General features: G+C 66.6%; 41 protein-coding genes and 1 tRNA gene (1 of these 42 cut by a window edge). 30 read left to right on the forward strand and 12 right to left on the reverse strand.

Features of this window, described 5'->3' with window-relative positions:
* From BBX35_RS14375 to BBX35_RS14385, 3 genes are all read left to right on the forward strand, one after another.
* Window positions 1–712, forward strand: partial view of a TRAP transporter substrate-binding protein gene (locus tag BBX35_RS14375; RefSeq protein WP_067221353.1) — the 3' portion only. 320 nt of this gene lie to the left of the window's left edge; only the last 712 of its 1,032 coding nucleotides appear in the window; the start codon falls outside the window, past its left edge; it ends in the stop codon at window positions 710–712.
* Window positions 713–810: 98 nt separating this feature from the next.
* The gene (locus BBX35_RS14380; protein WP_171901454.1) at window positions 811–1,386 is read left to right on the forward strand and encodes a TRAP transporter small permease subunit; all 576 of its coding nucleotides are present in this window, start codon (window positions 811–813) and stop codon (window positions 1,384–1,386) included.
* On the forward strand, window positions 1,386–2,726 hold the full coding sequence (locus BBX35_RS14385) for a TRAP transporter large permease (protein ID WP_067221359.1): 1,341 nt from the start codon (window positions 1,386–1,388) through the stop codon (window positions 2,724–2,726). The genes BBX35_RS14380 and BBX35_RS14385 overlap by 1 nt, the downstream gene beginning before the upstream one ends.
* 116 nt (window positions 2,727–2,842) lie before the next feature.
* On the opposite strand, the gene BBX35_RS14390 is transcribed toward BBX35_RS14385, so the two are convergent.
* Window positions 2,843–3,871: a LacI family DNA-binding transcriptional regulator gene (locus BBX35_RS14390; protein ID WP_067221363.1), complete on the reverse strand. Its 1,029-nt coding sequence runs from the start codon at window positions 3,869–3,871 to the stop codon at window positions 2,843–2,845.
* 500 nt (window positions 3,872–4,371) lie between these two features.
* On the opposite strand from BBX35_RS14390, the gene BBX35_RS14395 reads away from it, so the two are divergent.
* The 25 genes from BBX35_RS14395 to BBX35_RS14515 all read left to right on the forward strand — a co-directional run bounded on the left by BBX35_RS14395 (window position 4,372) and on the right by BBX35_RS14515 (window position 31,363).
* Window positions 4,372–5,652 (forward strand): amino acid ABC transporter substrate-binding protein, encoded by a 1,281-nt coding sequence (locus tag BBX35_RS14395; protein WP_067221366.1) that lies wholly within the window; start codon window positions 4,372–4,374, stop codon window positions 5,650–5,652.
* A 70-nt stretch (window positions 5,653–5,722) separates the two neighbouring features.
* Window positions 5,723–6,466: an ABC transporter ATP-binding protein gene (locus BBX35_RS14400; protein ID WP_067221367.1), complete on the forward strand. Its 744-nt coding sequence runs from the start codon at window positions 5,723–5,725 to the stop codon at window positions 6,464–6,466.
* On the forward strand, window positions 6,466–7,194 hold the full coding sequence (locus tag BBX35_RS14405; protein ID WP_067221370.1) for an ABC transporter ATP-binding protein: 729 nt from the start codon (window positions 6,466–6,468) through the stop codon (window positions 7,192–7,194). Before BBX35_RS14400 ends, BBX35_RS14405 begins: the two co-directional genes overlap by 1 nt.
* Window positions 7,195–7,208: 14 nt before the next feature.
* Entirely contained in the window at window positions 7,209–8,087 is an 879-nt protein-coding gene (locus tag BBX35_RS14410; RefSeq protein WP_067221372.1) for a branched-chain amino acid ABC transporter permease, read from the forward strand.
* Window positions 8,087–9,124, forward strand: coding sequence for a branched-chain amino acid ABC transporter permease (locus BBX35_RS14415; protein WP_083206303.1), 1,038 nt, complete (start codon window positions 8,087–8,089; stop codon window positions 9,122–9,124). The genes BBX35_RS14410 and BBX35_RS14415 overlap by 1 nt, the downstream gene beginning before the upstream one ends.
* Before the next feature lie 4 nt (window positions 9,125–9,128).
* Complete coding sequence (locus BBX35_RS14420; protein ID WP_067221375.1) at window positions 9,129–9,923, forward strand: glutathione S-transferase family protein; 795 nt, start codon at window positions 9,129–9,131, stop codon at window positions 9,921–9,923.
* Window positions 9,920–10,864 carry a dioxygenase family protein gene (locus BBX35_RS14425; RefSeq protein WP_244271631.1) on the forward strand — a complete coding sequence of 315 codons (945 nt, stop codon included), beginning with the start codon at window positions 9,920–9,922 and terminating at the stop codon, window positions 10,862–10,864. Before BBX35_RS14420 ends, BBX35_RS14425 begins: the two co-directional genes overlap by 4 nt.
* A complete protein-coding gene (locus BBX35_RS14430) occupies window positions 10,857–11,615 on the forward strand; it encodes an SDR family NAD(P)-dependent oxidoreductase (RefSeq protein ID WP_171901455.1) in 759 nt (252 codons plus the stop codon). Before BBX35_RS14425 ends, BBX35_RS14430 begins: the two co-directional genes overlap by 8 nt.
* Window positions 11,615–12,493: a beta-keto acid cleavage family enzyme gene (locus tag BBX35_RS14435; protein WP_067221376.1), complete on the forward strand. Its 879-nt coding sequence runs from the start codon at window positions 11,615–11,617 to the stop codon at window positions 12,491–12,493. The genes BBX35_RS14430 and BBX35_RS14435 overlap by 1 nt, the downstream gene beginning before the upstream one ends.
* 29 nt (window positions 12,494–12,522) lie before the next feature.
* Window positions 12,523–13,533 carry a quinone oxidoreductase family protein gene (locus tag BBX35_RS14440; protein ID WP_067221379.1) on the forward strand — a complete coding sequence of 337 codons (1,011 nt, stop codon included), beginning with the start codon at window positions 12,523–12,525 and terminating at the stop codon, window positions 13,531–13,533.
* Window positions 13,530–13,865, forward strand: a complete 336-nt coding sequence (locus BBX35_RS14445) for a cupin domain-containing protein (protein ID WP_067221386.1) — start codon at window positions 13,530–13,532, stop codon at window positions 13,863–13,865. Before BBX35_RS14440 ends, BBX35_RS14445 begins: the two co-directional genes overlap by 4 nt.
* A gap of 447 nt (window positions 13,866–14,312) precedes the next feature.
* On the forward strand, window positions 14,313–17,702 hold the full coding sequence (locus BBX35_RS14450; RefSeq protein ID WP_067221388.1) for a bifunctional diguanylate cyclase/phosphodiesterase: 3,390 nt from the start codon (window positions 14,313–14,315) through the stop codon (window positions 17,700–17,702).
* A gap of 151 nt (window positions 17,703–17,853) precedes the next feature.
* On the forward strand, window positions 17,854–18,291 hold the full coding sequence (locus BBX35_RS14455) for a DUF2948 family protein (RefSeq protein WP_067221389.1): 438 nt from the start codon (window positions 17,854–17,856) through the stop codon (window positions 18,289–18,291).
* Between the two features lie 53 nt (window positions 18,292–18,344).
* Window positions 18,345–19,640 (forward strand): histidinol dehydrogenase, encoded by a 1,296-nt coding sequence (hisD, locus tag BBX35_RS14460; protein ID WP_067221655.1) that lies wholly within the window; start codon window positions 18,345–18,347, stop codon window positions 19,638–19,640.
* A 127-nt stretch (window positions 19,641–19,767) separates the two neighbouring features.
* Window positions 19,768–20,247 (forward strand): UPF0262 family protein, encoded by a 480-nt coding sequence (locus BBX35_RS14465; RefSeq protein ID WP_067221391.1) that lies wholly within the window; start codon window positions 19,768–19,770, stop codon window positions 20,245–20,247.
* A 43-nt stretch (window positions 20,248–20,290) separates the two neighbouring features.
* Window positions 20,291–20,752 (forward strand): arsenate-mycothiol transferase ArsC, encoded by a 462-nt coding sequence (locus BBX35_RS14470; protein ID WP_067221392.1) that lies wholly within the window; start codon window positions 20,291–20,293, stop codon window positions 20,750–20,752.
* A 112-nt stretch (window positions 20,753–20,864) separates the two neighbouring features.
* A complete protein-coding gene (infA, locus tag BBX35_RS14475; RefSeq protein ID WP_013653834.1) occupies window positions 20,865–21,083 on the forward strand; it encodes a translation initiation factor IF-1 in 219 nt (72 codons plus the stop codon).
* Between the two features lie 55 nt (window positions 21,084–21,138).
* Complete coding sequence (locus BBX35_RS14480; protein WP_067221394.1) at window positions 21,139–21,822, forward strand: Maf-like protein; 684 nt, start codon at window positions 21,139–21,141, stop codon at window positions 21,820–21,822.
* Window positions 21,823–21,995: 173 nt separating this feature from the next.
* Complete coding sequence (locus tag BBX35_RS14485) at window positions 21,996–23,507, forward strand: AMP-binding protein (RefSeq protein WP_067221396.1); 1,512 nt, start codon at window positions 21,996–21,998, stop codon at window positions 23,505–23,507.
* A 94-nt stretch (window positions 23,508–23,601) separates the two neighbouring features.
* A complete protein-coding gene (gene yacG / locus BBX35_RS14490) occupies window positions 23,602–23,829 on the forward strand; it encodes a DNA gyrase inhibitor YacG (protein WP_067221397.1) in 228 nt (75 codons plus the stop codon).
* A gap of 108 nt (window positions 23,830–23,937) precedes the next feature.
* A complete protein-coding gene (locus BBX35_RS14495; RefSeq protein WP_067221399.1) occupies window positions 23,938–24,771 on the forward strand; it encodes a FecR family protein in 834 nt (277 codons plus the stop codon).
* A gap of 196 nt (window positions 24,772–24,967) precedes the next feature.
* Entirely contained in the window at window positions 24,968–26,605 is a 1,638-nt protein-coding gene (locus BBX35_RS14500) for a bifunctional metallophosphatase/5'-nucleotidase (RefSeq protein ID WP_067221400.1), read from the forward strand.
* A gap of 367 nt (window positions 26,606–26,972) precedes the next feature.
* Window positions 26,973–28,232, forward strand: a complete 1,260-nt coding sequence (locus tag BBX35_RS14505; RefSeq protein WP_171901456.1) for a tetratricopeptide repeat protein — start codon at window positions 26,973–26,975, stop codon at window positions 28,230–28,232.
* Window positions 28,233–28,279: 47 nt separating this feature from the next.
* A complete protein-coding gene (locus BBX35_RS23795) occupies window positions 28,280–31,105 on the forward strand; it encodes a FecR family protein (protein WP_083206304.1) in 2,826 nt (941 codons plus the stop codon).
* Window positions 31,106–31,287: 182 nt separating this feature from the next.
* Window positions 31,288–31,363, forward strand: a tRNA-Phe gene (locus BBX35_RS14515).
* Between the two features lie 70 nt (window positions 31,364–31,433).
* On the opposite strand, the gene BBX35_RS14520 is transcribed toward BBX35_RS14515, so the two are convergent.
* The 8 genes from BBX35_RS14520 to BBX35_RS14555 all read right to left on the reverse strand — a co-directional run bounded on the left by BBX35_RS14520 (window position 31,434) and on the right by BBX35_RS14555 (window position 37,691).
* Window positions 31,434–32,504 carry a tyrosine-type recombinase/integrase gene (locus BBX35_RS14520; RefSeq protein ID WP_067221406.1) on the reverse strand — a complete coding sequence of 357 codons (1,071 nt, stop codon included), beginning with the start codon at window positions 32,502–32,504 and terminating at the stop codon, window positions 31,434–31,436.
* 3 nt (window positions 32,505–32,507) lie between these two features.
* Window positions 32,508–32,744 carry a transglutaminase-like domain-containing protein gene (locus tag BBX35_RS14525; RefSeq protein ID WP_083206305.1) on the reverse strand — a complete coding sequence of 79 codons (237 nt, stop codon included), beginning with the start codon at window positions 32,742–32,744 and terminating at the stop codon, window positions 32,508–32,510.
* A gap of 110 nt (window positions 32,745–32,854) precedes the next feature.
* Window positions 32,855–33,196, reverse strand: coding sequence for a DUF2190 family protein (locus BBX35_RS14530; protein WP_244271632.1), 342 nt, complete (start codon window positions 33,194–33,196; stop codon window positions 32,855–32,857).
* Window positions 33,193–33,408, reverse strand: coding sequence for a phage head-tail joining protein (locus tag BBX35_RS14535; RefSeq protein ID WP_067221411.1), 216 nt, complete (start codon window positions 33,406–33,408; stop codon window positions 33,193–33,195). The genes BBX35_RS14530 and BBX35_RS14535 overlap by 4 nt, the downstream gene beginning before the upstream one ends.
* Window positions 33,408–35,234: a prohead protease/major capsid protein fusion protein gene (locus tag BBX35_RS14540; RefSeq protein ID WP_067221414.1), complete on the reverse strand. Its 1,827-nt coding sequence runs from the start codon at window positions 35,232–35,234 to the stop codon at window positions 33,408–33,410. The genes BBX35_RS14535 and BBX35_RS14540 overlap by 1 nt, the downstream gene beginning before the upstream one ends.
* A complete protein-coding gene (locus BBX35_RS14545; protein ID WP_067221417.1) occupies window positions 35,231–36,643 on the reverse strand; it encodes a phage portal protein in 1,413 nt (470 codons plus the stop codon). The genes BBX35_RS14540 and BBX35_RS14545 overlap by 4 nt, the downstream gene beginning before the upstream one ends.
* Before the next feature lie 3 nt (window positions 36,644–36,646).
* The gene (locus BBX35_RS14550; protein WP_141687865.1) at window positions 36,647–37,183 is read right to left on the reverse strand and encodes a MerR family transcriptional regulator; all 537 of its coding nucleotides are present in this window, start codon (window positions 37,181–37,183) and stop codon (window positions 36,647–36,649) included.
* A 145-nt stretch (window positions 37,184–37,328) separates the two neighbouring features.
* Entirely contained in the window at window positions 37,329–37,691 is a 363-nt protein-coding gene (locus tag BBX35_RS14555) for a hypothetical protein (RefSeq protein WP_067221423.1), read from the reverse strand.
* Between the two features lie 90 nt (window positions 37,692–37,781).
* Here BBX35_RS14555 and BBX35_RS14560 point away from each other — a divergent pair, with 90 nt between their 5' ends.
* Entirely contained in the window at window positions 37,782–38,003 is a 222-nt protein-coding gene (locus BBX35_RS14560) for a helix-turn-helix domain-containing protein (RefSeq protein ID WP_171901457.1), read from the forward strand.
* The gene (locus BBX35_RS23425) at window positions 38,000–38,794 is read left to right on the forward strand and encodes a hypothetical protein (protein WP_141687866.1); all 795 of its coding nucleotides are present in this window, start codon (window positions 38,000–38,002) and stop codon (window positions 38,792–38,794) included. Before BBX35_RS14560 ends, BBX35_RS23425 begins: the two co-directional genes overlap by 4 nt.
* 42 nt (window positions 38,795–38,836) lie before the next feature.
* On the opposite strand, the gene BBX35_RS14565 is transcribed toward BBX35_RS23425, so the two are convergent.
* The 3 genes from BBX35_RS14565 to BBX35_RS14575 form a co-directional block, all read right to left on the reverse strand.
* Complete coding sequence (locus tag BBX35_RS14565; protein ID WP_067221425.1) at window positions 38,837–40,621, reverse strand: phage terminase large subunit family protein; 1,785 nt, start codon at window positions 40,619–40,621, stop codon at window positions 38,837–38,839.
* On the reverse strand, window positions 40,611–41,090 hold the full coding sequence (locus tag BBX35_RS14570) for a DNA packaging protein (protein WP_244271633.1): 480 nt from the start codon (window positions 41,088–41,090) through the stop codon (window positions 40,611–40,613). Before BBX35_RS14570 ends, BBX35_RS14565 begins: the two co-directional genes overlap by 11 nt.
* Window positions 41,091–41,346: 256 nt before the next feature.
* A complete protein-coding gene (locus tag BBX35_RS14575) occupies window positions 41,347–43,245 on the reverse strand; it encodes an AAA family ATPase (protein WP_067221431.1) in 1,899 nt (632 codons plus the stop codon).
* Between the last annotated feature and the right edge of the window lie 331 nt (window positions 43,246–43,576).

Genomic DNA, 43,576 nt, shown 5'->3' on the forward strand with positions numbered 1-43,576 from the left:
CGGCCCGACCCCGGACGTGGCGCTCGGCTGGATGTTCGAGGGCGGCGGTCTGGAGATCATCCAGAAGGCCTATGACCCGCATGGCGTGAAGATCATCCCGTGCCATCTCGTCGTGCCGGAGGCCGGCGGCTGGTTCAACAAGGAGATCAACACGGCCGAGGACTTCAAGGGCCTCAACATGCGCATCGCCGGCCTCGGCGGTCAGGCGCTGGCCCGTCTCGGCGCCAACACCCAGCTCGTGCCGGCCGGCGAGATCTTCGTGTCGCTTGAGACCGGCCGCATCGACGCGACCGAGTTCTCCGCGCCGCAGCTCGACATCGGCTTCGGCTTCGAGAAGGTCGCCAAGACCTATTACTTCCCGGGCTGGCACCAGCCGTCGAGCTGGGACTCCATCATCGTCAACATGGATGTGTGGAACGGCTTCACCGAAGGCCAGCAGCAGATCATGATCGAGGCCTGCAAGGCCAACATCACGGCGAACCTGGGCGACCAGATCCACCAGCAGGCCGTGGCCATCGGCAAGATCCGCGATGCCGGTGTCACGATCAAGCGCTTCCCCGACGAGGTGCTGGTCGCCCTGCGTGCCGCGTCCCAGGAAGTGATGGCCGAGGAAGCCGCCAAGGATCCGATCTTCAAGGAGGCGCTCGACTCGCTCAACGCCTATATCGAGCGCGTCGGCGAGTGGGGCGAGCTGCAGGCCCTGCCGCGCTGATCTCCCGAAACTCTTCGGAACAAACGGATCGGACGGCATCCTCATGAAGGATGCCGTCCTTTCGCAATGATACGCCGCACAAGCCTACGGAGGTCGCCGTGTCCGAACTGAGCCGCAAGGCGGGGGAGGTTCTCGCCTTTCCCGGCAAGATCGTCGGATGGCTGGTGCTGCCGCTGATCCTGTCCGTCTGCGCCGGAGTGCTCGCCGCCAAGCTCGGCATCAATCGCTTGGCCGACTGGGGCACCAGCATCCCGCTGTTCGACGCCGGCATCACCGTCAACACGCTTCTCGACCTGCAATGGCATGTCTTCGCGCTGGTGGTGCTGTTCGGCGGGGTCTATGCCTATCGCGACCGCAGCCATGTGAGTGTCGACTTCCTCGCCGCGAACTTCTCGCCCCGAACTCGGGCCATCGTCGATCTGGTCTGCGACCTCATCTTCCTGCTGCCCTTCTGCGCCATCGTCGTCTGGTTCGGAACGCGCTTTGCCCACCGCGCCTATGTGACGGGCGAGGGCTCGACCTATGGCGGCATGATCGACCGCTGGATGATCAAGGCCTGCATTCCCATCGCCTTTTCGCTGCTGGGGCTTGCGGCGGTGAACCGCATCATCGGCACCCTGATCGGACTGGTGCGCGGCGACTTTTCTTCTGCCAAGAACAGGACCGGCTCGTGATGGAAGACGCATTCTGGCCGCTGCTGATGCTGCTCGGGCTGATGGGCGGCATCTTCGCGGGCTATCCCGTCGCCTTCGTCCTCGGGGGCATCGGCATTCTCTTCGCCGTCATGGCCGGCGTTCCGCTCGTCTTCCTGTCGACGACGGTGGCGCGCATCTATTCCGGTACGCTGACCAACTGGCTGCTGATCGCCATCCCGCTTTTCGTCTTCATGGGACTGATGCTGGAGCGCTCGGGCGTTGCCGAACGGCTATTGAAGTCGCTGGCCTCGGTGTTTCGCGGCATGCCCGGCGGCTACGCCTTCGCGGTCGCCATCATCGGCGTGGTCATGGCCGCCTCGACCGGCATCATCGGCGCCTCCGTCGTGCTGATGGGCATGATGGCGCTGCCGACCATGCTGCAGAACCGCTACGACCCGAAGATCTCCACCGGCCTCATTGCCGCCAGCGGCACGCTCGGCATTCTCATTCCGCCAAGCATCATGCTGATCGTCCTCGGCGACCAGCTGCGCGTGTCGGTCGGCGATCTGTTCATGGCGGCGGTCGGGCCGGGCCTGCTGCTCGGCGCGCTCTACATCCTCTATCTGGTCTGCGTCGCGATCTTCCAGCCGCACCGCATGCCGCCGGCCGAGGTGGCTGATCCGCAGCCCTTCTGGCAGGCCGCGGGAACGCTGGCGCTCGACCTGCTGGCGCCCGTGCTGCTGATCGTCTCGGTGCTCGGCACCATCGTCGCCGGCATCGCCACGCCGACCGAATCCGCCGCCATCGGCGCGCTGGGCGCCATGGTGCTGGCGCTGGTCTCGCGGCAGCTCGACTGGGCGACGCTCTACGCGGCCCTGCGCGACACGACCAAGACCACCGCGATGATCATCTTCGTGATGCTCGGCGCGACCGTCTTTTCCGTCGTGTTCCGCAAGCTCGGGGGCGATGCGCTGATCGCGGATCTTTTCGCGGTGCACGAGGGCAACCCTTACGTCGTGATCATCATGATCATGGCGCTGGTCTTCGTTCTCGGCTTCTTCCTGGAATGGGTCGAGATCACGCTGGTGGTGGTGCCCATCGTCGCGCCCGTGGTGGCCGGGCTCGACTTCGGCCTGACGCCGGAGCAGACGCTGATCTGGTTCGCCATTGCGCTGGCGGTGAACCTGCAGACCTCGTTCCTGACGCCGCCCTTCGGCTACGCGCTGTTCTACCTGCGCGGCATCGCGCCGGAAGGCGTTTCCATCGGCACGATCTACCGGGGCGTCATTCCCTTCGTGATCCTGCAGATCGTCGCGCTGGCCGCAGTGATCTACTGGCCGCAGGTCGCGCTCTACATCCCGCTCGCCCTGGCGAAATAACCGTCACGCCGCCGCCCGCCGGGCGGTGGCCGGACCAGTCCTCCCAAGCCGCCGGACCGGCGCTTTCGTCCCTGCACGGAAGCCGCTTGTCCGGCGCGGTCCGTTCTGGCGAGCCCTCAGGCAAGGGCAGGGCGCGCGACAGTGCCGCGCTCGACGAGGCCGACCGGCAGGATCGTCGCCTGCGGCACGCTCTCGTCCGGCCGCTCGATCAGCGACAGCAGCAGCCGGGCGGCGATGGCGCCGGCCTCGAACTGCTGGATGCGCACGGTCGTCAGCCCCGGCGGGATCAACTCCAGCAGCGGCATGTCGTTGAAGCCGGTGATCGAGATGTCCTTCGGGCACGAGCGGCCGACCGACTGGAAGAACGACATGGCGCCGAGCGCGAGACGGTCGTTGGCGCACAGCACCGCCGTGGTGCCGGGTGCGCGGGCGTGGATCTCGGCGGCGCAGCGCCGGCCTTCTTCCTCGTCGAACCGTTCGGCCTCGGTGATCACCGTGTCGTCCGGACCGAGCCCCGCCGCGTCCACCATCGCCTGGAAGGCATTGAGCCGCAGCCGGCCGGTGGACAGCTCCGCCGGGCCGGCCAGATGCGCGATCCTCCTATGTCCCTGCCGGCGCAGCAGGTCGAAGACGAGGCGGATGCCTTCCTCCTCGTCGTTGATGACGTAAGGGATGTTGGTTTCCTCGATGCGTCGGTTCAGCGTCACGACGGGCAGGCCCTGGCGTGCCGCCTCGACGATGCCGGGATCGCTGCGCAGCACGGCGGTGTGGATGATGCCGTCGACGCCGCGCTCCTGAAGGATCTCCACCAGTCGCTGTTCGCGCCGCGGCTGGCTGTCGGTGTTGACCAGGATCGAGGCGTAGCCGGCCGCCTCCATCACGCTCTCGATGCCGCGCACGATGGGCGGAAAGATCATGTTGGTGATGTCGGGGATCATTACCCCGACCGTCATGGTCTTCTGTTTGCGCAGGCTGAAGGCGACGCGATTGGGCCGATAGCCGAGCGTGCGGGCGGCCTCGCGCACCCGCTCCACCACTTCTTCCGAGAGCGAGGAGCGGGCAGAGGCATCGAGCGCCCTGGAGACGGTCGAGGGATGCACGCCCGTTGCCCGGGCGATGTCCTTGAGTGTGGGCCGTTTTCTCATGTCGCGCGCTGCCTGGTTGCGATCCGGTCTCATGATATACCGGCCGCAGGGGTATTCTGCAATCGATTGCACATTCCATATTGACGCATGCGAAATCGGGTGATAGCGATATGCAATCGATTGCGTAAATTGCATCGATCAATGGCTGTCGTGCCGCAATGCGATCTGCCGGGGGAGCGCTTCCGCAATCCCGGGCGTGCATTCGGCCCAGCAGGCCCTTCGGGGCTGGCCGACGCCATCATGCGACTTGCAGCTTCGCCGCAAAGGCCCTCGCGGGCCGACCACTGGCGGGCATTTCGACACGCGGTGCCGCGACGGAGGAGGTCGCGGCCGGCATCTCCGGATCCAGGACGGACTTTAGGGATCCGGCAAAGGCAGGCGAAAACGTGCAATCGATTGCATAAAGCCTCCGCAGGGAGGGTTGCTGCAGTCGGCGGACACGGGGCCTGCCGCATCTGCAAGCCCGCGGCCCTCCGGTCGCGGCATGGGAGGAGGAAACCATGAAACATCTGACTGCGCTTTGCAGCGCGGCCGCCCTTCTGCTCGCCGGTACGGCTTTCGCGCAGGACGCGGCCCCGCTCAAGATCGGCGCCTCGCTGCCGCTGACGGGCAATTTCTCGATCGCCGGCGCCAAGCACCGTGCCGGCTACGAGCTGTGCATCGACATGATCAACGAGCGGGGCGGCATTCTTGGCCGCAACGTCGAGTTGGTCGTCTCCGACAACCGCTCCGATCCGGCCACCGCGATCAACCAGTACGAGCGCTTCATCAATGTCGACGGTGTGGAGGCGGTCTACGGCACCTTCTCCTCGCGCCTGTCGTTCCCCGTCGCCAACATCCTTGCGAAGAACAACATGGTGCACCCGCTGCCGGCCGGCGGCGCGCTGCGCATCTACACGCAGGGCCACAAGAACATCTTCTACTTCCAGCCGAATGCGGCCGAATATGTCGGCGCCTCGCTGGCCGGTGTGATCCGCGACCTGGTTCCCGAGGGCGAGCGCCCGAAGACCGCGGCCGTGATCTCCGCCGACGACTTCTTCGCCAACGGCGTGTGGGCCGGCCTTCTCGGCGAGAAGGTGATGGACCCGGCCGACGGCAGCGAGGTCGCCGATCTCGCTCCCGGCTATCTGGCCGACAGCGGCATCGAGGTCGTGTTCTCCGAGCGCTGGCCGGAAGAGGGCTTCAACGACTGGCTGAACCTCGCCAACCAGGTGAAGCGCGCCAATCCGGACCTCATCATCGGCCTGACCGCGTCCGCCGAGGAGGCCGTCCAGCTGACCCGCGCGCTGAAGACCGTCCGGGCGACGCCGAAGATGGTCTATTTCAGCCAGGGCACCCAGGCCGAGTTCCTGGAAGGCACCGGCGCCAGCGCCGAAGGCGTGCTGGTCCACACCTCCTGGCACAAGGATGCCCCCTTCGAGGCGGTGCTCGGCGGCCAGCCCTTCTCCAATCTCGACTTCGTGGCGGCCTATCAGGAGCGCTTCGGCGAGGTTCCGGACGAGGACGCGGCCATTCCCTTCGCCGTCTGCCAGGGTATCGAGCAGGCGATCCTGGGGGCCGGCAGCACCGACAATGCGGCCATGGGCGAATGGCTCTCTGCCCGCACCCGCGAGGAGCCGGTTCGCACCATCCTCGGCCGCTTCAACTGGGATGAGCGCGGACTTCCCGCCGACAAGCCGTTCCTGATGACCCAGTGGAACGACGGCGAGCTGCAGTTCGTCTACCCGACCGACGAGTTCGTCGGCGTCGACAAGCTGACCCACCCCAAGAACGGCTTCTGAGCCATCGCCTCTCCCCACCGGACCCGCGCTGTCGTGCGGGTCCGCCCGGACTGACGAAGAGGATTTCGCCATGCTTGAGGTCAAGGGCCTTTGCAAGCATTTCGGTGGCATTCGCGCCGTCGACGATTGCAGCTTCAGCGTCGAGCGCGGCTCGATCACCGCCTTGATCGGCCCCAACGGCGCCGGCAAGACCACCGCCTTCAACTGCATCAGCCGCACCACCCGTCCCACCCGCGGCGAGGTCTGGCTCGACGGCGAGCGCATCGACCAGCTGCGGCCGCACCGCATCACCCGTCTCGGCCTCAGCCGGACGTTCCAGATCAGCCGCAACCTGGCGGACATGACGGTTCTGGAAAACGTCATCGCCCAGTCCCGCGTGGACGGCTGGCGCGACCTGTTCAAGCCGGCGATGAGCACCTTCGAAATCGACAAGGCGATGGGCCTGCTCGACTTCCTCGGCATCACCCGCATCGCCCACGAGGACGGCTCCAACCTGTCCTATGGCCAGAAGAAGCTGATGGACCTGGCCGCGCTTTTGATGAGCGATCCGAAAATCATCCTGCTCGACGAACCCGCCGGCGGCGTCAACCCGTCGCTGCTGGAGGAGATCGTCGGCCATATCCGCCGGCTCAACGATCAGGGCCTCACCGTGCTCATCGTCGAGCACAACATGGACCTGATCATGCGCCTGTCACACCGCATCGTCGTCATGGCGCAGGGCACCGTCATCGCCGACGGCCGCCCGGACGAGGTGCGCGAGAACCCGGCCGTCCTCGATGCCTATCTGGGCGGCGTTCTGGAGGAGGCTGCGTGATGGCCGAACTTCTCGAAGTCGAAAGCCTGACCGCAGGCTATGGCGATGGCCCGGCGATCCTCGACGGGGCACATCTCACCGTCCAGCCCGGCAAGGTCCACTGCATCATCGGCCCCAACGGCGCCGGCAAGTCGACCCTGCTCAAGGCGATCTGCGGCATGCTGAAGATCCGTCAGGGCGACGTCCGCTTTCGCGGCCAGAGCCTCAAGGGGCTGCGGCCCGACCAGGTCCTGCGCCGCGGCATCTGCTTCGTGCCGCAGGAGCGGGCGCTGTTTCCCAAGATGACCGTGCGCGAGAACCTGCGCATGGGCGGCTATTCGCTCGCCGACAAGTCGGGGCTGGAGCGCCGCATCGACGAGATCGAGGAGCGCTTCCCGATCCTGCGCGAGCGTCGCGACCAGCATGCCGGCACCATGTCGGGCGGCCAGCAGCAGACGCTCGCCATGGCCCGTACCCTGATCATCAAGCCGGACATCGTCATGCTGGACGAGCCCTCGCTCGGCCTCGCGCCGAAGATCGTCCAGGAGATGTTCGACATCATGCGGGTGATGGCCTCGGAAGGCATCACGATCCTGCTCGTCGAGCAGAATGCCCTGATGGGGCTGAAGAATTCCGACTGGGGCGTCGTGCTCGACCTCGGCCGCACCCTGTTCGAGGGGCCGGCGGCCGACGTGCTCGCCGATCCCCGCATCCAGGAACTCTATCTCGGCGGCCGCAAGGCGGCCTGAGCGGGAGCATCACCATGGCAGACTTCATCCAGACCTTGATCCTGGGACTGGCGCTCGGCGGCGTACTGGCGCTGATGGGCTCGGGCCTCAGCCTCGTCTTCGGCGTCATGCGCATCGTCAATCTCGCGCATCCCTCGCTGATCATCGCCGGCGCCTACATCGCCTATTGGGGCTTCCGGCTGTGGGGCATCGACCCGCTCGTGATGCTGCCGGTCGCGGCGGTGATCCTGGCGGCGATCGGCGTCCTTCTCTACCGCTTCGTCTTCGAGCGCGAGGCCCGCTCGGCCAAGTACTCGGAGATGACGGTGCTGCTCACCTTCGCCCTGGCGATGGTGGTCGAAGGCGCCCTCGGCGGCATGTTCACCAACACCCAGCGCGTGACCTCGCCGGCCTATGCCACCGATGCGATCTTCATCGGCGACATCTTCATTCCCACCGGCCAGCTCTATGCGGGGCTCGCCTCGCTGGCGATCATCGGCGGCCTGGCGCTGTTCCTGAAGTATTCGCGCTTCGGCTACGCGATCCGCGCCACCACCCAGAACCGCGAGGCGGCCGAGCTGCTCGGCGTCAACGTCAACCTGGTCAGCATGGCGAGCTTCGCCATCGGCATCGGCCTTGCCGGCGCGGCCGGGGCGCTCGTCTCCTTCGTCTTCTCCTTCTTCCCGGCCAAGCACTGGGAGTGGATCGCGGTGCTGATGTCGCTGGTCGTTCTCGGCGGCATGGGCTCGATCCTCGGTACCGTCCTTGCGGCGTTCATGCTCAGCGTGGTGGCCGCCTTCGTCGGCGACTACATCGGCTCGACCTGGTCGACGCTGACCTTCTTCCTCGCGCTGTTCCTCATCCTCCTGCTGAGGCCCCAGGGCCTGTTCGGCGAGAAACCGGAGCTGGCCTGATGACCATGTCCCTCGACCAGACCTCGTCCGTCCTTGCCGCGCGCAAGGCTCACAACGAGAAGCTTGCCGCCCGCGCCGACAAGACCCGCGCGGTGTGGTTCCCCTGGACGGTGCTCGCGCTGTTCCTGGCCCTGCCGGCCCTGCAGTTCGTCGGCAACTACAACTACGTCCTGCACCTTGTGCTGTTCACCGCCTGCTATGTGACCATGGCCTCGGGCTGGAACATCCTCGGCGGCTTCACCGGCTATATCAGCCTCGGCCACAACGTCTTCTTCGCCATCGGCGGCTACTTCGCCGGCATGATCCTCGCGCGCTACGGCATCTCGACGATCCTGCTGGCACCGCTCGCCGGCGTCGTCTGCGCGGCCTTCGGCTACCTGATCGGCCGGGTGACGCTGAAGACGAGGGGTCCCAGCTTCATCATCTCCTCGCTCGCGCTGGTGATGATCGCCCGCATCCTGTTCGACCACTGGAGCTTCGTGGGCGGAGCCAACGGCGTGGCGCTGCCGGCGACCGAGCTGCCGCTGGCATGGGCCAAGCTGCCCTACTACTACGCCTTCATCGTGCTGGCCGCCTTCTCGGTCTGGGCGTCGTACAAGATCAAGCACTCCAAGTTCGGGCTCGGCCTGCGCGCCATCTCCAAGGACGAGATCAAGGCGGAAAGCGCCGGCATCGACACCCGCACCTACAAGGTTCTGGCCTTCGCCATCTCCGGCGCCTTCGTCGGCATGGCGGGGGCGATCTGGGGTGAATACCTCACCTATATCCGGCCCAACATCTTCCTGCTCATTCTCGTCAGCGTGAACATGGTCCTCATGTGCATCCTCGGCGGCAAGGGCACGGTTGCCGGACCGGTGATCGGGGCAGTGCTGATCGTCATCTTCAACGAGCTGTTCGTGGCAACGCTCGGCGCCTCGGAGATCAACATCCTGGCCACCGGCGCGGTGATGGCGCTGGCCCTGATGTTCTTCCCCCTCGGCATCATCGGAACGCTGGCGCGCAACGGCCGGCTCCCGCGCGTGCTGAACTGGGACTGAGCCGATGGCCTTCACGCTCTACAACGCGCCCCAGTCGACCTGCTCCCAGCGCGTGCGCTACCTGCTGCACGCCAAGGGACTGGCCTTCGCGGAGCACCGGTTGGATCTCTTCCGCGGCGACCAGCTGAAGCCGGACTATCTGGCGATCAACCCCAACGGCGTGGTCCCGGCCCTCGTCCATGACGGGCGCACCGTCATCGACAGCGCCGTGATCATGGAATACCTGGAGGACATCCTGCCGGACGTGGCGCCTTCGCGCCCGGCAGAGCCCCATGAGGCGGCGCGCATGCGTGCGATGATCCGCTTCATCGACGAGATCCCGACACCGGCGATCCGCGTGCCCTCCTACAATCTGGCCTTTCTGCCGCACTTCCGCTCGATGAGCGAGGAGGAGTTCCAGGCGCTTGCCGACAGCAAGCCGCTGCGCCGCGAATTCCTGCTGAAGATGGGCCGGACCGGCTTCCCCAAGGAGGAGATGGACGAGGCGCTCGGCCGTCTCCGCCGCGCGGTGCTGCGCATGGCCGACTGGCTGGAAGAGAACGGCGGACCCTGGCTGATGGGGGAGAGCCTGACCCAGGCCGACATCGCCGTGATGCCGGTGATCGTGCGCATGGCGGACATCAATCTCGACACGGCCTGGGACGACCGGCCCGAGATCGGCCGCTGGCTGGAGCGGATCCGCGCCAGCGCTCCCTTCGCAGCGACCTACTATCACGGCTCGCTGCTCACCGAGAAATACCCCCACCTTGCCGCGCAGCGCGCCGGCACGGCCGGGGACGAGACCAGGAGGTCGGCATGAAGGACCCCGAACTGACGCGGCTGATCATCTCCCGGGAGGAGGAGGTCACGCCAAAGGTGCTCAACGCGATGGCCGAGACGAGCGACGCGCGCCTGCGCGAAATCGTCGAGGGCCTCGTGCGCCACGCCCATGCCTTCGTGCGCGAGGTGCGCCCGACGGAGGAGGAATTCGAGGCGGGCCTGCGCTGGATCACCCGGCTCGGCCAGTACACCAACGAGAGCCACAACGAGACGGTGCTTGCCGCCGACATCCTCGGCATCTCGACGCTGATCGACCTGATCAACAATGACGGGATGCAGGGCGAGACCATGTCGGCGCTGCTCGGGCCCTTCTATCGCGGCAACAGTCCCGAGTGCTGCCACGGCGAGTCCATCGCCCGCTCGCGCACGCCCGGGCACGAACTGTTCATCTCCGGCCGCGTCGTCGGTCTCGACGGCGAGCCGATCGCCGGTGCAAGGCTCGACATCTGGCAGGCCTCGCCCGACGGGCTCTACGAGAACCAGGATCCGGAGCAGGCGGACTACAACCTGCGCGGCGTCCAGACCACCGGCGAGGACGGCACCTACCTGTTCCACTCGGTGCGTCCGGCCGGCTACCCGGTGCCGACCTTCGGCCCGGCCGGCGACCTGCTCAAGGCGCAGAACCGCAATCCCATGCGTCCGGCGCATGTGCATTTCATCGTCTCCGCCCCGGGGCGCAAGACGCTGGTCACCCAGATCTTCACCGACACCGAGGAGGCGATGGCCGACGATGTGGTCTTCGGCGCCAAGCGTCAGATCAGCGGCAACCTGCAGCGCCACGACGAGCCCCATCCCGAGCACCCTGGCGCCTCGCTCCCCTTCTACACCTGCAACTACGACTTCGTGCTGAAGCCGGGCACGCCCACCTTCCCGGTGCCGCCGATCTCCGGCAAGGCGCGCAAGGAGGCCGAACATGCGTGAGCCGACGGGCCGTGAACTGGACGGCAAGGTCGCCGTCGTCGTCGGCGGCTCGGGCGGCATCGGCGCCGCCACCTGCCGGCTGCTGGCCGGGCAGGGCGCGCGGGTCGTCGTCGGCTACCGCTCCAATGCGAAGGCGGCGGAGGCTCTCGTTGCCGAGCTGCCGGGCACCGGGCATCTGGCACTGCCGGTCGGGGTCACCGATACCGCCTCCATCGAGGCATTCCGCGATGCGGTGCTGTCCGCCATCGGCCGGGTCGACATCCTGGTCAATTCGGCCGGAACGACGACACCCGTGCCGCATCGCAATCTCGACGGGCTTACCGACGAGATCATCGACGAGGTCTTCGCGTCCAACTGGCGCGGCGTCTTCGCGACGATCCGGGCCTTCGCACCGGCGCTGAAGGCGAGCGGGGCGGGGGTGATTGTCAACGTTTCCTCCATCGCCGCCTTCAAGGGCTTCGGCTCGTCCATCGCCTATTGCGGGGCGAAGGCCGCGCTCGATTCCATGACGCATACGCTGGCGCTGGCGCTGGCACCGGAAATCCGGGTTCTGTCGGTGTCTCCGGGCATGGTCGCGACCGGCTTCGTGCCCGGCCGCACCAGCGAGGAGATCGAGCGCGCCGGCGCGGCAACGCCGCTCGGCAAGGTCGCGCAGCCGGAGCATGTGGCGGAAACGATCTACGGCGCGATCCGCTACATGCCTCTGTCCACGGGCATCCGCATCGCGGTCGACGCGGGGAGGGCGCTGTGATGCAGCCGAAGGTCATCATCACCTGCGCGGTCACCGGCAACCTCACCACCCGCGAGCATCATCCCGGCCTGCCGGCGACCCCGCGGGAGATCGCCGATGCCTGCCTGGAAGCGGCGGATGCGGGGGCGGCCATCGCCCATATCCATGTGCGCGACCCGCAGACGGCAAAGCCCTCCATGGAGCTGCAGCTCTACCGCGAGGTGGTCGAGCTGATCCGCGCCCGCAACACCGACCTGATCCTCAACCTCACCACGGGACCGGGCGGCCGCTACGTGCCCTCGGACGAGGATCCGGCCGTTGCCGGTCCCGGCACCACGCTGCTGGCGCCGGAAAAGCGGGTGGAGCACGTCGTCGCCCTGCGCCCGGAGATCTGCACGCTGGACTTCAACACCATGAACTCCGGCGGCCAGGTGGTGATCAACACGCCGCGCAATGTCGGGATCATGGCCGAGATCATCTCCGACTGCGGGGTGAAGCCCGAGCTGGAGCTGTTCGACACCGGCGACATCTCCATGGCCAACGACTTCCTGCGCGAGGGGCGGCTGCGCGAGCCGGCGATGTGCTCCATCGTCACCGGCATCAAGTACGGGCTGCCTTCGACGCCGGACGCCATGGCGACGGCGGTGCGCATGTTGCGCCCCGGCAGCCAGTGGACGGGCTTCGGCATCGGCCGCATGGCTTTTCCCATGCTCGTCCAGTCCTGGCTGCTCGGCGGGCATGTGCGCATCGGCATGGAAGACACCAGCTACATCGCCCGCGGCCGGCTGACCGCCGGCAACGGCGAGCTCACCGAGCGCGCCCGCGACCTTATCGAAAAACTCGGCGGCGAGATCGCCAGCTGCGGCGAGGCCCGCCAGATCCTCGGCCTTGCGGCCTGATCCTCCTTCATTTTCAGGGAACCAGTCACATGAACATCCAGACCACCCCCAAGACCGGCCCGGCGCTGCGGGTCTCCGAAAAGTCGCCCGATCTCGACAACCTGCGCATCGAGCTGGTCGAACCGGCCGTTCCCGCGCCCGGCCCCGGCCAGGTGCTGGTCGAGATCCGCGCGGCCGGCGTCAATCCGTCCGACGTCAAGGCCTCGCTCGGCCACATGCCGCATGCGGTGTGGCCGCGCATCCCCGGCCGCGACTTCGCGGGCATCGTCGTCGAGGGGCCGCAGGCGCTGGTCGGCACCGAGGTCTGGGGCGGCGGCGGCGAGCTCGGCATCACCCAGAACGGCAGCCATGCCCGCTACATGGTGCTGCCGCAGGCCGCGGTGCGGGCAAAGCCTTCGGGCATGAGCTTCGAGGAAGCCGGCGCCATCGGCGTGCCCTTCATCACCGCCTTCGAAGGCCTGCGCGAGGCCGGCGGCGTCCAGCCCTGGGACAATGTCCTGGTGTGCGGGGCCAACGGCAAGGTCGGCCAGGCGGCGATCCAGCTGGCGACGCTCGCCGGTGCCCGGGTCTTCGCGGCCGAGTACAAGCCGACGCCCTATCTCGGTCACGCCAACTCCGAGATCGAGATGCTCGACAGCTCCTCGCAGGACATCGCCGCCATCGTGCGCGAGAAGACCGGCGGCCAGGGCGCTGACATCGTGTTCAACACGGTCGGCAGCCCCTATTTCGAGATCGGCAACGCAGCGCTGGCCAAGCAGGGGCGGCAGATCTTCATTTCCACCTTCGACCGGGCGGTGCCCTTCGACATCTTCAACTTCTTCCGCGGCCGCCACAAGTTCATCGGCATCGACACGCTGGCGCTCGACAGCGTCTACGGCGCGCGCATCTTCGACAAGCTGAAGCCGAAGTTCGAGCAGGGTCTCCTGAAGCCCTTCCCGATCAACGAGCGCGCCGTCTACGGTCTCAAGGATGCCGCCACCGCTTACGCCTCCGTTCTGCGCTCCACGCCGGATCGCGTGATCCTGAGGCCGCAGGGATGAAGGTCACCCGTATCGGCGAGGCGCCGGCCTACCAGGCGCCGGAGCATTACGACATGGCGATGGTCCGCCTGCAGGGACACGAGGCGAGCGAGACGGCCGCCATGTGGGCGGGCCTCTCCCACCTCCTGCCAGGCGGTCACACCTCGCTGAAGGCTTCGCCGCACGAGAAGATCTACGTGGTGATCGCCGGCGAGGTCACCATCGGCAACGGCGAGGAGGAGGCCGTGCTCGGCCCGCTCGATTCCTGCGTCATCTCCCGCGGCGAGGCCCGCAAGCTGGAGAACCGCGGCAAGCTGCCCGCGACCGTCCTTCTGGTCATGGAGAAGGGCTGAGTCGCGTCCTGCGGCCGGCGATGATTTTTTTGCCGGCCGCATTTCTAATCGCCTCGCTGCCCGCCGTCCTGTCTGCTGCCGGGCCCGGCGCCGCGTTCGGCGGCGCGATGCCCATGCACCTGCCTGTTGCCCTGGAACAAAAAATCCGGCCCCGCGCGTCGTGGAGCGAGACTTTCGTTCGCCCGCAAGTACGGCGCGTTGCAGTATCGCGATATTTCTTCTGTTTTCAGTGGCTTCCGTCTGTCGGAGCTCTCGCGCCTTGTTGCGGGTGCGGGTGCGGAATGCCTGCCGGGTTGCATGTGTCTTGTAAGATTTTTCTTAAAATTTGTGTCTGTTTTTCTTGGGTTTCTCGAGGGGGTTTCCGCGGTTGCGCGCTCCTTCATAGTTTGTTGATAAGTTGTCGGTCTTCATTTGGAAACGTTTACTTATTGCAGGCATAATGGGCGCATGAGCTCGATGATCCTCGACGTGCTGCCCGACAACGAAGAGGGCCGTCTGCAGGCGCTGCACCGCCTGGACATCCTCCATTCCGGCCGCTCGGCGGAATTCGACGCGCTCGTCGAGACCGCCGCCGCCGTCTTCGGCTGTCCCATCGCGCTGGTGACGTTCGTCGACGAGCACCAGCAATGGTTCAAGGCTCGCTGCGGCCTGGAAATGGATGGCACGGCGAGAAGCGCTGCCATCTGCCGGCATACCATTCTGCAGCCGGATCTGCTGGTCGTTCCCGATCTTTCGAAAGATCCGCGTTTCCGCGAAGATCCGCTCGTGACCGGGGCACCGCATGCCCGCTTCTATGCCGGCTATCCCTTGTCGATCGACGGCGTGCACCGGCTCGGCTCGCTTTGCGTTATCGATACCGAACCGCACAATCCTTCTGCCGAGCAGCTGCAGCAGCTGCGCCATCTCGGCGTTGCGGCCGAGGGGCTAATCCGCGCCTATGCCGCACAGGCGGAGGCGGTGGCTCTGCGCGAAGAGGCGCAGCGCCAGCAGGCGCTGGTACAGACGCAGTCGCAGCTCATTGCCCAGACAACCAGCATTTCCGGCGTCGGCGGCTGGGAACTCGACCTGGAGCAGGACCGGCTCCTGTGGACCGACCAGGTGCGCCGTCTGCTGGAGGTGGACGAGGACTACGTTCCGGAGATGAAGAAGGCGCTGTGCTTCTTTCTGCCGGAGAGACGGGGCGATTTGCGCCTTGCGCTCGACGAAGCGCGCCTGCGCGGCTTCCCGTTCAGCCTTGAGCTCCCTGCGCGCACTGCAAAGGGGCGGGAGCGCTGGGTACGCCTTGCCGGCAAGCCGCTGACGCGCGGCGACAAGGTCGTGCGCATCGTCGGCGCCATCCGCGACGTGACCGACCGCAAGATGGCCGAGATCCGGCTGCAGCATTCGGAAGCGCTCTACCGCACGACCCTCGTGTCCCTGTCCGAAGGCGTGATCGTCGTCGACGCCGAAGGCCGGGTCCTGTCCCACAATCCGGCAGCCCTGGCCATGCTCGGTCTCGAAGGGCGCGAGATCACCGGGCTCTTCCTTGCCGCGCTCGATCTCGACTTCATCGACAAGGGGCATGACGGGCCCCGGCTCGGCAATCTTCTCGCCCTCGGCGCGGAAGATCCTGCTCGCCTGTCGAGCACCGTCGCCGGCCTTGCTCTCGCCGAGGGCGGCCTGCGTTGGCTGAACCTCAATGCAGTTGCCTTCAGGAGCCCCGTCGAAGGGGCGGGCGGCGGCGTGGTGATCTCGCTCACCGATGTGACACGGACCGTGCGCCAGGCCATGACCATCGAGGGCGTGTTCCAGAACTATCCCGGCGCGGTGGTCTATTTCGACCAGGACCTCGTCGTTGCGGGCTGGAACAAGACGTTCGAGAAGCTGCTCGACGTGTCGCCGGACTATCTTGCGGCGCGCCCGTCGCTCGCCGACTACGTGCTGATGAACGCCGAGCGCGGCGAATATGGCGAAGGCGATCCGCAGCAGCTTGCCCGCGAGAGGTTGGACCAGATCCTCGGCGGTCCCGAGCACGGCTATGAGCGTAGCCGGCCGAACGGCGACGTGATCGATATCCGCGGCACCTTCCTGCCCGGCGGCGGTCTGCTGTCGACATTCACCGACATTTCCGACCGCAAGCGGATCGAGCGGCAGCTGATCGAGAAGGAGCGGCTGGCGCGTGAGCGTTCGGACGAGCTCGGCGCCGTGCTGGCCAACATGAACCAGGGCGTCAGCGTCTTCGACCGCAACGGGCGCCTCACCCTGTGGAACGATCAATACAGCGTCCTGTTCGGACTTCCCGACGGCGGCCGCAGCCATGCAGGCCGGACGCTGGGCGATCTGATCTTCGAGACCAATTCCGGCGCAACTTCGCGGGCGGTTGTCGACGAGCGGGTGGCGCAGCTGATGCAGCAGCTGTCGGCCGGCGAGACGGTCCGCTCTATGTTCCGCCTGCGCTCCGGGCGGATCATTTCCACCGTCCATGCCCCGCTGCCTGACGGCGGCTGGGTCGGCACCCACGAGGACGTCACCGAGCGGGAGCGGGCGGCGGACAAGGTCCTGCATGCGGCGCGGCACGACACGCTGACGGGCCTTGCCAATCGCACCTATCTCAAGGAGAAGCTCGAACAACTGGTCGCAAGCGGAACGCCGAACCAGTCCTGTCTCGGCATTCTCATGCTGCTCGACCTCGACCGCTTCAAGCCGGTCAACGATGCGCTGGGCCACAATGCCGGCGATCTGCTGCTGCGCGAGGTTGCGGGGCGGCTACGGCGCTGCGCCCGAGAGAGCGATTTCGTCGCCCGGATCGGCGGCGATGAGTTCGCGGTTCTGATCGCCTGCGGACCGGGATGTGAGCGACCGTCCGCGATTGCCGAAGCCGTGGCACAGCGGATCCTGACCTCGATCTCCGAGCGCTTTTCCATCGATGGCAGCAGCGTCCAGATCGGCGCCAGCATCGGGATTACCCCCATTCTACCCGGCGCCGACCTGTCGGAGCTGATGCGCCAGGCCGATGCCGCCCTCTACGAAGTCAAGAACCAGGGGCGGAACGGCTTCCGTGCCTATCGGCCTGCGGGCAGCGCACCGGAAGCGGCTGCGGATCAGGACAATGCCGCCGCCGTCTGGCCGGCCTTTGCCTCGGCGGGTGTCGAGGCGCGCACCAGTGCGCTGCAGGGCAGCAGGACCGTCCAGTATCAAACCATCGTCTGCTTGCGTAGTCGAGAGCTTCGCGGCTATCAGGTCCTGCAGCCGGGTTCCGGGCAGGGCGGAACCCCTGCCGATGGTCCCCAGGAAACGGCAGCGCTGGAACGTGCGACATCTGCCTTTCTGCGCAAGATTCTCACGGACGTCGCGCGCACCCGGGGCAACAGGAAGTTCGCCCTGTCCTTGAGCGTGCGGCAGTTCGGGCTGGAGAGCCTGGCCTCCATCGTCGAGAACGAGATCGACATTGCCGGCATCACGCCCGGGCGTATCCACCTGCAGGTGGCCGACAGCTACTTCCTGGTCGATTCCGCCGCGGCGCTGCGTCAGTTCGAGGCGCTGCGGGCCATCGGCGTGCGGCTGGTGCTGGACCGTTTCGGCTCCGACTCGTCCTCGCTGCAGCTGCTCGGCCGCTTCAGCTTCGATTCCCTGCGCATCGACCGCAGCGCCCTGCACGACATGATGTCCGGCGGGCGCGGCGAAACGGTGATCCGCGCGCTGGTCGCCGTGGCCAGAACGTTCAATGTCGATGTTGCCGTCGACGGCATCGACACCGAGGAGACGGCGCAGCTGTTGCAGGCCTGCGGCTGCGTCCAGGGGCAGGGCGGGCTTTTCGGCCCCCCCGGGCCCATCGAGACCTTCCTCTCCGTCGCCTGAATGTTCTGCCGGACCACGCGCCGTGCGACTGCGCCAACTCGGCGGTTGCTTTGGCGCGTGAATTCATTAGGTAAGGGCCGAGGGCCGGTCGTCTGTTGTCGCGCCGGCAGCGGGCACAATCCCCGGGCACAACCCAAGAGGCGGCTGATCCATGCAGCAACTGAAGCTGGCGGCACTGGACGAGGAAGACCTGTCGGTGATCTCCGCGCAGGTCCAGGACGCGGTCCTGAAGGTCGGCGACATCCGCTACTATCCCGCCGACCGCCATCTGGTGCTCGCCATGAACCGTTTCGCCTGGGACGGCGAGGGCACCGGCGCCCGCGCCTCCAACGAGCGCCGCCGTTCCGCTCTGTCCTTCGCCCGGGCCGAGCGCCCGCGCGCGCAGAACATCCGCCAGGACGCCAAGGACGCCGTCCTGTCGCTGCTCGCGGTCAACTTCGTCGCCACCGAGGAGCCGGCGGGGCGCATCGATCTCGTCTTCGCCGGCGGAGCCACGCTCTCCTTCGACGTGGAGTGCATCGAGGCGCAGCTCGCCGATCTCGGCGCCGCCTGGGCGACCGAGCATCGCCCCAGCCACGAGACCGACTGACCTTTCCTCACGACCTTCCGGGCCCGGCCCGGCCAATTGTGGAGCTTCCGCCCGTGGCGATCCGCCTGTCCACCAGCGCAACCGGTTTTGCGGCCGACTTCTCGGCCCTCCTGTCCAGCAAGCGTGAAGCGTCCGCCGATGTCGACACGGCGGTGCGCGACATCATCGAGGACGTGAAGCAGCGCGGCGATGCGGCTCTGCTCGACTACACCCGCCGTTTCGACCGGCTGGAGGCGGAAAGCCTTGCTGACCTGACCGTCACCGCCGAAGAGATCGAAGAGGCGGTGAAGAAGGTCGACCCGCGCACGCTCGACGCGCTGAAGCTGGCCCGCGACCGCATCGCCTCTCATCACGCCCGCCAGATGCCGGCGGACGACCGCTACACCGATCCGCTCGGCGTCGAGCTCGGCTCGCGCTGGACGGCCATCGAGGCGGTCGGCCTCTATGTGCCCGGCGGCACGGCCAGCTATCCCTCGTCCGTGCTGATGAACGCGGTTCCCGCCGGCGTTGCCGGCGTGTCGCGCATGGTCATGTGCGTGCCGAGCCCGGACGGAGCGCTCAACCCGCTGGTGCTGGCCGCCGCCCACCTTGCCGGCGTCACCGAGATCTATCGCATCGGCGGGGCGCAGGCGGTTGCCGCCCTGGCCTTCGGCACGCATACCATTCGCCCGGTCTCCAAGATCGTCGGCCCCGGCAACGCCTATGTCGCAGCTGCCAAGCGCCGGGTGTTCGGCACGGTCGGCATCGACATGATCGCTGGCCCGTCCGAGATCCTCGTGGTCGCCGACGGCGCCAACGATCCCGACTGGATCGCCGCCGATCTCCTGTCGCAGGCCGAGCACGACACCAGCGCCCAGTCGATCCTGATCACCGACGATGCAGGTTTCGCCGAGGCCGTCGAGAAGGCGGTCGAGCGCCAGCTGAAGACCCTGCCGCGCGCCGATGTCGCCGGCCCCAGCTGGGCCGATTTCGGCGCGGTCATCACCGTTGCCTCGATGGACGAGGCGCCGGCGCTGGTCGATGCCATCGCGCCGGAGCATCTGGAGCTGGCGGTGGAGGATCCCGAGGCCCTGTTCGCACGCATCCGTAATGTCGGCGCCGTCTTCCTTGGCCGCCACACGCCCGAGGCCATCGGCGATTATGTCGGCGGCTCCAACCACGTGCTGCCGACGGCCCGCTCGGCGCGCTTTTCCTCCGGCCTCTCGGTGCTGGACTTCGTCAAGCGCACCTCGATCCTGCGCTGCAACGCGGAGAACCTGCGCGCCCTCGGCCCTGCCGCGATCGCGCTGGCCGAGGCGGAGGGCCTTGCGGCCCACGGCCGCTCGGTCGCCATCCGGCTCAATCTTTGAGCCGGGTCCGCCGCCGCATCGCAGTTCGGGCGGCTTGTCGGATGGCCCCTCGACGCGATAGGTGTTGGGCAGCCGCTGACGGGCACCGGGACCACGGTGCAGGCAATGGAGGGCGCAAGCGCAGGTCATGGCACAGAACAACAGCGCCCGGCTGGTTGCGGTGGAGCTCGACGAGGGCTCCATCCTGCGCTCGACGCCCGATGTCGAGCACGAACGCGCGGTCGCGATCTACGACCTCATCGAGGAAAACGAGTTCGAGCCGCTGGGCGATGCCGGCGGTCCCTACCGGCTGAAGCTGTCGCTCGTCGAAAAGCGCCTCGTCTTTCTGGTCGAGCGGGAGGAGGGCGATCCGGTCGTCACCCACATCCTGTCGCTGACGCCGCTGCGCAAGGTGGTGAAGGACTACTTCCTGATCTGCGAGAGCTATTTCGAGGCGATCAAGACGGCGACACCCAGCCAGATCGAGGCCATCGACATGGGCCGCCGCGGTGTCCACAACGAGGGCTCGCGCATCCTGATGGAGCGTCTGGAGGGCAAGATCCGGGTGGACATGCAGACCGCCCGCCGCCTCTTCACCCTCGTCTGCGCCCTGCACTGGAAGGGTTAGCAGCGTGTCAGGGCCGGGGGACGTACCCGGTAAGATCCCCGACATGATACCCGGCACCGCCTCCTCGGCGGCGCCGGGAGCGGTGCTGTTCGCCTGCGGCATGAATGCGGTGCGCTCGCCGATGGCGGCGGCGATCCTTGCCAAGCTGTTTCCCGGCCGCGTCTACGTGAAGTCCTGCGGCGTGCGCGCTGGCGAGCCCGATCCCTTCGTCGAGGCGGTGATGAGCGAGATCGGCTGCGATCTTGCCGCGCATCGGCCGAGGACCTTCGAGGATCTCGACGAGTCGGGCTTCGACCTCGTGCTGACGCTGGCGCCGGAGGCCCATCACAAGGCGCTGGAGATGACACGCACGGATGCGGTCGAGGTCGAATACTGGCCAACGCCCGACCCCACGCTCGCCACCGGATCGCGCGACCAGATCCTCGACAGCTACCGCGCCGTCCGCGACCTGCTGATGGCCCGCATCAAGAAGCGTTTCGGCTGGACCGCGACCCCGGGCGGATAGGGCCCGTGCCGGGGCTCTGCACAGCCGCGGATTTTCGCGAATCCTTCTGTTCCCTTTCTCGGCCCGATCCGTTAGGTTCCCGCCACATCTGGCTCGATAATCAGGAATCCATATGGCCAAGGAAGAAGTACTTGAATTTCCGGGGGTGGTCACCGAACTGCTTCCGAACGCGACGTTTCGCGTGAAGCTCGAAAACGACCACGAAATCATTGCCCACACGGCAGGGCGCATGCGCAAGAACCGTATTCGCGTTCTCGCCGGCGACCGCGTGCTTGTCGAGATGACGCCCTACGACCTGACCAAGGGTCGCATCACCTACCGTTTCAAGTGATGCCGCAGGGCCGTCCGGCCCGGCCCGTCACCCGCGACAGAGAGACAGCGGTCCGATGATCGCCGCAGCTTCCGACGAGAGCAATACCGACGGGACACGTGCGAAGGGCGCGCGCCCGACGCTTGTGCTTGCCTCCGGCTCGCCGCGCCGTCTGGCGCTGCTCCAGCAGATCGGCATCGACCCCGACACGCTCCTGCCCGCCGACATCGACGAGACGCCGCGCCGGGGCGAGACCCCGCGTGCGCTGGCGCAGCGCCTGGCCCGCACCAAGGCAGAGGTGGCGCGGCGCGCCGCCGACCGCAATGCGGCCAATGTCGACGGGCTGGTGCTTGCCGCGGATACCGTTGTCGCGGTCGGTCGCCGCATCCTGCCCAAGGCGGAAACCCACGAGCAGGCCCGAGCCTGCCTGGAGCTGCTGTCGGGCCGCGGTCACCGGGTCTACACCGCGCTGTGCATCAGCGCGCCGAAGGACGTGGTGCGTCAGCGCCTCGTCGAGACGCGCGTGCGCTTCAAGCGCCTGTCGCGCGCCGAAATCAACGCCTATCTCGACAGCGGCGAATGGCGCGGCAAGGCTGGCGGCTACGCCATCCAGGGACTGGCGGGCGCCTTCGTCGCCAAGCTGGTCGGCTCCTATTCCAACGTGGTCGGGCTGCCGCTGCACGAGACGGCCAACATGCTGGCCGGGCTCAAGTATCCGGTGCTCGCCGGCTGGGCCGACCCCGCCGCCATCCGTCCCTGATCCGCCTCGCGCATTCCCGGCACGCCCTTCGCGGCGGCGAGGGGCAATTCCCGCTTGGCCTTGCCGGCGGTTCCTTGCCATAACGGGCGCAGTCCAAACCGGTGGTCTTGAGGTGGAAGACGGCGCGTGCGTGCCGTCCGCCTCGGGGTGATCATGCAAAGCGGGGAATGCCGATGAATCTCGCAGCCTGGCTGGCGCGGGCCGGAAGGTCGCGCGCGGATGCGGTCGCGCTGGCGCGCGGCAGCTCGCCGATCGCCAGCTACCGCGATTTTGCCGGCCGTTCGGCCCGTCTCGCCGGCAGCCTCCTCACCCATTACGGCCTTGCCCGCGGCGACCGCGTCGCCATCGTCGCCAAGAACGGCCCGCATTACCTGGAGGCGCTTTACGCGATCTGGTGGGCGGGCCTCGTCGCCGTGCCGGTCAACGTGAAACTGCACAGCGCCGAGATCGGCTGGATCCTGGAGAATTGCGGCGCGCGCCTTGCGCTCGTCAGCTCCGGCATGGAGGCCGATGTCGCCGCCTATGCGCCCGAGGGCCTGCGCGATGTGGTGACGCTCGGCGGGCCGCAGTTCTGGTCGCTGGTCGCCGGCGATCCGGCGCCGCTCGCCGAGGCCGCGCCCGACGATCTCGCCTGGCTGTTCTACACCTCCGGCACCACCGGCCGGCCCAAGGGCGCGATGCTCAGCCACCGCAACCTCGTCGCCATGAGCCTTGCCTATCTCACCGATGTCGACCCGGTAGCGGAGGGCGACACGCTGCTCCATGCCGCGCCGATGAGCCACGGCTCGGGCCTCTACGCCATGGCCCATGTCATGCGCTTCGGCATCAATGCGGTGGCCGAGTCGGGCGGCTTCGAGGCGGACGAGGTGCTGGAGATCGTCTCGCGCAGCCGCGGCGTGTCGATGTTCGCCGCCCCCACCATGGTCCGCCGCCTGACGGAATGCCCGATGGAGGCGATGACGGAGAACATCCGCACCATCGTCTGGGGCGGCGCGCCGATGCATGTCGCCGACACCCGCCGGGCCATCGACCGCTTCGGCCCGCGCTTTGCGCAGATCTACGGCCAGGGCGAGACGCCGATGACCGGCACCGTCCTGTCGAAGGCGGATATCGCCGACCGCGACCATCCGCGCTGGGAGGCGCGCCTTGCCAGCGCCGGCCTCGTCAGTTCCGTTGTCGAGATGCGGATCGACGGCGCGGAGGCGGATCACGGCGAGACCGGCGAGATCCTGGTGCGCGGCGACACGGTGATGCTCGGCTACTGGGACAATCCGGACGCGAGCGCCGAGGCGCTGCGCGGCGGCTGGCTCCACACCGGCGATGTCGGCAGTTTCGACGCGGACGGCTACCTGACGCTGCTCGACCGCTCGAAGGACGTGATCATCTCCGGCGGCACCAACATCTATCCGCGCGAGGTGGAGGAGGTGCTGCTGACCCATCCGGGCGTGCGCGAAGTCTCGGTCATCGGCCGGCCGGACGCGGAATGGGGCGAAAGCATCGTCGCCTGTTATGCCGGCGATGCCGAGCCTGCCGAACTCGACGCCTTGTGCCTGGAGCATATCGCCCGCTTCAAGCGGCCGAAGGACTATCTGCAGCTGCCCGAGCTGCCGAAGAACAACTACGGCAAGATCCTCAAGACGGAGCTCAGGGCGATGGACCAGCGCCGCGTCCGGCGCGGCGGCTGAGCGCCTCCCGCGGACGTTGCGGTCGACGTCGGCGGGCCGCTCCAGTATAGCTGAACCGACACCAACCGGCCTGCTTCGGGCCGAGGGAGAGACCATGACGAGCGCACAGGACGAAGGCAAACAGCAAAGGCGGGCGCGGCCCTGTCCTGGCTGCGGCAAGCTGTCGGTGGAGCGCTACCGTCCCTTCTGTTCGGCGCGCTGCGCCGATGTCGATCTCAACCGCTGGCTTTCGGGAAGCTACAGCGTGCCGGTGGTCGAGCTGGAGCCGGAGGACCTTGCCGCGCTCGAGGCGGCCCAGGAAAATCTGGAAAATCGCGATTGACGCAGGGGATCGCGCCGGTTTGTGACCCGTATCACCCCGCGATCCGGGCAAACGGGTAGGGTAGCAACGAGACGAGCGGCGAGGCTGCTTGCCGACAGGAGACTGGACATGGTCACGACCTTCCGCCCCCTTGCCGTCGCCGTTGCGGCCCTTTTCGCCATGGCCGGCCAGCCGGCGCTCGCCAGCGAGCCCGTCGGCGTCGCCAGCGCCGTCAACCAGAGCGCCCAGAGCCAGCGTGGCGGCGCGGGCATGCGCACCATCCGCATCGGCACCGACTTCGCGAACCGCGAGAAGATCGAGACCGGCGCCTCGGGCCTGGTGCAGATCCTGCTCGCCGACGGGTCCAACTTCGTCGTCGGGCCCAATTCGAGCCTCGTGATCGACGAGTTCGTCTATTCGCCCTCCGCCGGCACGGGGCGCATCGTCGCCACCTTCGGCCGCGGCGTCGCCCGCTATGTCGGCGGTCGCATTTCCAAGCAGCGCGGCGGCGTCACCATCAACACCCGCCAGGGCACCATCGGTGTGCGCGGCGGCATGACCAACCTGGTCGACCGCGACGGGCAGACGGTCTTCTCCTTCCTTTATGGCAAGGACCTGACCTTCGTCGGCCGCAACGGCAAGAAGACCCGCGTCTACCGGCCGGGCTTCTCCATCGTCGCCAATGGCGGCCAGGGCGCCTCCCAGCGCACGCCCGGCTCGGTCGTCGCCAGCGTCAACCGGATCCTGTCGGCCAACCGTCCTTCCGGCAGCCGGCCGAGCGCCAGCCAGCTTGCCCGCTTCGCCGCGGTCAATTCCTCGCTGCCGCCCAAGTCCGAGGCACAGTATCCCGCGCCGGTGCTGAGCAGCGGGCCGCAGGGGCCGGATCCGCGCGACGTCAACCACGCCAATTCCGTCTACATCAAGTCGAACACCACCACCTATTGCGGCTACTACTGCTACTGAAGCCCTCGACTTTGCGGGGATGAGTGCGCCCACGCTCACCGCACGGCTTCGGGAACGGTTGATCTGCCCCCGGCAAGCTGGCAGTCTCGCAATTGCGAATGCCGGGAGACGGGGCACGGTGCCTTTTCCCTTCCCGGCAGCCTGGGCAGTCGCCGCATCGACGGTGCGCGGCCTCATCGTATGGGGAGTGGACAGTATGCGGGTTGCTTCTTTCCGCGCGGCCATGCTGGCCGCTGCGAGCGGCATGGTGTTGTCGGCCTCTGTTGCGGTGGCGCCGGCGCAGGCCGATTACGCCCTGACCATCCTGCACATCAACGACCTGCATTCGCGCCTCGAGCCGATCAACAAGTACGATTCCACCTGCAGCGCCGAGGACGACGCGGCCGGCAAGTGCTTCGGCGGCATCGCCCGCGTCAAGAGCAAGATCGACGAGCGGCGCGCAGCGCTGGCCGCGTCTGGTCGCAACGTGCTGACGCTGGACGCCGGCGACCAGTTCCAGGGCTCGCTGTTCTATTCCACCTACCGGGGCGCCGCCGCGGCCGAGTTCATGAACATGATCGGCTTCGATGCGATGGCCGTCGGCAATCATGAATTCGACGACGGCCCGGCCGGCCTTGCCGGCTTCCTCGACAAGGTCGAAACCAAGGTCCTGTCCGGCAATATCGAGGTGGAGAACGAGCCGACGCTGAAGGGCAGGGTGCCCGGAACGCTGGTGCTCGAGATCGGCGGCCAGAAGGTCGGCATCGTCTCGGTGCTGGCCGAGGATACGGTCGAAACGTCCTCGCCCGGCCCCAACGTCTTCTTCCAGCGCGCCGAAACCTATCTGAAGGGCGCGGTCGAGGGGCTGCAGGCGGCCGGCGTCGACAAGATCATCGCGCTGACCCATATGGGCCTGCCGCGCGACATGGAGATCGCAGCGCGCGTGCCGGGCATCGACGTCATCGTCGGCGGCCACTCGCACACGCTCTTGTCCAACACGTTCGAAGGGGCCGCAGGGCCCTATCCGGTCCTGGTGCAGAACCCGGTCGGCCGCCAGGTGCCGATCGTCCAGGCCTATGCCTACGGCAAGTTCCTCGGCGAGATCGAGATCGTCTTCGACGATGCCGGCAACGTCACCTCCGCGACCGGCAATCCGATCCTGCTCGACGCCTCGGTGCCGGCCGACAAGACGGCGAGCGCCCGTCTTGCCGAGCTTGCCGCGCCGCTGGAGGAACTGCGCGCCAAGGTGATCGGCAGCACGAGCGAGACCATCGACGGCTCGCGCGACACCTGCCGGGCCGGCGAGTGCACCATGGGCACCCTCATCGCCGATGCCATGCTGGAGCGCACGCGCGGCCAGGGCGTGCAGATCGCCATCCAGAACGGCGGCGGCATCCGCGCTTCCATCGATGCCGGCGAGGTGACCATGGGCGAGGTGTTGACGGTGCTGCCGTTCCAGAACACGCTCGCCACCTTCCAGCTCAAGGGCCGCGACCTGGTCGCGGCGCTGGAAAACGGCGTCTCGCAGGTGGAGGAAGGCGCCGGCCGCTTCCCGCAGGTTGCCGGCATCCGCTTCACCTGGACCCGCGCGCGCAAGCCGGGCGACGGCCGCATCATCCAGGTCGAGGTCGAAGGCGAAAACGGCTGGGAACCGCTCGACATGGACAAGACCTATGTGGTCGCCACCAACAACTACATGCGCGGCGGCGGCGACGGCTACAAGATCTTCTCCGAGGCCGGGACCAATGCCTATGATTACGGGCCGGGACTGGAAACGGTGCTTGCCGATTACATCGCGGCGCGCCCCGACGGCTACAAGCCCTATACCGACGGCCGCGTGCGAGAGGTCAAGTAAGACGACCTTCGCGCCAGCCTTCGACCCGGCGCGCCCTGCCTCGCCGATGGCTGTCCGGCACCGCACGCCCTCAAGGACGCCTTTGCGGTCCTCGAGGGCGCATGTGCCCGGAATGCAACATGACCCTCATTATTTGACAGGGCCTATCCTTTGGGCGGGACTCTCGCCGGGCACGTAACGTAATCTCCCCACCGTTCAATACATGTTTTTCCGGAGGGGGCTCGTGGACGTGGCGGTTGTTGCCCGGCGTGGGGTACTGCGTATTGCTGGTGTTGCTGCAGCCGGTCTGATCGCTGTCGCCGGTTCGGCGCAGGCGCAGGACGTCGTCGCCCAGGCGCAAGATCAGCCTATGGTCTCCGGGGCTCCCATGACGCAGGAGCAGCTGCGCGCCCGCCAGACCGAGCTTCTGGCCGCGATGATGCGCGACCCGGCCAATCTCGACATCGCCTTCGAATACGCGACCCTTTCGGCTCGCATGGGCGACTACGAGGCGGCCATCGGCACCTTCGAGCGCATGCTGATCTACGCGCCGGGCCTGCCGCGCATCCAGCTGGAGCTCGGCGTCCTCTACTTCCGCCTCGGCTCCTTCGATGCCGCGCGCTCCTATTTCGAGCAGGCCCTCCAGACGCCGAACGTGCCGCCGGAAGTCGCCGAGCGCGTGCAGACCTTCCTGACCGCCATCGACAATGCCGAGGACCCGACCAAGTTCTCGGCGACGGTGATGACGGGCCTGCGCTGGCAGTCCAATGCCAATGCCGGCCCCGGCGGCCGGCAGGTCACGCTGAACGGCGTCACCTTCCTGCTCGACGATACGGCCATCGGCCGCGCCGACTGGAACGCCTTCGTCGCCGGCAACGTGCATGCGGCCTATGACCTGGGCACCCAGGGCGACCTGCTGGAGGCGGACCTGCTCTTCTACGGCGGGCGTTATTTCGACAGCACGCGGCTCAACACCGAGCTTGCGGAGCTGACCTTCGGCCCCTCGTTCAACATGGCCCGCTTCGACATCGACAATGCCCGGCTCGGCCTCTACGGCATCCTGACCGGCGTGCGGCTCGACAATTCCAACTATTCGGGCGCGACCGGCTTCGGCGCCCGGTTCGGCATCCAGCCGAGCCCGCTGTCCAGCGTCAACGCCAAGGTCGAGTACCGCTATCGCTGGTATCGCGACAGCCGCACCTATCCGACCGTCAGCGACCGCAACGGCTACCAGATCCTGGCGCAGCTCACCAACAGCTACCAGTTCTCCTCCGCCTGGGCGGGCCGCGTGACCCTGCTCGGCGATTACGAGCACGCCTCCGTGCGCTACGAGCAGAGCTGGGAGGCGGGTCTGTCCGCCGGTCTCACCTATCGCTTCGCCTCGCCGGTCGAGATGCTGCGCACCGTCTGGTCGGTGGACGCGGATGTCGGCTACATCCGCCGCGAGTTCGATGCGCCGGATCCGGCGATCAGCGCGACCGAGAGCCAGACCGACAACGAGCTGTGGGTGCGCGGCGCGCTCAACGTGCCGTTCCGCCAGGACATCGCCATGTCGCTGGCGGCGGAGTTCCGCCGCATGCAATCGAACTATCAGACGCGCGACTATTCCAACACGTCGCTGACGCTGAGCCTTATCAAGACGTTCTGACATCGCCTGACACACGGCATGAGACGCGCCGTTCATAGGGGGCTGATATGCGCAGGCAATATGTGATGGCGGCTCTGGGGGCTGCCCTTGTCGCGGTGCCCGGGTCCGCCATGGCCCGCAACGACGTGGGCGTCGCCGCCGCCGTCAACCAGGACGCCCTGCGCACGCCGCCGGGCGCCGGCACCCGCACCGTCGTTCTCGGCGACAACCTGATCTACCGCGAGCGGATCGAGACGGCCGGCGAGGGGCTGGTACAGATCCTGCTGGTCGACGGGTCCACCTTCACCGTCGGCGCCAATTCCGACCTCGTCATCGACGAGTTCGTCTACGATCCCAATGCCGGCACCGGCAAGCTGGTCGCGACATTCGGCAAGGGCGTCGCACGCTTCGTCGGCGGCCGGCTCAGCAAGAATGCCGGCGGCGTCACGGTCAAGACGCCGGTCGGCACCATCGGCATTCGCGGCGGCATCGCCAATCTCAACCTTCTGGGCGGCGGCGCGCGCTTCTCGCTGCTCTTCGGCGACGAGCTCAGCTTCACCGGCCTCAACGGCGAGACCCGGCGCATTTACGAGCGCGGCTACACGCTTGCCATCGCCTCGGCGCAGGCCGGCAACTACCGGCCGGAGATCCGCCGCACCAACCAGTCGGACATCGCCGGCGTGCAGCAGGGGCTCGGCGGTCGCCCGGGCCAGACCGGCGGCATCTCCAGCCCGCCGACCGACACCCAGGTCCGCACGTCCGGGATCGGCCCGGCCAATTCCGGCCAGCCGATCGTCACCGTCATGCCGCGCCCGCGCCCGGAGGTCGTTCAGTCGACCCGCATCACCGAGGGCGGCCAGGTCGTCAACGAGATCAACCACGGTGCCACCGGCGACATCATCCGCGACGTGGTCGTCACCGATCCGCCGCCGCCGGTCGAAGGCGGCGAGGTGGAAATGCGTGTGCTCACCGCCGCCTCGTCCTATGCTCCGGCCTTCGAGACCTTCACCGTCACCGATCCCGGCCGCCAGGGCCTCATCGGCGGCACCCCAGGCAGCGACACCACCGCCACCTTCACGGTGACCGGCGGCGGCACCCAGCTCACCGGCACGATCGGCGGCGAGACCATCACCATTCCGCTGCCGACGGGCGGCGAGGCGGCGTTCCGCGTCGTCACCTCGGGTGGGCGCACCGTGGCCGGCACGGTGCATCGCAACGGCAACCATTTCCTCGCCTTCACCTATTTCGAGGAGATTTCCGCGCCGCTGCTCATCCCCTCGGAGGGGCCCGGCGAGATCCCCGTGCCGCTGGCGGTCAACCGGCCGGTCTTCGGCTTGTGGGGCGTGCCCACCGATCCGAACGCGGTGCGCGTCACCGGCGCCAACCAGATCCGCCGCTATCACCTGTCGGCAGACCCGATCCAGGTCGCCCGGTCGGGCGTCGCCCATGACCTGTATTTCCTCAATCCGCTGGCCGGCGAGATGCTCGGCTCGTATTTCCTGCAGAACGTGCGCACCAGCGACTTCCTGGTGGTGACCGGCAACAACACCCTCGCCGACGAGGATCCGCGCTTCCTGGTCTCCTCCATGCTGATCCAGGGGCAGGGCGCCTTCCAGTCCTCGGCGATTTCCGTTTCGACAGGCCGGATCTACGAGGACGAAGTCGACGGCCTGGTCATCGGCGGGCCCCGGCGCGGCGGCTTCCGCGCCTCCGGCTACGACCCCTCCGTGCTCTATGCCGGGCCCGTCTCCTCCGTCGGCGGGGGCGATGGCGGCCATGTCTTCGGCCCGAACGGCGAAAACTTCGTCCTCGGCTTCGGCGTCGGCGATCTCGACACCGGCAACGACAGTTCGCCGCGCCTGCCGCTCCCCTACGGGTCCATCACCGACACCGTCTCCGGCTACACGCATGTGGGCCAGCTCGCCTCGACCTCGCCGGTCGGCGAGTTCACCCGCACCACACGGCTGCTCAACGGTTTTGCGTCCGGCATGGTCGAGGTCGGGACCAACAACGGCGTTGCCGTGCCGTTTTGGTCGCTGACGCCCGAGATGCTGACCATCGGCTTCGACGCGGTCAACAATTCGGTCGGTGCCAGCATGACCGTTCTGGACGCGCTGGAGGGGGACGACCACATCGCCGCGCTGGTGCTCGGCTTCGGCGACAGCCTGTTCACCACCGGTCCCAACGGCCAGTCGGCCCTGATCGACGACGACCGCTATGCGCTGACCTACAATTTCGGCGAGACCTTCGCGATCACCGAAGAGGGGTCGGTCATCGCCCCGGACAGCAATCCGCGCAGTTACATGGTGCCCTCCACGCTGGTGGCCGGGGCGGACAACGCGCTGTTCACCGATGTCGCCCGCTGCACCTGCGCCTTCATGGAGTGGGGGTACTGGGGCACGCGCTTCCGCGGCGAGGACGTGTCCGAAACGGCGCCGTTCGATCCGCGCCGGCGCGACTTCGTGCATCTGGGCACCTGGGCGGCCGGCGATGTCTCGACCTATGGCGAACTGCCGACGGTGGGCACCGCCTCCTATGCCGGCCATGCGGTCGGCAACGTGGCGCGCACGACCACCGACGGTCCGGTGCAGTATCTCGCCGCCGGCAATTTCAACATGACCTACGACTTCGGGTCGCGCAGCGGCAGTGCCAGCATCACCAATTTCGACGGCTACAATTTCGGCGGATCGGTGGCCGCGCCGACCGGCAGCCTCGAGGGGTTGAACCTCTTTGCCGGCGGGCTCGGCAATCCCGAGGAGACCTTGTCCGGCGTCCTGACCGGCTCCTTCGTGCGTGGCCCGGCCGGCCCGGCACAGGGCGTCGTCGGCAGCTTCGGCGTCTCGGACCCGTCGGGTTCCTACACCGCCACCGGCGTCGTCGTCGGCCAGCAGTAGGCGAGTTTCCTCAAGGGGTTGCCGGGCGAAGGCCTGGCGCCCGCACCCTCGCGCAAGGGCGTGCGTCCTGTACCGCTCGCGCTTGTGCAAAACTTTGGCGAGGGAACTGGACAGGCTCTGTTCCAGCCTCTATAAGACCGGCACTTCGATGCGACGCGGACCTGCCGCGACACGCTTCGCGGGCCCAGGTAGCTCAGTTGGTAGAGCAGCGGATTGAAAATCCGCGTGTCGCTGGTTCGATTCCGGCCCTGGGCACCACCCATCCCCTTGAAATCGCTAGCTCTTTCGTCCGGTGGCATATCGGTTGCCTCTCGGTTTGACGGATTTTTCAATCCGGTTTGACAGTTTGTGTTCGCCGGGCGTTCACGGCGGTCTCGAATACGGCACTCACATCGCCCATCTTCCGGCGAAGGTCGGCCGTCTTGCTGTAGTGCCGGGCCATGTCTTCCGTCTTCTGCCCCAGGGCATCGGCAATGGTCCGGTCATCGCACCCGGCTTCGCGAAGGATGGTCGCCACGGTGTGGCGAAGGCCGTAGAGCGTCAGGCCGGGTTGCACCTTGCCGCCCGCCTCCAGCTCCCGCCGCAATGTGTTCCAGGAGGCGCGGAAGCCTGAGACGGTCCACGGGCGGCCTCTTGAGTTGGCGCAAAGCGTCATGGCGTCGTGCGCCGGAGCTGCGTCCAGGATCTCCTGCAATGGGCGAATGACGGGCCAGTAAACCGGCGCGCCGGTCTTTGACCGTTCCGTTGCAATCGCACCATCCTTGAAGAAGGTGCGGGGCAAGGTGAGGGCATCTTGCGGCCCCAGGCCGGTGAACATCATCAGCCCGATAGCCGGCAGCATGTGCGCAGGGGCACTCGCCAGCACCGCATGCCGTTCGGCATCGCTCCACGGGCGGTTCGCCATGGGCGCGCCGCGCTTGCGCCTGACGCCCCGCACGCCAAGCGCCGGGTTCTCCTTCATGAAACCGCGTTCCTTGCCCCAGGAGAACAGCAGGGACAGCACCTGTTTCACATAGGTGCCGAACCGTGCACCGCGTTTTGCTTCCGCCCGGTCGCGGATATTGACTACGAATGGCGACTTGAACCTCTCCAGGCCGGTATCGCGGATCGGGTAGAGATAATCGAACACCCGCTGATAGTCGGCACGGGTGCGCGGGGCCTTCTCGAGGAAATCGGGGCTCGCGCGGTACTTCTCTATCAGCTTGCCGAGCGTGCCGGGCTTGGGATCGCCGGTGACCGTCACGGCATCGGTGATGCGCTGGCATTCGGCGAAGAAGGCCGCCGTGCCGAGCGGGGCCTTGTTCAGGTCCACCGCCTGCCGGGTCTTGCGGTGGTAGCACCGCCACTTGCCGAAGCGATCCTTGAATATCTGGAAGCCGCGCACGCGCACCACGCTCATGGGTCAGTCCAGCTTGTCGAGAATTGCGTCGTCGCTTTCGGCCGTGCCTGCCTTGAGCTGGTCAAGCCAGGCATCCAGGTCGTGCGTGTCCCAGAGGCGCGAGCCGTTCGGCATCGCCACCGGCGTGACGGGGCAAAGTCCCTCGAATGCGCTGGACGCGATCCCGCAATAGCTCGCGGCCGCTGCCTTCTTGAGCATCCGGAACGGTGGAATTTTGACCTCGATAAGAGCCCTGTTCATGGTCTCCAGCTCCGTTGATGTGAAAGGCGGTCTGCCCCTGCCTGAAGGAAGCCCAGCGGCGGCAGGCAGGGGCTTGAGGCGGGACCGCGCCGCCCATCCCACACCCGCCGCTAGATCGCGTGTCCGGTGATGAGGATGCGGCCGACAGTGGCCGCCGTGGCTGCGGCGACAAGCGCCGTGCCGATGCGAAGGTTATCGGTCGCCGTGGCCGTGACCACCTTGTTGGCGTCGTCCCAATAGGCCGGCGCGCCGGCCGTGAAGGCCGCCGTGTCGTCCTTGGCCAGGTCGTAGACGCCATTGGTGGCGATCTCGACTTCCGCCCCTTCCGCCGCCGTGGTGGCGGCCACGCCGAACAGGTGGCCGACCAGCACGCCTTCCCCGGAAGACAGGCCGCCGGCGGGCGCGGTGACGGTGACGTAGTTCCCAGGCTGCACGAAGTTCTTCATGGTCATGTGCCTTTCGAAGAGTTGATGTAGACCACCCGCACGGGCGGTTTGCCGGCTTGCGCGGCGATCTGGCGTTCCAGGTCGGCAATCGCGGCGGCCAACTCGGCATCGCTGCGGTATTCGACCTTTTCGCCCTCGCTATCGACCGCCCGGCGCCCGCTGGAGCGGAGCTTGCGCAGCCGCTCCAGCCGGTCGACCAGTTCGGAAAGGGCCGCCATCACGCGCCCGCGTTCGTGTACCAGCCGCGCCAGTCGAGGAAGGACGCGCCGTAGTCCAGGCGAACCTTGACTTCCACGCCGTCCACCTCGAAGCCGGCCCGGCTTTCGGTCTGCGGACCTTCGGAGCCCATCAGGTAGGCATATTCCAGCCCCTCGACGGTTGCCGGATCGGCCGCGACGTACCAGCGGTTCACGTCGGTAAGGCGGGCTTCCACCACCAGTTCCAGCTTGCCGCCGAAGACGTTGACGTCATCGGTCTTGGTCGGCTGGATGGCCGCCAGGATCTCTTCCGCCTGTGTCTCCAGCTCCGGCGGCACCACCAGGAACTTCGGGGCAATGGCGATCGGCCGGCCGTTGATGCCCTTCTGCCGGCGCATGGCAAGACGTGCCGCCGACAGCGTTTCCTTGGAGATCGGCGCGCCGGCCGCCGCAAGGTTCCCGTGGGCGGCATGGAACACCGTCTTGCCGTCGTCCATGACCGGGCCGAGACCGCCGCTCTTGGTCAGCAGGTCCACCAGGGATTGCGCCTCGAACTCGGAACAGCCGAGGCCGAGCCAACTGGTGACGTTGGCGAAGGCCCCCAGGTCGTCATTGACGAGGGCCTGCCGGGTCAGGGCGACAATCGTGCCAAAAGTGCCGATGCCGTAGGTTTCCTTGACCTCGATAAAGCTGGAGCTCTTGAACTCGCCGTGCTCGTTCACCTTCTCCAGCTTTGCCATGTCGGCCGCCTGCACCTTGGTCTTGGCGCGAAAGTCCTTGTGGCTGGTCTGCCGGGCCAGCCGCTTCAAGGTGGCCGGGGCAGTCTGGTACGCGGCCCGCAGGGTGCGATTGGCCGTGTCGGCGAAGATCGCCGGGAAGTCGCTGGTGGTGTGCAGCGCGCGGGTGATCGTGTCGGCCGGTAGCAGGCCGGTGGTGGAAACGCCCGCCCGCTGCAGGCAATCGCGCGCCATGTCCAGCGTGGTCATGCCGGTGAAGGCGCGGGCCTGGTCGGACAGCTTGTGCGCCGGGTTCACGCGGGTGGCATAGACCGCTTCGCCCATGCGGGTGGCGAGGGTGGCCGGGTCGTCGTGGTGCACCATGTTGCTGGTGCGTGCCACCGGCGCCCGCTCGCGCGCGGTGCGCAGCCGTTCCAGCGCCGCGGATCGGGCCTCGCCCTCGCTCGCGCCGCGGTCGATCTGGTCGTTTGCCCAGTCGCTGCCGAGATCGAAGGTGGCGGCAAGCGCCCGGATCTCCTGGTTGACGGCCGCTCGGGTCGTCTCCTGCACCGGCGGCGTGCCGGTCGTGGTGGTCGTGGTGATTGCCGGGGGCGCTTCCGGCTGGTTCTGCGTTTCGGGCATTCCGGTTCCTCGGGTTCGGGCGGCCGGGTCGGCTCCGACCGCCACAAGGCTGACTTCGCGTAGCTCCCACTGGATGACGATGCGGACCCTCGCGCCCGTGTTCGGGTCCTTGCCGTCGCGCCAGCTCTTCGGGAGATAGCCGACCGATACGTTGCGGATGATCCCGGCGCGCAGGTCGGCCCAAATGGCCTCATGGCGCCGGGAAATGCGGACCTTGACCACCAGCTTGCCCGCCTCGATGCGGGCGGCCTCGACAACGCCGAGCACGCTTTCCAGTCCGTCCTGTCGGTGACTGTCGAGAAGCGGCATGCCCTCCAGGCGGGCCAGGTCGATGGCATCGCCGGAGACGGTCAGGAATTCGGTGAAGGGGCCGGCCGCATCGTGCCGGGTCACGCCCGCGCCGGTGGAGGCGATCAGCTCCACCGTGCGGGCCTTCTCGTCCAGGCTGGCCGGGGTGAAGCCCGTGCGCATGAGAACGGGTGCGTTCATTCCGCTGCCTCCTGTTCGGCCGGTTGCGGCGCGGCCGGCGGCGTGGCGGCACGGGCGATTCCGAGCCGGGCCAGTCGCTCTTCATCGGCGGCGATCTCCGCATCCACGTCTTCCGCGTCGTAGCCGCGTTCGGCGATGACTTCGGAGCGCGAGCGCAGCCGGTTGTTGATCGCGATCTCTGCCGCCCGCGCTTCCTTTTCGGGGTCCACCCAGGGCCAGGCCGGCGGCAGCCATTTCACCGCCTCCAGCGCTTGCCGTTCGGCCTGGTAGATCGCGGCCGGGATCTCGCCGGTGAGCACCTGGTGGCGGATGAACGCGCGCCAGACCGGCCGGCACATGCCGAAGACCATCACATGATGCTGGATGGACTGGCAGAACCGGCGGAACTCCAGCAGCGCCGCCCGGGCGCTGGAATAGTTCACCTGGCTGTAATCGCCGGTCGCCTGTTCGTAGGTGACATTGGTGCCGGCGGCGATCATCCGATAGGTGTTGACGATCAAAGCCGCCGCCCCGCCCTGGTCGGGCACGTCGGGAAACTCCACCGACTTGCCCGGCGGCAGCGGGATCAGCGCGCCCGGCTCCAGTCCGGCTTGCTGTGCGTTGCCCGTCTGTTCCCCGTCGTAAAGGGATCCGCCGTCCGGATCGGTGATGAAGCCGGCATGAAGGGCGGCGACCTTGACACGCATCAAGAGCGCATCGTTGATCGCGTCCATCTCGCGACCAGGCAGCAGCACCGGGGCGAACCACGACAGGCCGCGCACCTGTCCCGGCATCCCCGGTCGGAACAGGTGGATAACGTCGCTCGCCGGCATCCGCACGGGCGCTTGCTGGATGCCGGCGAGCGTATCGCCAGGCGCTGCCCGGCGAATGTGATAGGCGGTAACGCGGCCCGTGCCGTCGAATTCGACGCCCTGATAGATGGCCGGGCCGGTGTCGCTGACGCGGGTCACGGAACGGTCGAGCTGTTCCGGGTGCAGCCGGCGAAGCTGCGGCGCACCGGTGTCGGGATCGGCGGTGAAGATCAGCAGCGCTTCGCCGAAGGTGGCGAGATCGCGTATCGCGTTTTGCTGGAGGCCGAAAAAATCTGTCCGCCCGTCCGCGTCCGCCTCGTCCGTCCAGGTCAGGAACCGCTGGTGGAGCTGCTGGCGCACCGCCTCTTGCGGATGCCGCGAGCGCGGCTTGATGCCGTCGCCAACGATATTTGTGGCGAGACTTTCGAGGATCCGCACGCCCGTCGGATTGTTCATCGCAAAGTGCATCGCCCGTGCCGCCACCGTGGCGGCCGACGCATGCAGGGTGCCGGCGCTGGTCACGGTCGGCGCATCCCGCCACCGGCGGCCGCCGCCGGCCGCGTCCAGCGACCGGGTGGAGAACAGGGCATCCAGAACACGGCGGGCGAGGGCGCGCATCGCTCAGGCCTCGCTGCCGGTGTCCGGGGCGAAGAGCCGGCGGAAGAGTGGCCCCAGGGCGATGACGGTGAAGACGGGGGCCAGGTTGTGCCGCATGCTCGGTTCGACGTTTCGCATCATTCCGCCGCCGTGTACTGCGCCGGTTTCGTCGCTGTAGACGCCGAAGTGCCAGTTGAAATCCCCGGCTTTGGCAGCGTTCACCACGGCCTTGAGGCCGTTGCGGTCGATCTTGACGAAGCCGTCCCCTTCCTCCTTCGGAGCGTCTTCCCTGCTGATGTTCTTGATCAGCAGGGACACCTTGCCGAGCTGTTCGATATTCCACCCCATGCTGGCGAACAGCACGAAGAGGCGAACTGCCGCCAGGTGCCGGTCATTGAAGTAGAAGCGCGAATTGGTCTCGGTGCCCGACCGCTCCGGGATCTCGAACATGAAAAGCCCGTGTTGCGCCCAATAGCGAATCTGCCGCGCAAGGTGCGCCTCTTCCTGGCCGGTGCAGGACGCGAGGCGGGCAGCCATGTCTTTGACGGTCATCCTGGTCATGTGATTTCCATTCGTACGTTGAGCGTCTGAAAATACGGATATGCCATTTCGGGCTGCTCGTCAAGGTTCATCCGTTCAACGTTTGAATGCGGCTCTGGTCATCGGCTCGATGGCTCCCGGCCGATGGCCTCCACCCGGCACCCGCTCATAGCTCGTGTTCCTGTTCGAAGTCGGACGTGTCCAGCTCCAGGCCCGGTTCCTCGTTCTCGTCGTAGGACCAGAAGTGCAAATGGTGGTCCTGCCGTTCGGAACCGTGCGTCGTCCAGCCGAGCGGCTGTTCTCCCTCGCCGGTGGGATCGCGCTCCAGGCGCACCACATGCGGGCCGTTCGCCGGCCAGGAGAGATACGGCTCGCCGTCGCCGGTTTCCTCGTAGTCGCAATCACCGTCGATCTGGTCGAGCAGCGCCACCAGGTTCTCAATCGCCGCCTCGATGCGTCGGCGGGTGGCCGGCTCTATCGTCAGCCAGACCGGGACGCACCTCGCCCGTTCACGAAAATGGATGCCCATCCGTGTGCTCCTGTGGTATAAATTGATAACGATGTAATTATTTCTCAGCTTGGTTATAACGTCAAGCTAAAATGAAAACGGTGTTATAAAATGCAGGCTGTGCAATGCCGGATGGCGCGCGCCGCTCTAGGGCTTGGCGTTAGAGAACTGGCAGAAATGGCCATGGTGGCGCCGGCCACTATTTCCCGGCTGGAGCGCGGCGAGGACTTGAAGCCGCGCACGGTCGAGGCGATCCGCGCCACTCTGGAGGCGGCCGGCGTGATCTTCATTGACGAGAACGGCGAAGGGCCAGGCGTGAGGTTGCGGAAATGACTAGTAGGGTTCCGTTGTTTATTCTTAAGTCAGAAGAAATAGAGGCTGGGCTCTCGCAGATTTATGGCGTGAAGTGGAGGGTATATAGATATGGTTTCAGAGAAATAAATGGACGATTACTTGGTGTCAATTTCATTGATAATATCAAGGAATATCCAATAATTGTTAGAGAACTTGTAGATGAAATAAGAATATCTTATAAAGAAGGATCTTCTCAGATCGATGATATCTTGAGTGAGGCAGATATAGAAAATAACATTATAGATATTGTTGATGTTCTAGAAGGTGTCGTAAGGACAAGAATAAGTATTTTAGAGCTTTTTGGCATTGGAAACGTTGCATGGAAATCTGATATAAATGATTTTTTTGAGAGTATAAAATCGTTACGACGTGTCGTGTATGTCATAAAAAATATATCTGAGTATTATTATAGAAATGTACTTTACGCCAATGATGACGAGAGTTCTGATATTGCGCCTGATGTAAAAGAAAGAGTCACTACACTTTTGAGTTACATTGAGGAAAGGGTTAAGTATTCAAGTATTGAGCCTTCTGTATTAAAAAGAATTGAAAGTCAAATTCAAGAAATAAAAGTCTCACTGGGGGCTAACAAGAAGAATTCTGTTGTAGGGGCTCTTATAATATTGGCTGCATTGGTTACAATAGTGGGGGGTATGGATGAGGTTGTTAAAAATATAAGTAGCGTGGTTGAAATAGTTGTGTCCAGTGTAGTTCCAAAAGAGGGGGCGTCAGATCAAAAATTACTTCCAGGAATTCAAGAGGACGTATAGTGATTTAGATATTTACTTCGAGGTCTGGGCTTTGAGTGCCGATCACCCTATCCAACCCGACCGAATGACCGTTGCCGGCTTTGCGGCTCGCACGTCCGGCCGGGCCAACTCGTCCAGCCGGTCCTGCCAGTTCGGGTTGATCACCTGCCGCGCGGCGAAGGCATAGACCACGCAATCCAGCGCTTCGGCGCGGCGGCCGGGGATGCGCTCGAAGCGGCGTTGCGGCTGGCCGCGCGCATAGCGCACCACGGCCCGCTCGCTCGCCAGCTGCTCATACCAAGCCGCCGGCAGGGCATCGGAAAAGCGCACGGTGTTGCCCTTGGCGAGCCGGCCGGCCAGGTGGCTCTTGATCCCGTCCACGCCGACAATCCACAGGCGGCCGCCCCGCGTCTTGGTTCTGGATTTCTCGATCCACGGGCGGGCGCCCGGTGCGCCCTTGATCGCCAGCACCCGGCGCGCGGCGCGCGGAAAGGCGAAGCCATAGACCGCTTCCATGGTCTCGCCGTCGCCGGAATCGACCGCCGCCGCATCCAGCGCCAGCCGGCCGCCCAGCGGGTGCGCATAGGTCTGGCGTAACAGCCCCTCCAGCTCGGCCCAGGTCGCCTCGTCCGCCGGCCTGCCCCACACCACGGCATGCCCGAGAATGAAGGCGGTGCCGGCGCGGTCCCAGCCGACGAATGTGATCTCGAGGCGGTCGCGCTGCACGTCTACGCCGGCCGTCAGGGCCAGCACCTCTTCCGGCAGTGCCTCGAGCGAGAAGCCTTCCGCCCGCGCGGCGAGCGCGGCCTCGTCCAGTTCCTCGCCTTCCGCGCGCCAGCCTTGCCCCAGGACCGTGTTGACGAAGGTCTGCAACAGGTCCGGCGTGTCCTTCGCGGCCAGGAACTCGGCAGCGAGCTTGCCCCAGGAGGCATTGGCCAGCGGCGAGACCAGCGCGTTGACGCGAAAGCCCGCATGCCCCTTCACCTGCGGCGCGGTGGCGCGCCAGCGGCCGGCCGCGACCATCGCCGGCTTGTGCCGTTCCTCCACCACCGATCCGCAGGACGGGCAGCACCAGGCGGCCTCGTCCGGCCGGTCGGCCGGCCACTGGATATCGCGCCAGGCGATCTCGTGGAAGGTTGCGCAGTCCGGGCAGGGCACCTCGAACACCCGCATATCGGAGCGCGCATAGGCGGCCAGCACATGCGAGGTTTCCTCGAAGATCGGGGTGGAGCCGATGACGATCTTGCGATCCGGGAAGGACAGGGTGCGTTTTTCGGCCAGCAGGATCGGGCTTCCTTCCGCCGTCACGTCCATGGCGTCGGCCTCGTCCACGATCAGGATTCGGGTGTTGTGGGAGCGCAGGTTGCGCGGGGCCTTGGCCGCCACGACCTTGAGCGAGCCGCCGGGGAAGCGGCGCGACAACAGCGTGTTGCGGTTCTCGCCCTGGCCCTCGGTGGCACCGGCCAGCGCCCCGGAAAGGGCCGGCGAGGCCTCGAATGTCGGTTCCACATTGGTGACGACGAAGTTGCGGCAGTCGTCTTCCGTCGGCAGCACGAAGAGCACCGGCGCCGGCTCGTTCGCCACATGCGCGGCAAGCGCCCCCACCAGCAACGTGGTGTAGCCGATGCGGGCCGACTTCACGACCGTGACACGCTCGGTCTCAGGGTCGCTGATCGCATCGGCAATGCCGCGCTGGAACGGGTAAAGCCGGATCGGGCCGGGCAGGGCCGACACGTCTTCCGGCAAGCGGATCTCGCGTTCGATCCAGTCGGACAGGGGCAGGCGCGGCGGCGGCTGCAGGGCGCGCAGCGCGGCGGTGCGCACGCGGGTCATGGCGTCATCGATCATTCGCCAGGTCCTCCAGGGCAAGGCGCAATTCGCTGTCGAGCGTGGCAACGTCGTGGGCGGTGAGGTGCGGCAGCACCTGGCGCAGGCGCGAAGGCACCGCGAGAAGCCGCGAGCGGACGCGGCGCAGGATGTCCGCCCACTCGCGCTCGACCTCGCCGGCCGGCAGCAGCTCGCGGCGCAGCAGGGCGTTTTTCAGCGCCGCATGGTCCGCCTGTTCCCGCACCAGCCGGGCTCGCTCGCTGGCCGCGTCCGGTTGCGCGGCGAAGGGCAGGGCCGTCTGGTCGCCTTGCGCTGCCGAGCGCTTGGGGTCCACGTTGGCACGGATCCATTCGCGGCCGCGCGCCACGTCGATGCGTCCGTCAGGCTCCACCGGCAGGCCGGCGCGGATCATCTGCGACACCCGCCCCGGCGAGACGTTCACCAGCTTGGCGAAGGCGGCCTTTCGCACCACCCTCGGCTCGCCGATCATCTCCGATCCATGCGCTAACTGCATGCCTAACCCGTTGTCATCATTGGTGTTTAGCTATCAATTTGACCTTGGAGAGGAAAACGCCGGGCTCAGTCCACCCGTATTGTCCGGGCCTGGGAAGGACCCTGCCGGGCCGGCGGTATCCGGGCGGGGGGTTGGTCGTGACACCCCCTAGCCCCCCCTTAAGGGGGGCGTAGGGTGTCACGCCCCCTCGCACCGCCGTGACATTCGGCCATGTCACGCCGTGACATACCTGTCACGCCAGCCATGCCACCCCCCCTTGAATGCCCACCACGTTGAGGCGTAACAGCTTGTTTTTCATGCGTTCCCACTGCTTGCGCCACTTGTCGCCGGGATCCTCCCCCAACCTGTCACGGGTGGCGTCACGCCACGCATCGACCGTGACGCTTGCCGTGACATGGGGTGGAAATCCGCCCGTCACGCCGTGACATTTGCCGGTGTCACGGCCTGTCACGCCTGTCACGGTGGGGTCTGCGAGAAGATCGGCGAGGCATCGCCGCGCTATCTCTTCCCGGTCGCCAAGCTTGTAACGGCCGCTTCCCTCGGAGCCCTGGCGCGCATCCGCAGGGGCGATGACGCAAGAGGTGATCTCATCACCGTCCGCATCCTCCCCGAGAACCGCTTGCGAAAGCTCGTATTTGAAGGAAGTCAGGTCGCCGCCATCCTTCACCTTGGCAACCTTCAGTTCGCACAGTCCTGTTTCGAACCGTGCGACCTCTAGGGCGGCATCCACCGCGCCTAGAAGAGCGTTTGAACCGCGCATCCCGCGATCCTTGTCCTTGCCCGTATGATGCACCAGGAGCACATGCGCGCCCGTCTCGCGCTGGATCTTCTCCGCTCGCTGCACGATGACGTTCATGTCCCGTGCGCGGTCTTCATCACCCGAACCGATCATGCGTGACAGGGTGTCGAGAACGACAAGACCGATCTCGCCGCCGCTCCTGGCCCTGCACTCCAGAATGTCCGAAATCAGCAGGTCGGCGCCGCTGTCGTCATCGAACAGGTTCACCGATTGCGGCACCATGGCGAAAGGCGCGGTCGGATCGCCGTCGCGCTCCTGTCGCCATGCCTTCATGCGCCGACGCATCCCCGGCCCGCCTTCGCCCGATACGTACACCACGCCCGTGCGGCGGGTCTTGAGGCCGAACCACTCGCGCCCATGGGCGATGTGCAACGCCATATCGACGGCCAGGAACGTCTTGGAGGTGCCCGGCGGGCCGTAGAGGGTGGATAGGCCACCATCCACCAGGAGCCCCTTGACCAGCCAGGACAGCGACGGGCCGTTGTCTTCCTCGCCGAACCATACCAAGGGAAGATGCGTTGCCGCCTGCCGTCGCCAATCCTGTGCGGTCTCGACCAGGCGGAACAGGTCGTCGGCCGATGCCCCGGAATCGAGCCAGTCGGATACATCGCCCTTGCGGGGCAGGTTCACCAGGTCGAGAACGCGAAGGCGAGCCGCTACGCCGTCAAGCGACCGGGCCACGGTCTCGGCATGCTGGCGGCCCGGCTCGTCATTGTCCGGGATGATGACGACATCAGCGCCCTTGAAGATCTCGGCATAGTCCGCACGCCACTTGCCCGCGCCGCCCGGATTGCAGGTGGCGGGAATGTTGATCCGCCACAGGTGATCCGCGTCTTTCTCGCCCTCGACAATGAAAACGGTGTGCTCGTTCGCCAGGGCCTCCAGCAGCGCGGGCAGCCGGTACAGCACCGGAGACACGCCCTTGAGGTTCCACACATGCCCGCCCCGTCCGTCCGGCCGGCGCTGCCGAAAGTCCTTGGGCTCGAAGCGGACCACCTCGAACAGCAGCGCGCCGGCCTCGTTATGGTAGGGATAGGCCGCGACCTCGCGAGATCGGCCGCGCGGCTCGTCCATGCCGATCCCCATTTCCTTGGCCAGCCAATCGGCCGCCGCCTTGCGGTCGCCGCCCCGCTCGCGCACCACCAGGTCGAGAACGCCGCCGCCGTCGCCGCTTTCGTGATCATGCCATGCGCCGGCATGCGGGCCGCCGACCTTCACCGACAGCGAACCGCGCGAGCCGAACCGCAATTCCTTATCCTTCGATAGGGCCTTGTTCGGTTCCCCCAGGAGGCGCTTGGCCACCTCGGCAATATGGGCGGCATAGTCCGTCATGCCCGCACCCGCTCCAGGCGGTCGGCGAGCAACAGCAGCCTGTCGGCCGCCTCGTGCTTGTCCTCAAGGATGGTTTCCGGGGTGGCGTGCCGATGCGATCCGATGCGCCGAACACGATAGGCCAGGTCCCGGATTTCCTCCGAAACGGGGTTTGACAAATCGCCGCTAAGTGCTTGATTTTGCGTGTTCGGTTTTACAGTCGATTTTGGCGCAAGCGATTGGCGGGCGGTCAGCCTAGCGGGATTGAAAATCCGCGTGTCGCTGGTTCGATTCCGGCCCTGGGCACCACTTCCCCTTAGATAAATCCCTACAGATCAAGCCCTTAACGGCT

This window comes from Stappia indica, from assembly GCF_001696535.1.
Lineage (GTDB): Bacteria > Pseudomonadota > Alphaproteobacteria > Rhizobiales > Stappiaceae > Stappia > Stappia indica.

What these genes read in the sequence shown, in the direction of transcription:
- BBX35_RS14385 (WP_067221359.1), top strand. Translation starts at nt 1,386, where the DNA reads ATGGAAGACGCATTCTGGCCGCTGCTGATGCTGCTCGGGCTGATGGGC.
- BBX35_RS14390 (WP_067221363.1), bottom strand. Translation starts at nt 3,871, where the DNA reads ATGAGAAAACGGCCCACACTCAAGGACATCGCCCGGGCAACGGGCGTG.
- BBX35_RS14395 (WP_067221366.1), top strand. Translation starts at nt 4,372, where the DNA reads ATGAAACATCTGACTGCGCTTTGCAGCGCGGCCGCCCTTCTGCTCGCC.
- BBX35_RS14400 (WP_067221367.1), top strand. Translation starts at nt 5,723, where the DNA reads ATGCTTGAGGTCAAGGGCCTTTGCAAGCATTTCGGTGGCATTCGCGCC.
- BBX35_RS14405 (WP_067221370.1), top strand. Translation starts at nt 6,466, where the DNA reads ATGGCCGAACTTCTCGAAGTCGAAAGCCTGACCGCAGGCTATGGCGAT.
- BBX35_RS14410 (WP_067221372.1), top strand. Translation starts at nt 7,209, where the DNA reads ATGGCAGACTTCATCCAGACCTTGATCCTGGGACTGGCGCTCGGCGGC.
- BBX35_RS14415 (WP_083206303.1), top strand. Translation starts at nt 8,087, where the DNA reads ATGACCATGTCCCTCGACCAGACCTCGTCCGTCCTTGCCGCGCGCAAG.
- BBX35_RS14420 (WP_067221375.1), top strand. Translation starts at nt 9,129, where the DNA reads ATGGCCTTCACGCTCTACAACGCGCCCCAGTCGACCTGCTCCCAGCGC.
- BBX35_RS14425 (WP_244271631.1), top strand. Translation starts at nt 9,920, where the DNA reads ATGAAGGACCCCGAACTGACGCGGCTGATCATCTCCCGGGAGGAGGAG.
- BBX35_RS14430 (WP_171901455.1), top strand. Translation starts at nt 10,857, where the DNA reads ATGCGTGAGCCGACGGGCCGTGAACTGGACGGCAAGGTCGCCGTCGTC.
- BBX35_RS14435 (WP_067221376.1), top strand. Translation starts at nt 11,615, where the DNA reads ATGCAGCCGAAGGTCATCATCACCTGCGCGGTCACCGGCAACCTCACC.
- BBX35_RS14440 (WP_067221379.1), top strand. Translation starts at nt 12,523, where the DNA reads ATGAACATCCAGACCACCCCCAAGACCGGCCCGGCGCTGCGGGTCTCC.
- BBX35_RS14445 (WP_067221386.1), top strand. Translation starts at nt 13,530, where the DNA reads ATGAAGGTCACCCGTATCGGCGAGGCGCCGGCCTACCAGGCGCCGGAG.
- BBX35_RS14450 (WP_067221388.1), top strand. Translation starts at nt 14,313, where the DNA reads ATGAGCTCGATGATCCTCGACGTGCTGCCCGACAACGAAGAGGGCCGT.
- BBX35_RS14455 (WP_067221389.1), top strand. Translation starts at nt 17,854, where the DNA reads ATGCAGCAACTGAAGCTGGCGGCACTGGACGAGGAAGACCTGTCGGTG.
- BBX35_RS14465 (WP_067221391.1), top strand. Translation starts at nt 19,768, where the DNA reads ATGGCACAGAACAACAGCGCCCGGCTGGTTGCGGTGGAGCTCGACGAG.
- BBX35_RS14470 (WP_067221392.1), top strand. Translation starts at nt 20,291, where the DNA reads ATGATACCCGGCACCGCCTCCTCGGCGGCGCCGGGAGCGGTGCTGTTC.
- infA (WP_013653834.1), top strand. Translation starts at nt 20,865, where the DNA reads ATGGCCAAGGAAGAAGTACTTGAATTTCCGGGGGTGGTCACCGAACTG.
- BBX35_RS14480 (WP_067221394.1), top strand. Translation starts at nt 21,139, where the DNA reads ATGATCGCCGCAGCTTCCGACGAGAGCAATACCGACGGGACACGTGCG.
- BBX35_RS14485 (WP_067221396.1), top strand. Translation starts at nt 21,996, where the DNA reads ATGAATCTCGCAGCCTGGCTGGCGCGGGCCGGAAGGTCGCGCGCGGAT.
- yacG (WP_067221397.1), top strand. Translation starts at nt 23,602, where the DNA reads ATGACGAGCGCACAGGACGAAGGCAAACAGCAAAGGCGGGCGCGGCCC.
- BBX35_RS14495 (WP_067221399.1), top strand. Translation starts at nt 23,938, where the DNA reads ATGGTCACGACCTTCCGCCCCCTTGCCGTCGCCGTTGCGGCCCTTTTC.
- BBX35_RS14500 (WP_067221400.1), top strand. Translation starts at nt 24,968, where the DNA reads ATGCGGGTTGCTTCTTTCCGCGCGGCCATGCTGGCCGCTGCGAGCGGC.
- BBX35_RS14505 (WP_171901456.1), top strand. Translation starts at nt 26,973, where the DNA reads ATGACGCAGGAGCAGCTGCGCGCCCGCCAGACCGAGCTTCTGGCCGCG.
- BBX35_RS23795 (WP_083206304.1), top strand. Translation starts at nt 28,280, where the DNA reads ATGCGCAGGCAATATGTGATGGCGGCTCTGGGGGCTGCCCTTGTCGCG.
- BBX35_RS14520 (WP_067221406.1), bottom strand. Translation starts at nt 32,504, where the DNA reads ATGAGCGTGGTGCGCGTGCGCGGCTTCCAGATATTCAAGGATCGCTTC.
- BBX35_RS14525 (WP_083206305.1), bottom strand. Translation starts at nt 32,744, where the DNA reads ATGAACAGGGCTCTTATCGAGGTCAAAATTCCACCGTTCCGGATGCTC.
- BBX35_RS14530 (WP_244271632.1), bottom strand. Translation starts at nt 33,196, where the DNA reads ATGACCATGAAGAACTTCGTGCAGCCTGGGAACTACGTCACCGTCACC.
- BBX35_RS14535 (WP_067221411.1), bottom strand. Translation starts at nt 33,408, where the DNA reads ATGGCGGCCCTTTCCGAACTGGTCGACCGGCTGGAGCGGCTGCGCAAG.
- BBX35_RS14540 (WP_067221414.1), bottom strand. Translation starts at nt 35,234, where the DNA reads ATGAACGCACCCGTTCTCATGCGCACGGGCTTCACCCCGGCCAGCCTG.
- BBX35_RS14545 (WP_067221417.1), bottom strand. Translation starts at nt 36,643, where the DNA reads ATGCGCGCCCTCGCCCGCCGTGTTCTGGATGCCCTGTTCTCCACCCGG.
- BBX35_RS14550 (WP_141687865.1), bottom strand. Translation starts at nt 37,183, where the DNA reads ATGACCAGGATGACCGTCAAAGACATGGCTGCCCGCCTCGCGTCCTGC.
- BBX35_RS14555 (WP_067221423.1), bottom strand. Translation starts at nt 37,691, where the DNA reads ATGGGCATCCATTTTCGTGAACGGGCGAGGTGCGTCCCGGTCTGGCTG.
- BBX35_RS14560 (WP_171901457.1), top strand. Translation starts at nt 37,782, where the DNA reads ATGCAGGCTGTGCAATGCCGGATGGCGCGCGCCGCTCTAGGGCTTGGC.
- BBX35_RS23425 (WP_141687866.1), top strand. Translation starts at nt 38,000, where the DNA reads ATGACTAGTAGGGTTCCGTTGTTTATTCTTAAGTCAGAAGAAATAGAG.
- BBX35_RS14565 (WP_067221425.1), bottom strand. Translation starts at nt 40,621, where the DNA reads ATGATCGATGACGCCATGACCCGCGTGCGCACCGCCGCGCTGCGCGCC.
- BBX35_RS14570 (WP_244271633.1), bottom strand. Translation starts at nt 41,090, where the DNA reads ATGATCGGCGAGCCGAGGGTGGTGCGAAAGGCCGCCTTCGCCAAGCTG.
- BBX35_RS14575 (WP_067221431.1), bottom strand. Translation starts at nt 43,245, where the DNA reads ATGACGGACTATGCCGCCCATATTGCCGAGGTGGCCAAGCGCCTCCTG.